Genomic DNA, 56,279 nt, shown 5'->3' with positions numbered 1-56,279 from the left:
CGAACGTCGGCTTGTGCTTGCCGCGCAGCAGGTTGGCCGCTGCGACGGCAAGGCGGCCAAGCACCACGTCCGTGGCGTCGATGACGTACCACGACCTCGTGGTGTCACCCGCCTTGGGCGCGTATGTAGGCACAGCGCTTACCTTCTTTTCTCTCGGGCGGATCCCGGTGCGACCCGGGCGCCGGTCAGGTTGGACCTGGTGGGTCCAAGGGGGCTTGTTCTCGGCGACCGACATTGACCCGAGGCCCCGGCGTACCGCACGCCAACGAAGCAGCTTACCGACGGTCATCCCCGCAGGTCAAAATCGCCGCAGGTGATGATTCCCGCATGTCATGATCGCCGCAGTTGGCTCTGTCAAGGATAAAAAGATTCATACGATTCATGCCGAGCAGGAACGCCACAGTCCGCCGAGCAATCCGAATGGGTTGTGATGGCTTCCACAGACGGCTCAAGAACTAGGACAGATTGACTGTTGCGAGTTGGCTGTTGGGAGATGGGACATACGGTCGACGGGAGTGAAAGCCAACTCTCGTGAGAAACCGGGTTGAGATCAGAATCCGTGCGCGCGCCTCGTCGTGACGCATATTCCGTGTCCCGTTTCGTCGTTGATGAACCGCACCCCGTCCTCGACAGCAACTATGGTCCAGCCTAATGCCCGGTGCTCCCGGTCATCGAGCCGAGTTCTAGGCACATCGCCCATCTGGCCGTCCACCCACGCGACCGAGCCATCCGCGTAACCGACCACACTGTGGTACGGCGTCCCGTCGTCATGGAGAGGCCAGTTCGTTAGCGGCGTCTCGCATGCAACCCAATCGCGTTGGACAAGACAGCTTATCGACCCGGACTGGGTCTCTACAGCAACGACACCGTGGCTATCCGGTTGAAGGACTACGACACCGATCTGCCGGGCCGAGACCCCCGGCGAGGCGTCACGTCGCTCATATGGATGGTCCATCCAATACCTCAACACCCCGCCTAGTCGGCCTCGTAAGCAAGTCACGATGGTACTCCCAGTAAGAGCACTCCAACGCGTGGTAGTGGGATATGTCGTACTCTGTATACAGGCACGCACCAACTACGGCCCAACGACCAAGATGCTTCAGCAGGAGCAGTATGGCGTTTATTAGCCTTGGCAACTTTATTTCGTGGTCTTTCGATCCCCAACACCTTTCTTGGCCATTCATTATCATCCCTGCGACATTTATTGCCGCGGCCATAAAGGTCGACAACAGATTCTTTGGCCCGTATTTTGCTATAATAGATGTCGTATTCAATGATTTCGGATCTGGTTATCGATGGAACGACAAAGAAATACTCAATTCATTTGCCCGGAGAGCCGTCTACGTTGTGTCTTCAGGCGTGATATTGCACCTCTGTCGTTACCGATTATCCGATATCGCAGCCGTTTTTTTGATTTCGGGTTGCCTACTAATCTGGCCGGCCTTCGGCCACCCATTGCCTGTATACGCGCGGAAATCCGACTGCCAGGTGATCCTTGTATGGACTCTGTACATAGTCAGTATCGTTGCTTTCGGTATGTTTGGCGCGAACCTGTTGTCTCTAATCCAAGCAATTACTGGTCAACCCGCGGGCAAATTCCTACGAGAATCGCTATCGGGATCGGCCTTCTGGGTGGTCCTGGCCCTCGCTGCGACCGCCTTTCGCGTCCCACTGCAGCGCAACTTATGGCGGCGTCATCGACGCCGTCCCAGCGGTGGTCCGCCACACAAAACAACAAGATGATTGACGAGCCGCTACGGTGGCAACTTCAGCACCTATCCCACTCGCGGACATACCGTAAACGGTTAATACTGGTCGATCAGCGATGCGCTCCATCGTCAGAACGATCAGTAGTAGACGTTCCCGCATTACTTGCCGCTATATTGCTGATTGAGATGCATCAACGCCCAAGTGTAATACGTGCTATCGAGTGGATAGTTTCTACTCTCGTGCCTAGGTGTATTAGAAGACCGATAACCCGCGGACCGTTGCAAATCGCAGACGGCCCATGGAATCTGGAAGCTGCAATCGATTTTGCTTACCAAACCCTTGCTCGATCCGTTGTTGGCAGCTATAGCGTGGAATCAGCAATACATTCGGCTGCCGCTGCGTGGAATGGCAAAGCTGTGCGTCAACCATGCTCGAAGTATGGCTACGGTGAAGTGCTTTGCGATGCCTACTTGATCGCGAGCGATGCGCTACACCATTAACCCATGATATTTACTTGAGCGAAACCGGCTTGTTGGCGAATGCGCTGCTAAATCGGGTAAAGCTGTGTAGGTAGTGGACATCCAAATTTAATGCGCCGAAGGCATTTGCGGCGCACAAACTAGCGAGGCACCTACAATGACGCTGTTGCCGTGCGCTCCCTACATTACTGTGCGGTCCCGATGGCTCTCCTCCGCCGGGACCGCACAGAGCTTCAGGCGTCGCCTAGCGCCCCCAACTACCCCTAGCGCCCCCAACTACCGGCTGCCCGGCGGTCGGCGTGCGCCACCTCCTCGGCGCCGTCGCGGACGGCATTTCCCAAGCCGACCAGGATCTCGTTGAGTGCGCTGGCCGCCTGATGCCACCTGAGTTGCTCGAGTTGGTATGCCGCCGCCGCTTCCCGAGTCCAGAGTTGCTGCAGCGGCGCGATGTGGGATCTCAGTTCCTCGAGCGCGGCGTTGAAACGCGCCGAGGTGGTGTGGATCTCCTGACGAACGCTGTATTCGATGGCGTCGAAGTTGTACGACAAGGCGGGGTCGGTGGTCATATCGGATGCTGGTCCTCTCGATCACAGAGTTCCGCCGGCGGCGGCGATATGGTGGGCATGGTTTTGACCGGCCTCATGCAGCATGGCTTCGTTATTCCGGATGGTTTCGGCGATCGCATGCAGCACGTGGTACAGCCTCGTCGACTCGGCGTTCCAGCGATCCACCACGTCTTTGAATCGCGCGGCCGCCATCCCGCCCCACGTCGACGCCGGCACGCCGCTCATCCGGCCGATGAACGCCTGCAGCATCGCCCGGATTTCCTCGTTGCGCGCGTCCGTCGTGGCCGCGACCGACCGCATCAGGTCGAAATCGGCATTCAGTGCGTTCGGGCTCACCTGTTTCCTCTCCAGTTGTTCACACCAGATACGACTACGGGCGACGCGATTCGGTTCCGTTCAAATTGCCCCGGCTCAGCCGACCGCATGCGCCGACCGCACGGCACGTTCACAGACGTCGCGGACGGCGTCCTGCGCACCGGGTCTGCTCTGGCATCCGATGCTGATCCGGACCCCGCCGTCGAGCAACACCGTCCACCACACGTCATGTCCGGCGCGCAGCTCGCGGTAGGTCACCGCGGACCGGCCGGCGCTGGCGCCGGACGGGTTGAAGTCGACGAACACACCGGCTGGTTCGGCGTCGACGGCCCGTCGCAACCGTTCGACGGTCTGCGTCAGCGTTTCCCCGGGCACCTGCGACTGGGTGATGTGCAACGCCACCTCGGGATCTGTCGGCGACGTGAGCTGCACTCGAGCCGAACCCGGCCCGCCGATCACCCGCTGCGTGGGCCAGCCGACGGGGACAGTGAGCGCGACGCGGCCCTCCACCAGAAACGTCGTCGGCGCCACCGCCACCGCCGTCGCCCCGTGACGCGCCGTTGCGGCTACCACCAGCACCGTCAGGGCGACGCCGGCGGCCGCTAGCCCCGCGAACCAGCCGGCGCGGGCTCCACGCCCCACACCCGGGGACCCACCCGAGGACCCCGTCGGCTTCTCCGTCGTGTCCTTCGCCAGCTGCCACAGTCGAGCATCATCGACCTCGGCGACGGCTTGGCGGCCGCGCAGCGCACCCGCGATCGCCGTCGCGAGCGCAGCCGCTCCCGCGACGGTGCCCGGCACGTCGATGATCACCGCGGCCCCGGTGCCCCGGGTCATGCCGGCGACAACCCCGGCGACCTCGTCGGCCACCACCCGAGCCTTCGCCAAGCGCGGCACGGCGGTCATCACGTCGGAGCCGACGACAGCGACCAAGCGATCCGCGATCTCCACCACGACGGTATCCACGACGGTATCTGCGGCGGCGTCAGCGGCGGCGTCAGCGGCGGCGTCAGCGGCGGCGTCAGCGGCGGCGTCAGCGGCGGCGTCAGCGGCGGCTCGGGTGAGCAGCCACGACCGCGGCCGCACCACGATCTCACCGGCGGCCACCGCCCGGGCCGCCCTGGTGACCACACCTACCCGCGCCACCGGCCACCACGACGGATGCACGACGACCATGCCGTCGCCGTGGTCGCGCGCCAGTCTGCGCAACGTGGCCGACCACAGTGCCGCGACGGCGACCGGCCGCTCACCGACCAGCGCCACCGGGTCGTCGATCGCATCCAGGGCAGCCGCGGGCACCTCGGTGTCGGCGACAACGCCTGCGCCGCAACACAGTCGGCGGATGGCGCCGGGGCCGGCCTCGATCACCACGGGATGCGTGCTCATGGCGGCGGACTCCACGCCACCTGGACCCGTCGCTCGTCACCGGTGCGGGTGATCAGGACACCGCGGCCCGCGGGCAACGGGCCCGGGCGGCTCGTGCCGAACAACGCGCCCTCCTCCGGACGTCCGCTCATCATCAGCGCCGTGCAGCCGAAGTCACGCAGACCCGCCAGCAGTGGCTCGAACATGGCTCGTGCGGCTCCGCCGCTGCGCCGCGCAATCACCAGGTGCAGTCCGAGATCCGTTGCATACGGAAGGTATTCGAGCGCGGCCAGCAGTGGGTTACCCGCGGTTGTGGCGACCAGGTCGTAGTCGTCGACCACCAGATAGATGTCCGGTCCGGCCCACCAGGACCTGGTACGCAACTGCGCCTGGCTCACCTCGGTGGGCGGCATTCGTTGCCGCAGCAGCGATACCACGCCCGGCAGCATTGCATCCAATGCCGGCGCCGACATGGCATAGCCGCCGAGGTGTTCCGACTCGACAACACCGAGCAGGGTGCGCCGGTAGTCGACGATGAAGAGTCGGGCCTGGGCAGGGGTTCTGGCCCGGACGATCTCCCGGCACAGCAGGCGGAGCGTGGCCGACTTCCCGCACTCGTTGTCGCCGAAAATCACCAGATGGGATTGATGGTCGAAATCGATTGCAGCGGGCTGCAGTTCGCGCTCTTCGAGACCGAGCAGGATATGCTGGTCGGCTGCGAGGCGCAGGACGCTGCCGTAGTCCACCCGCGCGGGCAACAACGGTATCGGCGGCGCTACCGCGTCACCGCGGTGGCGACACAGATCGACTCCGTTCGGCCCGGGCAGGGCGACCATCATCTGCGAACCGTCGGGCGCAAGTCCGCGTCCCGGCCGGTCACGGGGCACCTGCTGCGCCTGCCTGCGATCCACTTCGGATTCGGCGGGCTCTCCGAGTCGCAGCTCGATCCGGGTGCCGATGTGGTCCTTGAGCGACGGCCTGATCTCCGCCCATCGCGACGCCGACACCATCACGTGAATCCCGAACGAAAGGCCCTGTGCCGCAAGCGCGGTGATCGGCTCCTCCAGTTCGCCGAATTCGTGGCGCACCGTTGCCCAGCCGTCGACCACCAGAAACACGTCGGCGGGCCGGCCGCAGCTCCCGCCTTGCTCGCATGCCGATGACTCCCGCGACCGCAGCACCGACTCCAGCTCGGCGACCGTGCGCCAGACCAACTCCGGCTCCGACCGTCCGGCAACCGCCCCCACATGCGGCAGGCCGCGGATCGAGGCCAGGACGCCACCGCCGAAGTCCAGGCAGTAGAACTGGACCCGGCCCGCATCGTGGGTGGCCGCCAGTGCGGTGATCAACGTGCACAAGGCGGTCGACTTGCCCGACCGGGTCGCCCCCACGACCGCGACATGGCCTGCGGCCCCTGACAAATCGACAGTCAGCGGCGAGCGGGACTGGTGAAACGGCCGGTCCACGACCGCGATCGGCACCATCAGCTCGCGCCGCGCATCGTCGGCCAATAGGGCATCCAGCGCCGGCGCCTCCTGCAGCGGCGGCAACCAGACTCGGTGTGCGGGTGGACCGTGACCGGCCAATCGGTCTAACACCGCATGAAACACGCTGCGCGCCGGCTCGGCACACACCTCGGCAGCACCCGTGACCGCCCCGGCATGCTCCGATGTGAACAGCCGCACCTCCGGCGGCAGGGCCGATCGAGCCGCAGCCGCGGGCGGCGGCAGCGGTCCCGAAACGAACGCGGCCTGGAACCGGGTCAGCTCCCCGGTGGCCGTGCGCAGCCACCCGGCGCCCGGAGTATTGGGCAACTCGTAGGCGTCGAGTGTTCCCAAGACGGCCCGTGAGTCGCCGGGGGACAACGTCTTCAGGCATACCCGGTAGGACAGGTGGGCTTCCAGCCCACGCAGCCTGCCCTCGTCGAGCCGCTGACTGCCGAGCAACAGATGCATCCCCAGCGAGCGTCCGAGCCGGCCGATCGCGACGAATACCTCGGCGAAATCGGGGTGCTGGCTCAGCAGCTCGGAGAACTCGTCGACGATGATGAAGAGCGTCGGCAGGCCGGCCAGTCGAGCGCCGCCGCGGCGCGCATTCTCGTAGGCGGCCACGCTGACAAAGTTGCCGGCCGTCCGCAGCAGCTGTTGCCGACGGTTCATCTCGCCGGCCAGGGCCTCTTTCATCCGGGCGACCAGCGGCGCCTCGTCGGCCAGATTGGTGATGACCGCGGCCACGTGCGGTGACTGTCCCAGGTCGAGAAACGTCGCACCGCCTTTGAAATCGATCAGCAGCAGATTGAGCACCTCGGGGCAATTGCGCGCCATCATGCCCAGCGCGACGGTGCGCAACAGTTCCGACTTTCCCGACCCGGTGGCGCCGACACAGAGGCCGTGCGGCCCCATACCGTTTTCGGCGGGTTCCTTGATGTCCAGTTCGACGGGCGTGCCGTCGGTCCCGGTTCCGATCGGCGCGCGGAGCCGGTCTCCGACGTTCTGGTTGCGCCACCAGGCGGCCGGGTCGAAGGCATCGACCTCACCAATGCCGTTCAGGTTGGCCCACTCTGAGCCGACGGCCTTGCCGTCGGCTCGATCGCTGGCCCGGTACGCCGCCAGCAGGCGAGCGCATACCAGCGCGTCGACGGGCCCCATCCAGTCCGCGCGCGCCGGCGTCTCGGCCTCGCCGCCATGCCGGATCACCACGGAAGAACCGTCACCGCAGCCGCCGACCGCGAGGATAATCGCACCGGCGAGGTGAGCGCCGACGGGTTCGTCGGTGTCGACGATCACCACGGTCGGCAGCGCCGCACCGCTGAGCGAGGCGTGTGCAGCCGCCCAAGTGGCATACACCATCCGAGCCGAGCCCACCGCGTCGACACAACGTTGATGTTGGTTGTGCGGCAACCACTTCAGCCAGTCCCAGTGTCCCCGATTCCGATCGCTGGCCACCGCTGCGATCATTACCTGATCCGGCGGGTGCAGCACCGCGAGTTGACAGACCATCGCGCGGATCAGCCCACGCACCCGGGCCGCGTCGCCCTCGATGCTGACGGCCTCGAGCAACGACAGCGCGACGGGTGCATCGGTAATCGTCGAATGCGCGCGCAGAAAACGACGCAGCGCCGTCACGGTGACCGGATCGGCTCGCTGCCCGGCCGGCAGCTGCGGAGCCACCAAGCGGGTCGCCAGCGGCCGGGTTCCACGGCCGACACGCACGCGGCAGAAGTCGGCATCGGCCGGGCGGCGCTCCCACATCCGCGGTCCACCGACCAGGGTGAACAGCATGTCGGGCTCGGGATGCGTCCAATTCAGTGAGCCATGCTGTGCCACGGCGATTTCGGTGACCATAGCGCGCAGGCCGGTCAGGTATCGGAGGTAGTCCAGGCGCTCGCCGTCCAGGCCGCTATCGCGGCCGCGGCCGAGGCCGGTTACCGCGGTGACGGCCAGCGACGCCACCGTCATCGCGGGGAACGCCAGAAACACGGGGCTGCGGGTTGCCGACGATCCCGAAAGGAAGGCCGCTGCCGTAATGCCGAGCATCACCACCGATATGGCAAGCGGCGCAACGCTTACCAGCAGACCCGGTGATGCGGATCGCGGCACCTCCGGTGGTGCGGCGACCGCCACTTGGGCTGTCATAGTGCGACGACGCTAGGTAGCGCCGCGACTGGCCGCAAGTCACCTGTGCACAACCGGAAACGACTCCGGCGGAATCCGGTTAAGGTCCCGCTGGACCGAACCTGAGGGGAGCTCCGTTGTCTGTAGCCGATCCGGGACTGCGCCGCGTCGCGGTTCACGCCGGCGCCACGGTCGTCGACCTGTCACTGCCCGCAGCGCTTCCGGTCGCGGCGTTGATCCCGCCGATCATCGACGTCCTGGGCGATCGCATCCCGCGGGACACCGCGACGGGCTACCACCTGTGCACGCCGGGCGGGGACATACTCGCATCGGCGACGACACTGGCGGAAAGCGATATCCGGGATGGTGCCGTGCTGGTGCTGAGCCGGTCCCTTCCCGAGCCGCCCGCCCAACGCCACGACGACCTGGCCGCGGCGGTGTCGGCAATGCTGGGCTCCGCGGCTCACCGTCCTTGCCGGCGCACAGCTCGGCTTACCGGTGCGCTGGCCGCCGGCGTGGTGACCGGTGCCGGGTCCGGAGTGCTGATCCGGGATGCGTTGCGCGCCAGTGCTCAACATGGCGCGACGGCGGGTGGCGCGGCGGCGGCCGGCGTGATCGCTCTGCTGCTTGCGGGCATTGCACAGCGGATCCGCCGCGACCCGATCGCCGCACTCACGTTGAGCGTGATCGCCACGGTCTTCGTCGCGGTTGCCGGTCTGCTCGCGGTGCCCGGTGCCCCGGGTATTCCGCACGCCATGCTCGCCGCCACGGCGGCGGCCGTCGTGGCGGTGCTGGCGATTCGCGTAACCGGGTGCGGCGTAGGGCTTTTGACCGCCTTAGGGGGCTGCGCGACCGTCATCGCGGTCGCCGCGCTGGCAGGGGTGATGACCGCGGCGCCGGTGTATGTCATCGGTTCGTGGGCCGCGCTGGCATCGTTGGGTCTGCTGGAAGTGTGCGGGCGGATGTCCATTGCGTTGGCGGGCTTGTCGCCGCGGCTGCCACCGGCGATCGACCACGACGACTCCGACGAACTGCCGCCAGCCGATGTGCTGGCCACCGAGTCGATGCGGGCCGATTACTGGCTGACCAGCCTGCTGGCCACCTTCTCCGGCTGTGCCGCCATCGGGGCAATCGTCGCCGCGCTGATCACCCAGCGCGCCGTCCCCCTGGCCGCCACCACCGCCGCGCTGTTGCTGCTGCGCGCCCGTGCACACCGCCACCGGACACGATGGCTGGTGCTCGTCATCAGCGGAATCGTCACTGGCACAATAGCGTTCCTCATCGCTGCGGCGAACTGGATGCGGCACGGAGTCTGGGTCGCCGCGCTGACCGCGATACTGGCTGCCGCGGCGATGTTTCTGGGCTTCGTTGCTCCCGGGATGTCGCTCTCGCCCGTCGCCCGGCGAGGGGTCGAGGCGCTGGAGTTGGCGACCTGGGTCGCCGTGGCGCCGTTGGTCTGCTGGACATGCGGGGTCTTCGGCGCCGTTCGGGCCCTCGACCTGATATGAACACCGTGACGGTGCGGGTCGCCCATCTGCTGGTGGCAGCGCTGACCACGGCGCCGTTGTGCGTAACGCCGTCGGCGCATGCGGTGTCGCCGCCGCGGGTGGACGAAAGGTGGCTGCCCGCGGCGGCATCACCGGCCCCGCCACAACCCACCGTGCAACGCGAGGTCTGCACCGCGGCCACGGCAGTGCCCGGTCGGGACGGCGCCGCCGCACAACTCGCGGATCTCGAGCTGCCGCAGCTCTGGCAGTTCACCAGGGGGGCCGGCCAGCGGGTCGCCGTCATCGACACCGGCGTAGCCCGGCACCGACGACTGCCGCACCTCGTCGCCGGAATCATAGCCGCCACAACGGATTCCAGCGCAGACGGGTTCAGCGGGGTAGCACCCGAGGTCACCGTGATCAGCATCCGGCAGTCCAGCGCCAAATTCGCTCCGGTCGCCGGCCGCTCCGGCACCGGCGTCGGTGACGTCGACACGATGGCGCAAGCCGTCCGCACCGCAGCCGATCTCGGCGCGTCGGTGATCAACATCTCGTCGGTGGCCTGCGTCCCGGCCGCACCCTTACTCGACGACCGCGCTCTGGGCGCCGCACTGGCGTATGCGGTCGACGTCAAGAATGCCGTCGTGGTGGCCCCGGCCGGCAACGCCGACGGCGGCGCGCGCTGTCCGGCCCAGCGGCCCGACGTATCCCGGGACACCGTTACGATCGCGGTCAGTCCGGCCTGGTATGACGACTACGTACTGACCGTCGGGTCGGTGAACCCGGCCGGTGCACCGTCGTCGTTCACCCTTGCCGGGCCATGGGTCGACGTCGCCGCCACCGGCGAGGACGTGACCTCGCTGAGCCCCGTTGGTGGCGGGGTGGTGAATGCCCTTGACGGACAACATGGCTCGGTGCCGCTGGCCGGCACGAGTTTTGCCGCACCCGTCGTCAGCGGGCTGGCCGCCTTGATTCGCGCCCGATTTCCGGCGTTGACCGCCCGACAGGTGATGCAGCGGATCACCTCGACCGCCCATCACCCACCGGCCGGATGGAATCCCCAGGTCGGCAACGGCACCATCGACGCCCTGGCCGCGCTGAGCACGGATTCCCCGCCGCCGGTGCCCGCGGCCAAGCCCAACGCTGCAGCCGCGCCGATCACGACGATGCCGGTGCCTGCCGATCACCGCAGCCGTGACGCGGCTCTGGGCGGGACCGCCATCGGCCTGGTGGTGCTCGTGGCGGTTCTGGCCTCGTTCGGAGCCACCAGGCTTCGGCTAGGACGGTCCGGCCGAGACGGTGTCATGGGCGACTGACGCCTGCTGCCTGCCGAGTTCGGGTCCCTGCGGCAGAGCCGCCAATACCGGCCACGGCGCCGGGACCGGCGCCGACAGCCCGAGGTGACGCGCAGCCTCGTCGTCACGGATCGCGAACCGCACACCCGTGTCGGTGACCAGGTAGCGCCAAACCGTCCGGATGTCCGCGCCGGACAAGCTCCGCGCAGCCGCGTAGGCGCTGCGACCCGGCGGCAGGTAGACCGCGTCCAGTGCGGGCCCGCGGCCATCGGCTTGCGCCAGCGTTACCGGGGCTGCCGCAGCCGGCAACGGCAGGCCGCTGCCGGTCAGGAACGCGAGGTCGGGTCGACCTGACTGCGCGGGCAGCCACGTCACGCACACCGTGGTGTCGCTGTCGTCACCAGACGTTGCCACCTCATCGGGGAACGTGGACAGCTTCAGGACGTTTGCGATCGGAGCGGAGCGGATCGCATCGGGTGCCACGGCGACGACGTGAACGTTGCCTTGCGAGTCGCTGAACCGCAGCAGGTCCGCGGCGACCCGGCCGATCCGTTGGACACCGGTTTTCAGCACCACGTAGAACTCCTCGTTCTCGTCGCGTGTGAGGCTCAGCACAGCGCCGACGGGAAATCCCGGCACTCCGGCCGTACTCGGCTCGCCCGCGTGGCTGATCGGCGGAGCCGTGATCGGTGGGACCTCCGGCACGGCGCTGAGCAAAGACTGCGAGACGACCTGCGGAGCCCGGCCCTCCAGCCGCAGCGCCCGCAGCACCGCGGAATCGGCAAGATCCACCACGGCCCGCCGTCCGTGGTACAGCAGATATGCCGGTGCACCGGACCCGACGGTGACCAACAGCGTCTGCTCAGCGGCCAGCCGGCGAACCGACGTCTCGGCAACAGGACCGACCAGCACCGTGGTCGCCGCTCCCCGATCGGTGTCGCAGACGGTCCACCTCGACTCGGCGGCGGCCAGCGACGGGCCGATCAGCTGTGGTGCGCCCGGAATGCCCAGCAGCGGGCCGCGTTTGGTGTGACGCAAGTCGGCCTCAGGCACCCGCCGGGGGTTGACGTCCGACGCCGCGATCAACCGTGCCGAGGCCAAGTTCAGCACCGGATGCCAGGTATCGCCCACTCGCACGTACAGCGCCCCGGTGTCGCGGCCCATCACGATGTGCGCGTCACCGAGGCCCGGCTGCGGCTGCACCACGGCGCCCATCGCGCAGGCCGCCGCCGCGGCGGTCGCCAGCACGCAGCCGACCGCCAACGCCAGCGCGGGTGCCCGCAGTGCCCGATCACCATCCCGATGCAGCAACACACACTCGAGGCGTCGGAGCAGAAAGCGGTAGGCATTGACGTGCCGCCCTGCGCTCGATTGGCCGGGCATTTACTCCCCACCGTCCATGCCCAGACAGTAGGCCCTGAGCAGGAGCTTCTTCAGTCACTCATCCACAGCCCGGAGTTTGTCGCAGGTTTTGTAGCGGTCGGCAGCGGGTAAAATTTCGGCGTGAACACGCACCCCATGGGCCTGCTGGCCGGCGCTTTCGCCGCGGCCGCCGGCATGGTCCTCGCCCCGTCCGCCGTTCCGACCGCGATCCCGTCGGCCGCCGCCACCGACTGCCCGGACGCGGAGGTCATCTTCGCCCGCGGTACCAGCGAACCGCCCGGCATCGGCCGGGTCGGCGAAGCATTCGTCGACTCGCTGCGCCAGCAAACCGGCAAGAACATCGGCGTGTACGCGGTGAACTATGCCGCCAGCCGCCTTCAACTGCATACCGGTGACGGCGCCAACGACGCCATCGCACACATCAAGTCCATGGCCGCGTCATGCCCGAACACCAAGCTGGTTCTCGGCGGTTACTCCCAGGGCGCCGACGTGATCGACATCGTGGCGGGAGTTCCGTTGGCGGGCATCAGTTTCGGCAGCCCGCTGCCCGCCGAATACGCCGACAACATCGCGGCCGTCGCCGTCTTCGGCAACGTGGCCAACCGCTCCGGCGGGTCGTTGGCGACCCAGAGTGCGTTGTTGGGTTCCAAGGCGATCGACCTGTGCAATCCCGGCGACCCGATCTGTCATGCGGGTCCGGGCAACGAGTGGGGCGACCACACCGACGGCTACGTCCCCACCTATACCACCCAGGCGGCGAGCTTTGTGGCGACCAAGCTCGCGGCCGCCTCCACGCCACCTGTATTGCAGTTGCCCGGCCCGGTCCCGCAGGCGCCCGGCCCGGCTCCGCAGGCGCCCGGACCTCCGGCCGGGTCGCCGGGATCGGTGGTGGGAGCGCCCGGGTCGGTGGTGCAGGTTCACTGACACCATCAACGCATGTGCAATAAGCCCGTAAGATCGCGTCATGCGGCTTATCCCCACGGGCAGAGCAAGACTCATCACCCGCCTGGCGGCCGCCGCACTCGCGGCGGCCGCGTTGTCACTTGCATGGCCACTGCCACCCAGGGCTTCCGCGTCCTGCCCGGACGTCGAGGTGGTGTTCGCCCGGGGAACCGGCGAGCCGCCCGGCCTGGGCCGGGTGGGCAACGCCATGGTCGCCTCACTGCGCCAGCAGACCGGCAGGAACATCGGGGCATACGGGGTGAATTACCCCGCCAATAAGGACTTCCTGGCGGCCGCGGACGGTGCCAACGACGCCAGCGACCATGTGCAGCAGATGGCGAACGCGTGCCCGAACACCAAACTGGTGCTCGGCGGGTACTCCCAGGGCGCGGCGGTCATCGACATCGTCACCGCCGCTCCACTGGCCGCCTTGGGCTTTACTCAGCCACTACCGACCGAAGCGGCAGATCACGTCGCCGCGGTCACCCTCTTCGGAAACCCGTCCGGCCGCGCGGGCGGGCTCATGAGCGCCCTGAGCCCGCATTTCGAGGGCAAAATCCTCAACCTGTGCAACGAGGGCGACCCCGTCTGCTCCGATGGCAACCAGTGGAAGGCCCACACCGGCTACGTGCCGGGACTGACCAACCAAGCAGCCAATTTCGTCGTGGGCAAGATCTGACTCGGCGGCCGGGTCACCGACCGCAACCGCCAGGCCGGTACGGGTGCACCTTGTGAGACAACTGAGCAACCGCTTGGGTATCGCTGTGCCGGAGCGCTTTCAGCTGGCACGCTGTCGAAACCCGGGGTTACGATCACGCCGGACCGCAACGACGTTCACCGAACGCGTAGACGCACGAGTTCACTTGCACACTTTCCACGAAGGCAAGTGCGTGGGCACACCATGGAATCTGATTGCCATTGACCGGCGAATGCGCTGAGGAGAGTTGATGTCGGGCACCGATATGGACGTCAAGCCAACGGCGCCAAGCGACTTCGATCACGTCACGGCCACCGGGGAGACGCTCGAAGATTACACACTGCGCTTCGCCCCGCGCGGCTACCGACGGTGGTCGCCGGCGGTGGTGGGAATCTCGGCCCTCGGCGGAATCGCCTACCTGGCCGACTTCGCGATCGGCGCGAATGTCGGCATCACCTGGGGTACCGCGAACGCGCTGTGGGGCATAGGGATTTTCGCCGTCGTGGTCTTCACCACCGGGCTGCCGCTGGCCTACTACGCGGCGCGCTACAACATCGATTTGGATCTGATCACCCGCGGTAGCGGTTTCGGCTACTACGGGTCGGTGGTCACCAACGTGATCTTTGCCACCTTCACGTTCATCTTCTTTGCGCTCGAGGGCTCGATCATGGCGCAAGGCCTCAATCTGGGCCTGCATGTACCACTGTGGCTGGGTTACGCCTGCTCGACGCTGCTGATCTTCCCGCTGGTGATGTACGGCATGAAAGTCCTTTCACAGCTACAACTTTGGACCACCCCGCTGTGGCTGCTGCTGATGGTGGCCCCGTTCGGCTACCTGGTCGTCAGCCACCCGGAATCCATCGGAGAGTTCTTCTCCTACACCGGCAAGGACGGTGGCGGCGGCGTCACCATCGGCTCCGCCCTCTTGGCAGCAGGCGTATGCCTGTCGCTGATCGCCCAGATCGCCGAACAGATCGACTACCTGCGCTTCATGCCGCCACGGACGCCGGAAAACTCCCGCAGCTGGTGGACCTGGACGCTGCTGGCCGGGCCCGGCTGGGTCGTCTTCGGTGCGCTCAAGCAAATCATCGGGTTGTTCCTGGCGGTGTATCTGATCTCCCACATCGCCGGCGCCGCGGCGATCGCCAATCTTCCTGTGCACCAATTCATGCAGATTTACCGCAATGCCATGCCGGGCTGGCTGGCGCTGACGCTCGCCGTGATCTTGGTGGTCCTCAGTCAGGTCAAGATCAACGTAACCAACGCCTATTCGGGCTCGCTGGCATGGACCAATTCGTTTACCCGCGTGACCAAGCATTACCCCGGCCGCATCGCGTTCCTGGCCGTCAATCTCGCAATCGCGTTAATCCTGATGGAAGCCAACATGTTCGACTTCCTCAACGCGATCCTCGGGTGCTACGCCAACTGCGGCATGGCATGGGTGGTGACCGTGGCTTCCGACATCGTCGTCAACAAATACCTGCTGCGGCTGTCGCCGAAGACCCCGGAATTCCGCCGCGGCATGTTGTATGCCATCAACCCGGTCGGCTTCGGCTCATTGCTGTTGGCTGCAGGGCTCTCGATCGTCGCGTTCTTCGGCGGCCTCGGCGAGACGCTGCGGCCGTATTCACCGCTGGTCGCAATCGTTATCGCGGTGGTGATGCCACCGGTCCTGGCGATCGCCACTCGCGGCAAGTACTACCTTCGGCGCGGGCACGACGGCATCGACCTGCCCATGTACGACGAACACGGCAACCCCTCGGCCGAGCAACTGAACTGTCATGTCTGCCGTCATGATTTCGAGCGGCCCGACATGCTGGCCTGTCATGCACACACCGCACACGTCTGCTCGTTGTGCGTCTCCACCGACAAGCGAGCCGAGCATGTGCTGGGAGCGGCGGTGCAGTAGTTAACCGTTACACTTATTTCTATAGTGTATATTTGCAGTAGGATATGTTTGCTATTGCGTGGTGACCGGGTATTCCCGCTGATCCTGACGACGGCGATGTCGCAGCAAGCTGACTTTACCGCTGTCCAGGAGGGTCGATGGGTCTTGAGATCCACCCGTCAGGGGGCGATACCATCGGCGTTGCGCCCGTCCCACCAGTGCCAATGCTCATCGACTTCGGCGCATTGCCGCCGGAAATCAACTCCGGCCGCATGTATATCGGTCCGGGCTCGGGCCCGCTGATCGCCGCTGCGGGAGCCTGGGACGCGCTGGCAGCAGATATCGGCGCGGCGGCCAGTGGCTACCGCACCGTCATCGCGGAATTGACGAGCTTGCAGTGGTTGGGTCCGGCATCGGCCGCCATGCTGGCCGCGGTCACCCCGTACCTGACCTGGTTATGCGCGACGGCGGCACGTGCCGAGCAGGCGGGCATCCAAGCCCGGGCGGCCGCCGCCGCCTACGAAACCGCTTTCGCCATGACGGTGCCCCCACCGTTGATCGCCGCCAACCGAGTTCGGTTGATGGTGCTGGTCGCCACCAACTTCTTCGGCCAGAACACGCCCTTGATCGCGGCCACCGAGGCGGAATACGCCGAGTTCTGGGCCCAAGACGCCACCGCGATGTACGCCTACGCCAGCTCCTCGGCAACCGCTTCGGTGTTAACGCCCTTTACTGCCCCGCCAAACACCAGCAGCCCGGGCGGGCTGGCCGAGCAGGCCCTGTCGGTCGGCAAAGCCGCAGCCCAGCAAGGCCTTTCAGCGCTGAAGCGACCCTGGTTCCCCATCATCCCGACACAGGACTGGAACGCGTTGATCAACACCTGGGGGTTGACCTATTTCGGGGCCGGGATCGTTCAGCTGGTCACTTTGTTCGCCCAGCAGCTCATTCCCGAATCCGCCTCCGCCACAATGCCGATCGCCGGCGGAGCCGCGCCGGCGTCGGCTTTGACGCCCTCGCAGCTGGCCGCCGCCCGACCGGTGTCCGCCGTGCTCGGCCAGGCGGACAGGTTGGGCTCGCTGTCGGTGCCGCCCAGTTGGGCAACGTCGCCGAATCCGGCAAAGGCCGGGGCCGCCGAGATTTCGCACACGGTCAGCACCGTCGGCCGTTCGAATGCGCCCCGGGGCCTATTCCCGAATACGCCGACGGAAAACGACCGACGGGGCGCGACCTTCGCCCGGCGCCGATACGGGATACGCCTGACGGTGATGTCCCGCCCACCGGCCGCCGGATAGCGGAAACCCCTGAGCCACTGCCCTATTGAGGAGGAACAGAGATGTCAGTTGCAGCTACCCAGGTAAGGTGTTGATAACGATGGATTTCGGGGCGTTACCGCCGGAGATCAACTCCATTCGTCTGTATTCCGGGCCCGGGTCGGCACCAATGGTGGCCGCCGCATCGGCGTGGAGCGGATTGGCCGCCGAGTTGACCTCGGCCGCCAATGAATACCAGACGGTGATCACCGCACTGCACAGCGAAGGATGGGTGGGCCCTTCGGCTGTGAAAATGGCCGCTGCTGTCGCGCCATACGTGGCATGGATGCGTGCCACCGCCGCGGCGGCTGAACAAGCCGCCGGCAAAGCACGTTTGGCGGCCGCAGCCTATGAGACCGCGTTCGCCGCCGTCGTGCCGCCGCCGCAGATCGCGGCCAACCGCGCTCAATTGTCGACGCTGATCTCGACCAACGTCGTCGGCCAGAACACCGCAGCGATCGCTGCCACCGAGACGCAATACGGCCAGATGTGGGCGCAAGACGCCGCCGCCATGTACGCCTACGCCGCTGCCTCGGCCACCGCGTCGGCGGTAACGCCGTTCGTTTCGCCGCCGCAGACCACCAGTCCCGCCGCGTCGGCCACTCAGGCCGCAGCGGTCACCAGTGCTGTCGCCACCGCGGCCGGTGCCACGCAGAGCACCCTGTCGAGCTTGCTTTCTGAGCTGCCCGGCGTGCTGGAAGGCCTCGCCTCACCGTTGGCCTCTGCCGTCTCAGCGACAGCGGGTCCGATCGAGCGGTTCTTGGAGTGGTGGGCGCCGTTTGCGAACTTCCTCTATGACACCGCCGGGTTGCCGTTCTTCGGGGCCGGGATCGCCAGCTTCTTTGCGTCGACGGCAAAGACGATGGGTTTGATCGGCCCGGCGGCTGCCGCGCCGGAGGCTGCCGCGGCCGCGGCCGGTGCGGCCGGACTGGTGGGAGGCGGGCCGGTGTCGGCGAGTCTGGCCCAGGCCAGCACCATCGGCAAACTGTCGGTACCACCCACCTGGGCCGGAGCCAGCCCGGTGGCGACCCCGACCAGCACGTCGATGTTCGTCAACGATGTGATCGAACCGGCGGACGTCGGGTCATCCGGAAACGTGGTCGGCGGCATGCCCATCGCCGGTTCGAGCCGGGGGTCGGCGGGTGCCGGTCCCCGATACGGATTCCGCCCCACCGTGGTGACCCGCCCGCCGTCGGCGGGCTAGCGCGAGCGCAGGTCTCGGGTGGTCAAGGCCCGCGCCGCCAGCTGGTCGTCGGGCGGATAGTCCACCTGTACCAGCGTCAAACCGTGCGCCGGCGCGGCCGCGAAGTCACTGGAACGGCCAGTCGCAGTGAGCAATTCGCGACACCAGGCGGCGCTGCGCCGATGCTCGCCGACGGCCAGCACGGCCCCGACGAGGGACCGCACCATGGACCAGCAGAATGCGTCGGCGGTGACATGCGCGGTGACCAGGTCGCCGTCGCGCGCCCAGTCCAGCCGCTGCAAGTCGCGGATGGTGGTGGCACCGTCTCGATGACGGCAAAAGGCGGCGAAATCGTGTAACCCCAACAGCTCTCGCGACGCGACCGCCATCGCCTCCACATCCAGATCCCGCGGCCAGGCGGTGACGTAGCGCGCCAGCTGCGGCACCACCCCATAGGGCGCCGTCGACAGGCGGTAGACATAATGCCGACGCAGTGCGGAAAATCTGGCATCGAAATCCGCTGGGGCGCGGGCGATATCGAGAACTCGGACATCTGAGGGCAGGAAGCGGCCCAGCCGCCCCAGCAGGGGCCGGAATTCGGGTTGGCCGGGGCGGACCGAACGCGAATACGCGTTCGGCAATGCGTCGACAGGCACATCGGCATGGGCCACTTGTCCGCTGGCATGGACTCCGGCATCGGTCCGTCCGGCGGTGCACAGCCGTATCGGCGTACGAAACATCGTCGTCAGTGCCGCATCGAGCACGCCGGCGACCGTACGCTGCCCCGGCTGCGTCGCCCAGCCCGCGAAGTCGGTTCCGTCGTAGGCGATGTCGAGCCGCAGCCGGACGTCGGCACTAATCCTCGGTGGCCCCTTCGGCGTCCTCGGTGGCCTCGGTGTCCTCACCGGCCTCGTCGGCCTCGCCGGCCTCGCCGGCAGGCTCGGCCGCTCCGGCCTCGTCACCGGCCTCTTCAGCGGCCTCTTCGATGGTCGTACCAACGGCGGCCTCAGGCTCGACCGCCGCCTGCGGCGCCGCCGCCGCTGCCACTGGTGCTGCTATATCCTGAGAAGCCTTCTTGGACGCCTTCACTCGCCGTGCCCGATCCGCCTCGGACGTCACCGTCTTCTCCCGCACCAGCTCGATCACGGCCATCGGAGCGTTGTCGCCTTTACGCGGCTCGACCTTGATGATGCGGGTGTAGCCGCCATCGCGGTCGGAGAAGAACGGCCCGATCTCGGCGAACAAGGTGTGCACCACATCCTTGTCGCGGATTTTCTTGAGCACCTCGCGCCGATTGTGCAGCGTGCCCTTCTTGGCGTGGGTGATCAGCTTCTCCGCGTACGGGCGCAACGCCCGGGCCTTGGGCTCGGTGGTTTTGATCCGGCCGTGCTCGAACAGGGACGTGGCCAGGTTGGCCAGGATCGCCTTCTGGTGCGACGATGACCCGCCGAGGCGTGGGCCCTTGGTGGGCTTGGGCATTGCTGACGCTCCTGTCTAGATCGGACGCAAATTAGAGCTGTTCGGTTTCGGCGTAGTCCTGGTCGTCGTAGGCACCCTCCGTGGACCAGGTGCCGGTGGCCACGTCGTAGCCCGCGACCTCCGACGGGTCGAAGGTGGGCGGACTGTCCTTGAGCGACAGACCCAGCTGATGCAGCTTGACCTTCACTTCGTCGATGGACTTCTGACCGAAGTTGCGGATGTCGAGCAGGTCGGACTCGGTGCGCGAGACCAATTCACCGACGGTGTGTACGCCCTCGCGCTTGAGGCAGTTGTAGGAGCGGACAGTCAGGTCGAGGTCATCTATGGGCAGCGCGAACGAGGCGATGTGGTCGGCCTCGGCCGGCGACGGCCCGATCTCGATGCCTTCGGCCTCGACATTGAGCTCGCGTGCCAGACCGAACAACTCGACCAGCGTCTTGCCGGCGGACGCTAGCGCGTCGCGGGGAGTGATCGAACTCTTGGTCTCCACGTCGAGGATCAGCTTGTCGAAATCGGTACGCTGCTCGACCCGGGTGGCTTCCACCTTGTAGGTGACCTTGAGCACCGGAGAGTAGATGGAATCGACTGGGATACGGCCGATTTCGGCACCAGAGGCCCGGTTCTGGACCGCCGGGACGTAGCCGCGGCCACGCTCGACGACGAGTTCCACTTCCAGCTTGCCCTTGTCGTTCAACGTGGCGATGCGCATGCCGGGGTTGTGCACCGTGACACCGGCCGGAGGCACGATGTCGCCGGCGGTGACCTCACCGGGACCCTGCTTGCGCAGGTACATGGTGACCGGCTCGTCCTCCTCGGAGGACACGACCAGGCTCTTGAGGTTCAGGATGATGTCGGTGACGTCTTCTTTGACCCCGGGCACCGTGGTGAACTCGTGCAGCACGCCGTCGATGCGAATGCTGGTGACGGCCGCACCCGGGATCGATGACAACAGGGTGCGTCGCAGCGAATTGCCAAGGGTATAGCCGAATCCGGGCTCCAGCGGTTCGATGGTGAACTGGGACCGGTTGTCGGTGAGGACTTCCTCCGACAGGGTGGGGCGCTGAGAGATCAGCATGGTGTTTCTTCTTCTCCTTCTCGGCACCCGCTATTTGATGCCGTCGGGGGTACTTGGGGGCCGGTTCTCTGTCGACCCCCCCGAGGGTGCGGTTACTTCGAGTAGAACTCGACGATCAGCTGCTCGGTCAGGGGGACATCGATCTGGGCGCGTTCGGGCAGTTGGTGGATCAGGATGCGTTGCCGTTCCCCCACCACCTGCAGCCAGCTCGGGATCGGCCGGTCACCCGCGGTCTCCCGGGCGATCTGGAACGGCACCGTGTTCAGCGACGAGTCCCGCACGTCGATGATGTCGTACTGCGACACCCGGTAGCTGGGCACGTTGACGTGCACGCCGTTGACGCTGAAGTGCCCGTGGCTGACCAGCTGGCGGGCCATCCGGCGGGTGCGCGCCAGGCCGGCGCGGTACACGACGTTGTCCAGCCGGCTCTCCAAGATCCTCAGCAGCTCCTCGCCGGTCTTGCCGGGTTGGCGCACGGCCTCCGCGTAGTAGCGGCGGAACTGTTTTTCCATCACACCGTAGGTAAAGCGGGCTTTCTGCTTTTCCTGCAGCTGCAGCAGGTATTCGCTTTCCTTGATCCGGGCGCGGCCGTGCTGGCCGGGCGGGTAGGGACGCTTCTCGAAGGCCTGGTCGCCGCCGACGAGGTCGGTGCGCAGCCGGCGTGATTTGCGGGTGATGGGTCCGGTGTAACGAGCCATGGTTGTCTGCTAGACCCTTCTGCGCTTGGGTGGGCGGACGCCGTTGTGCGGCTGGGGGGTGACATCGGAGATCGCGCCGACCTCCAGGCCGGCGGCCTGCAGCGATCGGATCGCGGTCTCACGGCCCGAGCCCGGCCCCTTGACGAACACGTCGACCTTGCGCACGCCGTGCTCCTGCGCCTTGCGCGCGGCGTTCTCCGCGGCCAGCTGCGCGGCGAACGGAGTCGACTTCCGGGAACCCTTGAACCCGACGTGACCCGACGACGCCCAGGCGATGACATTGCCCTGGGGGTCGGTGATCGTCACGATCGTGTTGTTGAAGGTGCTCTTGATATGGGCGGCGCCGTGCGGGACGTTCTTCTTTTCCCGCCTCCGGGTCTTCTGTCCCTTTTGACCCTTCTTGGCGGCGCCGCTTGCTGTTTTCTTGGCTGGTGGCATCGGTTACCTGGCCTTCTTCTTGCCTGCGATGGTGCGCTTGGGACCTTTACGGGTCCGCGCGTTCGTCTTGGTCCGCTGGCCACGCACCGGCAGTCCACGGCGGTGCCGCAGACCCTGGTAGCAGCCGATTTCGATCTTGCGGCGAATGTCGGCCTGCACCTCGCGGCGCAGGTCACCCTCGACCTTCAGGTTCGCTTCGATGTAGTCACGCAGATGGGTGAGCTGGTCGTCGGTGAGATCCCTGGTACGCAGGTCCCGGTCGATGCCGGTGGCGGCCAGAATTTCGTTGGAGCGGGTACGGCCGATGCCGTAGATGTAGGTCAGGGCGACCTCCATCCGCTTGTCGCGCGGCAGGTCGACGCCGACTAATCGAGCCATAGGTGGCGTTTCCTCTTTCTCGTCGGAGGTGTGGTCCCAGTCCGTTCCCGCCAAACTTGCGGGGCCCGGCCTCCGTCCGGGCGTGGATGAGCTGGCCCATCTCTATAGATGCCAGCCGCTCATTGGTGCTGGGAGATCTGCATTCAGTTGTCTGATGTGCTCGGCCGGGTCCGGCGGAAGCCTTGACTAACCCTGCCGCTGCTTGTGGCGCGGATCGGAGCAGATCACCATGACCCGCCCGTGTCGACGGATCACCCTGCACTTGTCACAGATCGGCTTGACGCTCGGGTTCACCTTCACGGCAGTCTCGGTCCTGTTCTCTGGGTCTTTGGTCTCAATGCCGGCGCGGGCTACTTGTACCGGTACACGATGCGGCCCCGGGACAGGTCGTAGGGAGACAACTCCACCACCACGCGGTCCTCGGGCAGGATGCGGATGTAGTGCTGCCGCATCTTGCCGCTGATGTGGGCGAGCACCTTGTGGCCGTTTTCCAGCTCAATGCGAAACATGGCATTGGGCAGGGGCTCGACCACGCGACCCTCGACCTCGATGGCGCCGTCCTTCTTGGCCATTGCGTTCTGGCGATCCTCACTTTTTGTCAGTGCACCGGGTTCGGCGCAGCACCTGCCCGGACTACAAACGTGAGCCGGTGGTGGAAATTCCGCGAAGCGTTCCGAGAAATTTCGGGACTGGGCACACCAGAAGCCGGCACGGACGCCGCACCGTTGGTCCACAATACCCGCATCGCCGCGTCCGACGCAAAACCCGGCAGGAATCGCAGGAATAGGCTGCCAGGACCGGCGGGTTGGACCCACCGTGACCGATTCTGATGCCAGTGCCCCCAATGCTCCCGACGATCAAACCAGTTCTGCCGCCAACAAGCCGGACCTCGGCCGGTTCGGATCCTTCGGATGGGGCGTAACCCCCCGGCAAGCCAAAGAAATCGAAGCCCTGGGCTACGGGGCCGTCTGGGTGGGCGGCTCGCCGCCCGCGGAGCTGACCTGGGTGGAACCGATTCTCCAGGCGACGACCACCCTGCACGTGGCCACCGGCATAGTCAACATCTGGTCAGCGCCCGCGAAGCCGGTCGCCGAGTCGTTCCACCGGATCGACCAGGCCTACCCGGGCCGTTTCCTGCTGGGTATCGGTGTCGGCCACTCCGAGGCGACCGCCGAGTACCGAAAGCCTTACGAGGCCCTGGTGAAGTACCTGGACCAGTTGGACGAGTACGGCGTGCCCGCCGACCGACGTGTGGTAGCGGCCCTGGGTCCCCGGGTGCTCAAGCTGTCGGCCGAACGCAGCGCCGGGGCCCACCCCTACCTGACCACGCCCGAGCACACCGCACAGGCCCGCGAACTGATCGGTCCGTCTGCGTTTCTGGCGCCCGAACACAAGGTGGCGCTGACCACAGACCCCGAGCAGGCCCGTTCGGTGGGCCGCAAGGCCCTCGACGTCTATTTCAACCTCGCCAATTACCGCAACAACTGGAAGCGGCTGGGCTTCAGCGACGACGACGTCGCCCGGCCCGGCAGCGACCGCCTGGTCGACGCGGTGGTCGCCCACGGCACCCCGGAGGCGATCGCGGCACGGCTCAAGCAGCACCTCGACGCCGGCGCCGACCATGTCCCCGTTCAGGTCCTGACCAAAGCGGAGAACCTGGTCCCGGCGCTCGCCGAATTGGCCGGTCCACTCGGGCTCACCCCGTCCTGAAACGGGTCGAGGCAGTTTCCGTCAGCCCGGCCCCGGCCGGTTCGGTGTCCGGCCATGCCACGGGCCGAGTCTCCACCAACACTGCGCCTGGCAGACCGACGAGACGTTATTGCCGGCACCGACCGAACTGGCCGGGCCGCCGGGACTACCCGTTAGGGTTTGGCCATGCGGCTGCTAGTCACCGGTGGAGCGGGCTTCATCGGCGCCAACTTCGTGCACAGCACCGTGCGCGAACGTCCCGAGGTTGAGGTCACGGTCCTCGATGCGTTTACTTACGCGGGCCGGCGTGATTCGCTGGCCGACGTCGCGGACGCGATCACACTGGTCGAAGGCGATATCACCGACACCGAGCTGGTTTCCCGGCTGGTGGACCAGTCGGATGCGGTCGTGCATTTTGCCGCCGAAACCCACGTCGACAACGCGTTGGACGACCCCGAACCGTTCCTGCACACCAACGTGATCGGGACGTACACGATCTTGGAAGCGGTCCGGCGCCACGGCGTGCGCCTGCACCACATCTCCACCGACGAGGTCTACGGCGACTTGGCGCTCGACGACCCGCAGCGGTTCACCGAGTCGACACCGTACAACCCGTCGAGTCCGTATTCGGCGTCCAAGGCGGCCGGTGACATGCTGGTCCGGGCCTGGGTGCGGTCCTACGGCGTACGCGCCACCATCTCCAACTGCTCCAACAACTACGGGCCGTATCAGCACGTCGAGAAGTTCATTCCGCGCCAGATCACCAATGTGCTCACTGGGCGGCGACCCAAGCTCTACGGCAGCGGCGCCAACGTCCGCGACTGGATTCACGTCGACGACCACAACAGCGCGGTATGGCGAATTCTCGAAAAGGGCCAGATCGGCCGGACCTACCTGATCAGCGCCGAGGGCGAGCGCGACAATCTGACCGTGTTGCGCACCTTGCTGCGGATGCTGGGCCGCGACCCCGACGATTTCGACCACGTCACCGACCGAGTCGGTCACGACCTGCGTTACGCCATCGACCCGTCCCCGCTCTACGACGAATTGGCCTGGGCGCCAACGCACACCGATTTCGAAGAGGGATTGCGCACCACCATCGACTGGTATCGCGACAACGAAGCGTGGTGGCGACCGCTGAAAGACGCCGCGGAGGCACGCTACGAGCAGCGCGGTCAGTGACATGAAGGTACGCGAACTCGACATCACCGGCGCCTGGGAGATCACTCCTACCATTCACGGCGATTCGCGCGGACTGTTCTTCGAATGGCTTACCGAGCGCGACTTCAGCGCTTTCGCGGGTCATCGTTTGGACGTCCGGCAAGCCAATTGCTCGGCATCGGCGGCCGGTGTCCTGCGCGGTCTGCATTTCGCCGAGTTGCCGCCGGGCCAGGCCAAGTATGTGACCTGCGTATCCGGCTCGGTGTTCGATGTCGTCGTCGATATCCGTTTGGGTTCACCGACATTCGGGCGATGGGACGCGGTGGTGCTCGACGACGTGGACCGCCGGTCGGTTTACATCTCCGAAGGCTTGGCGCATGGTTTCCTTGCGCTGCGAGATAATTCGACCGTGATGTATCTGTGCTCGGCAGAGTACAACCCGCAGCGCGAGCACACGATCTGCGCGACAGATCCATCGCTGGCGATCGATTGGCCGTTGGTCGACGGTGTGGCGGCGAGCCTGTCCGACCGCGACGCAGCTGCCCCTAGTCTCGACGAGGTACGCGCCACGGGCGTGCTGCCGACCTGGGCAGCGACCCGGAAATTCATCGGCGCGCTGCGCGGCGAGTAAGACGCATCTGTACGCCGGCTACGCCGCCATACATACTGCTTCAGAAGACCTGCCGGTATGGCGGTACAGACCTATCCGAAGGAGAACTTGGTGAAGCGTGAGTTGTTGATCGCCGTCGGGGCGGCGACCATCGTCGCGGGTGTGGCGGGATGCTCCAACGACAACAAGTCCGGACCATCATCCAGCTCCGCTACGTCGTCGAGCGCCGCCTCGAGTTCGACGGCGGCGCCCACGTCGAGCAGCACCCCGGCCGCGTCGGGAGAAACCAAGGTCATCATCGGCGGCCAGCCGCAAAACGTCAGCGGCCCGGTGGTGTGCTCGACGAATGCCGGCAGGTTCTCCATCGCCGTCGGCGACATGGCGACGGGAATCATCGTCGGCTTGGAGCCGGACGGCTCGGTGGTGCACAGCGCCGGCCTGGGCACCGTCGACGGCGTGGTCATGAGCTTCACCGAGGGCGTGCCCGACGAGAACGCCAGCGCCACCAAGGCCGGCAACAGCTACCACATCACCGGTGTGGCCAGCGGTGTCGACAATGCCGGTCAGCAGGTGCACAAGCCGTTCGAGGTCGACGTCACCTGCCCCTAGCAGGCGCATCGGCTACCTCGATGCCGTCACCGGTCCGAAGCCGGGTGAAGGATGGCGAATAACAGCACATCCGCCTGGCTAACGGGCCGCGAAGCCGCGCATCCGGCCAGCAGCACGCTCAAAGCCACTGCGGCGACCTGATGTCTGAGAAATACCGGCGACATGGCACCTCCGTGATCGATTGGTCGGGCAGACCCCGTCAATGGACGCCAATAGATACCGCAGGTGGTTACACTGTCAGCTGGATCCGTCGTGGCGTTCCGGTGCTTGGGGTTTGCCGTCGACTCGGCGGACGAACCCACTGATTGAGCCGAGATCGAACGGGTGCATGCGGCCGTCAGGAACCTCGGCGCTGGCCGTGACTCGCTGCCAGCTTCCATCGTTGGGCGTTAGCTGCCCGGCGACGGTCGGAGGTTCGCCCGCCTGGTCGCCGATTACGGCTCGATCGATGGCTACCGCGGCAACCGCGGAGGCGGCGGCCGCCGATGTGCCGACGATGACGTGACGGCGGGTGGCGCTGCGCTTCGGCGCTGAATCCGTTGCAGCGCCAGACATCTGCTCGGCAAGACACCGGTGCAGATCGGCAAGGAAGTACTCGCGCGGAGCGTCAGCAACATCAGCGCCGTGCGGCGACGCGCGCAACTCGATTGCCGTTCGGATCTGCGCCACCTCGAACTCGTCGGGCCGGAATGGCTTAGGCCGGCGCCCCTGTAAGAGCTCGTCGATGTAGCTAGATGCGCTCGTTCATCGCCGCGGTGGCCGTGGCTCTCGGGATTTCGCTAATAACGCGCAACGAGAACGACTTTCGGGGCATTCACAGCGCCCTGTCCATTATCACGGTGTAGGACCAACGTCGGGTGGACGCGCTCCAACCGTGCTCCGGGCTGGTTGACTTCACGGATAATGCCGATCATCCAAGTCCTGGCAAAGTCGCACCGCTTGCGACACGCGGCCAGAATTACTAGGATGTACAAGTATTACTCTGCCTCCCGTCCTCAAGGGAAACCATGACCACACATATTCCGCATTTCATCGACGGCCAGCGCAGCACCGGCCAGTCCACCCGCACCGCCGACATCTTCGACCCCAACACCGGCCAGGTCCAGGCGAAAGTGCCGATGGCCGGCCAAGCCGACGTCGACGCCGCGGTGGCATCGGCTGTCGAGGCCCAAAAAGGTTGGGCCGCATGGAATCCGCAACGCCGCGCCCGGGTGCTGATGCGGTTCATCGAGTTGGTCAACGACAACAACGACGAACTGGCCGAACTACTGTCACTCGAGCATGGCAAGACGCTGGCCGACGCCGCGGGCGACATTCAGCGCGGCATCGAGGTGATCGAGTTCTGCCTCGGGATCCCGCACCTGCTCAAGGGTGAGTACACCGAGGGCGCCGGTCCGGGCATCGACGTCTACTCGCTACGGCAGCCTCTCGGCGTGGTCGCCGGGATCACCCCGTTCAACTTCCCGGCGATGATCCCGCTCTGGAAGGCCGGCCCGGCCTTGGCATGCGGAAATGCGTTCCTGCTCAAGCCGAGTGAGCGTGACCCGTCGGTTCCGGTACGGCTGGCCGAACTGTTCGCCGAAGCCGGCCTGCCCCCCGGCGTGTTCCAGGTCGTGCACGGCGACAAGGAAGCCGTCGACGCCATCCTGAATCACCCCGACATCAAGGCGGTCGGGTTCGTCGGCAGCTCCGACATCGCCCAGTACATCTACGCCGGGGCCGCCGCGACCGGCAAGCGCTCGCAATGCTTCGGCGGCGCCAAGAACCACATGATCGTGATGCCCGACGCGGATCTCGACCAGGCGGTCGACGCGCTGATCGGTGCGGGCTACGGCAGCGCCGGCGAGCGCTGCATGGCGATCAGCGTCGCGGTCCCGGTCGGTGAGCAGACCGCGGAGCGGTTGCGCGCCAGGCTGATCGAGCGGATCAACAACCTGCGGGTCGGCCACAGCCTGGACCCCAAGGCCGACTACGGCCCGCTGGTCACCGAGGCCGCCCTGACCAGGGTGCGCGACTACATCAACCAAGGCGTCCAGGCCGGTGCCGAGATCGTCATCGACGGCCGCGAAAGGGCCAGCGACGACCTGACTTTCGGTGATGCCAACTTGGAAGGCGGCTTCTTCATCGGACCGACGCTGTTCGACCACGTCACCCCGGACATGTCGATCTACACCGACGAGATCTTCGGGCCGGTGCTGTGCATGGTGCGCGCCCACAACTACGAGGAAGCCCTGCGCCTGCCGTCGGAGCACGAGTACGGCAACGGGGTGGCAATCTTCACCCGCGACGGTGATACCGCTCGCGACTTCGTCTCGCGGGTTCAGGTGGGCATGGTCGGTGTCAATGTTCCGATCCCGGTCCCGGTGGCCTATCACACTTTTGGCGGCTGGAAACGCTCCGGGTTCGGCGACCTCAACCAGCACGGCCCGACGTCGATCCAGTTCTACACCAAGGTCAAGACCGTCACCTCGCGCTGGCCGTCCGGCATCAAGGACGGTGCCGAGTTCGTCATCCCGACAATGCAGTAAGCAGCCATGTATACCCTCAACGACGACGAGCGGGTGATCACCGAGACGGCGGCTGCATTCGCCGAAAAGCGGTTAGCCCCATACGCTCTGGAATGGGACGCGAGCAACCACTTCCCGGTCGACGTGTTGCGCGAGGCCGCCGAACTCGGGATGGCCGCCATCTACTGCCGTGACGACGTGGGCGGTAGCGGGCTGCGCCGGCTCGACGGGGTACGCATCTTCGAACAGTTGGCCATCGCCGACCCGGTCACCGCCGCCTTCCTGTCCATCCACAACATGTGCGCCTGGATGATCGACAGCTTCGGCACCGACGAACAACGCAAGGACTGGATACCGCGGCTGGCCACAATGGACGTCATCGCCAGCTACTGCCTGACCGAGCCGGGCGCCGGCTCCGATGCCAGCGCTTTGAGCACCCGCGCCGTCAGACAAGGTCTCGGAAAAAACGCAGACTATGTGCTCGACGGTGTGAAGCAATTCATTTCCGGCGCCGGAGCCTCGGATTTGTACGTGGTGATGGCCCGCACCGGCGCGGACGGCCCACGCGGCATATCGGCCTTCGTGATCGAAAAGGGCGCTGCTGGAATGAGTTTCGGTGCGCTCGAAGAGAAGATGGGCTGGCATGCGCAACCGACAGCCCAGGTGATCCTCGACGGGGTCCGGGTGCCCGCCGATGCCATGCTGGGTGGCGTCGACGGGGAAGGCGCGGGCTTCGGCATCGCGATGAACGGTCTCAACGGCGGCCGGCTCAACATCGCGGCGTGTTCGCTCGGCGGCGCGCAGGCCGCTTTCGACAAGGCCGGCGCCTATGTTCGCGACCGACACGCTTTCGGCGCCAGCCTGCTGGACGAACCCACCGTTCGGTTCACCCTGGCCGACATGGCTACCGGGCTGGAAACGTCGCGAATGTTGTTGTGGCGAGCCGCGAGTGCACTCGACGGCGACGCCGCCGACAAGGTCGAGCTGTGCGCGATGGCCAAGCGCTATGTCACCGACACCTGCTTCGAGGTGGCCGACAAGGCGCTGCAACTCCACGGCGGGTACGGCTACCTGCGCGAGTATGGTCTGGAGAAGATCGTCCGCGACCTGCGGGTGCATCGAATTCTGGAAGGGACCAACGAAATCATGCGGGTGGTCATCGGCCGGGCCGAGGCCGCGCGGTTTCGCGCCACCGTTTAGGAGGGCTGCACCACGTGACAGAGACGATCGCGTTCCTCGGACTGGGGAACATGGGCGCGCCCATGTCGGCGAATCTGGTTGCCGCCGGGCACATCGTGCGCGCCTACGACCCCGTGCCCGCGGCAGCTGTGGCCGCCGCCGCAGGCGGCTGCGCGGTGTTCGACAGCGCAGCCGCCGCGGTTTCCGAGGCTGGCGTGGTCATCACCATGCTGCCCAACGGTGACGTGGTCAAGCGCTGCTATGCCGAGGTACTGCCCGCCGCGCAACCGGGTGCCCTGTTCATCGACAGCTCAACAATCTCGGTCGGCGACGCCCGCGAGGTGCATGCGCTGGCCGCATCGCACGGCCTGGCCCAACTCGACGCGCCGGTTTCCGGCGGTGTCAAGGGTGCCGCGGCCGGGACGCTGGCGTTCATGGTCGGCGGCGACCCGGGCGTCTTGAAGCGGGCCCGTCCGGTGCTGGAACCCATGGCGGGCAAGATCATTCACTGCGGCGCGGCCGGGGCGGGCCAGGCCGCCAAGCTGTGCAACAACATGGTGCTGGCGGTGGAGCAGATCGCGATTGGCGAGGCGTTCATGCTGGCCGAGAAGCTCGGGCTGTCGGCCCAGTCACTGTTCGACGTCATCACCGGCGCGACCGGCAACTGCTGGGCGGTGCACACCAACTGCCCGGTGCCGGGCCCGGTTCCGACGTCGCCGGCCAACAATGACTTCAAGCCGGGCTTCGCGACCGCGTTGATGAACAAGGATTTGGGCTTGGCGATGGACGCGGTGACCGCCACCGGATCCGCCGCGCCGCTGGGCCGCCACGCCGCCGAGATCTATGCTGAGTTCATCGCGACCGACGTCTCCCACGGCGCCTTGGACTTCAGTGCGGTGATCGAGATGCTGCGGAACGGCTAGCTCACCGGACGTTTCGGCCCAGGAATGCGGCAAGCTGGTCTGCGGGCGCACTTTCCGGTGAACACGGCTGCTCATCGGCGAAGGGCTTGCCCGGCCCCCGGAACTGCGGCCCCACGAACGCCCGGACGGCGGCGAGCTGTTCGGTCGCCAATTCGGGGTCAAGATCGGTGGGTTGGCCGGTGGCGGCCGCCAGATCCCACGCGTGGGTCAGCACATCGCTGGTGCGGATCCCGACGAAGACCTGGCCGGGCAGCTCACCGAACGGCAGCTTGAAGGTAGGGGACATCCCGTCCGGCCCGGCGAAGACCTCGTGGGCGGCAGCCGCGGCAGTCCGATGGGCCGCCAGGATGTCGTCGGGCCGTGCGGGCGGCTCAACCGGGTGTTGCGCCCATTGCCCGACGTGCTCGTTGCCGCTGATGACATGCTCGATCAGATCCCGCACCGTCCACTCCGAGCAGGGCGTCGGAGCGCCGAGTTGGTCGGGGCTGACGTTGGCGAGGACGCCGGCGAACGCGTCCTGGGCGCGCTGGTGAGCAACAAGTGGGTCCACTGTTCTGCCTTTCGGTCGGTGTCAGACGGTGAAGTCTCCGGCGTTGCGCCGCAACGTTTCGATGGCGGACACCAGCGCCTCCGACTCGCCGGCATCGATTCCGATGTCGGCGAATACCTGCTCGTTGAGGGTCAAGGTGGCGTCCTCGACGGTGGCCCGCCCCAAGTCGGTGATCTGCACCAGCGTGGTCCGCCCGTCGGTAGGGTGCGGCACCCGGTGCACCAGCCCGTCGGCTTCCAGCCGACGGATCGCGTGCGTGACGCTGGTGACATGAACCTGAAGGCGGTCGGAGGCCTTGGTGATCGGCAACGCTCCGGTACGGCTGAACGCCAATAACCGCAGCAGCTCGAAACGCGAGAAACTCAGATCGTAGGGGCGCAGCGCGGTCTCGACGCGGGCCAGCAGGATCTGGTGCGCACGCATCACCGAGGTCACCGCGACCATGCCCTGCGCCACGTCGTTCCACCCGGCTTTCTCCCAGTTGGCCCGGGCCACGGCGATCGGGTCAGGTCTGTCCGGTCGTGATGCTGCCACGCCCTTTCTTACCGCACCGGCGGGGCCATCGGGTCAACACGCGGGATTCACGCCGCAAATTTTCCCACCGCGGACAACACCGCCAGAGTTGACGCACGGCTGCCCACGGTTATCCGGGCACCGCCGTCCGGGTACAGCCGCACCTGCAGGCCCGCCCGGACGAAAACGTCATGCCACAACCGACCCCTCGACGGCAGGTACATGAAGTTCGCGTGCGCATCGGTGGTGGCTATCCCCATGGCGCTCAATAGCCGCCGCAGGTAACGCCGTTCGGCCGTAATCAGCCGAACCCGGTGCAGCAACTGGCCTTCGGCTTCGTAGGAGGCCGCCACCGCCCGTAGGGCCTGCATCACCACGCCGGTCGCGCCCGCTCCCAGCACCACCCGGTCGGGGGGCATGCCGATATGGCCGGCGATCAAGTCGCGCAACCGTTCCGGCAGAAACTCCGGATACCGGTTCACCGCGTCGATCGAGCGATTCAGCGCCGAGCGCACCGCGGGCTGCGGAGGGAACGGGTTCTCGTTGAGCGCCAACGCACCAGGGTCGATGGCGTTCGGGCTGATGACGGTGAGCATCAGGGCCGCCCGCCCCAGCGCACCGCCGCGGCCCCGGCGAAATCGCCGGCGTGCGCAAACCCTGCCATCATGACTGTGTCGCCGGTCACCACCCGCCCGGTCAAGATGGCCCGATCCAGGTTGACCGGAATCCCCGCGCCGAACAGGTTTCCGCATGCGTCAAAGGTGTCCAGGTGGCGTTCGGCGGGCAGTTCGAGTGCTTCTCGCCAGTTGCGCATAAACACCCGGTTGAGCTGGTTGGTGACCAGCAGGTCAATGTCTTTGGACGGCAGGCCAATCCAATCACAGACCGCCAGCGCCACTTCCGGGACCTGCCGGTTGCCGCGGGCCAGCACCTTGGTGATCTTGCTTTCGGTGAAAGCGATGCAGAGCTCCCCGGTTCCCGGCTGCCACCACTTCCGCGGCGGGTCCGGGGCAAGCGTCATTTCGCCGGCGTATTCGCCGTAGGTGCGGCATTCGATGCCGAGAACGGGCGACCGGTCGGACAGCGTGACCAGGCCCACCGCGGCCCCGTCGCCGGGCACCGCCGCTTGCGCCTTGCGACGGACTCCGGGTTGATCGAACACCTGGCCAGCCGAATTCTGCGCGATGGCGATCACCGCCGTGCGCCCCGCGCCCGAGGCCAGCAGTTGGCGAACCACGTTGAGCGCCAACACGAATACCGCGCACCCACCGTTGTGCAAGTCCAGCACCCACGAGGGCCGCATGCCCAGGCGGTGAGCGATCCCGCCACCGGTGCCGTAGAACGGCACATCCGGCGCCTGAGTATGGGTGATCAGCACGTCGACGGCCTCGATAGCCTCCTCGCCGTGGCGCTCGATCAACCCTCGTGTGGCGCTCCACCATGTCGACGGCGGTCTCGTCCGGGTCGACGTGATGGCGAAACGCCGGCGCACGGAACATCAGACTGTCACGCAGGTCGTCGGATTCGGCGAATTGTGCGTAGTAATCCGCGCCGATCGACTCGCCGGGCAGATAGCTGGAAACGTCAATGAGACTGACGGATTGGCTCACCACGCATGTCACCTCATCCAGACGGGTACGACGGGTAAGCCGTTGCGGTGCCGGTATTCCGCGATGGCCTTGAGGTTCTTCAGTTCCAGCAGGTGGCCGGCACCGAACATGTCCCAGAAATCCCCCACCCAGACCGATCGGTCGGCCGGCGCGGTCTCCGGGTAGGGGTTGTGGTCGTAGAACGGGTGGTGGCAATTCGTCTACAGCACAACCGAACCCGGGCGGTCCAGCACCACCTGCGCGTCAACGACCCGCATCAGGTAGACCATCCACAGGTGCTTGCCCTGATCCCAGGCGCAGTGGTATTCCACCGTCCGGGCCTGCTCATTGGCTATGGTGCAGGTGTAAATCCTGGTCTGCGAACCGAGCCGATCGTAGGCCAGCCACAACCCGGGCCCGCAACACCGCTCGCAGCTGTTCGAGCTCCATTCGGGCGTTGTCGCGCGCGACCTGCTCGCCGACGATGATCGTGACCGGGCCGTTCGCGCGGCGCAGTAGCTGAGCTATGGGATACGGGTTGCCTGATGGCCCGCACGTCCCCCGGCGGCCGGCTGTGCTCTTCGACCGCCACGTATCCCTGCTGAATGTCCTTGGGCAGCAACAACACAGCCGGACCGCCGGTGCGCGCCGCGGCGATGGCACGCGGCAGGGCCGAGGCAATCTCGGCCGGCACGAGCACCCGCTGACACGATAGCGACACCGCGGAGAACACCGCTTCTGCATCCAGCGATCCGTTGCGCCCGCTGGTGTCCTGAAAGGCGCCCCGGCCGTCGAGGGCGGTGGCGGATTGGCCGACCAGGGCAAGCACCGGAACCCGGCTTGCCAGCGCCTCCCCCAATCCCGCGACGAGATTGAGGGCGCCGCCGCCGGAAGTCGTTGCCACCACTCCTAACCCAGATCCCAGCCCGGCTCCGCTGCGTTGTAGCCGTCGGCCATTGCGGCGGCGGAGAATTCGCGCTTGGCCAGGACGGCGCACAGCGACGGGTGGAAATGCGCGGCGTCGTAGAGATCTTCGATGTTGGCTCCGTCCACACCGAAGACGTGGTCTACTCCGATCGCCGCGAGGTGGTCCACAATGTGGTCGACCACCCGGTGCTTCCTGGGCATGTCGGTAACACGACCCGCGGCGAACTTCAGTTCACCGCGGGCCCGGCGAATTCAGAGCGAACGCTGCAGCAGCACCTGGCCGGTATCGGCGGAAACCACTTGTACGGCGGCGATTCGATCGACCGGTATCGAGATGCTGCCGGCTGGTGTCGCGGTGTGGCCGGGTTCGGCCACCCACGTCGCCAGCCGGGTTTGGCTGCCGTCGCGACCCACCACGACCATCGCCAGCGTGTCGTGGGGCGCATCCGGCGGAGCCAGGCAAACACACCGCAGGTTGATGAACGTCCCCCAGCGCTCGGGGTGCACCGACACCGTCGAAACCAGCAGTTTGGTCCCGACCTGTGCCATCGGCTGCGCCGACACGGCCGGCGACTGCGGTGATCCGGTATGACCCTGGACGCCAACCAGCACAGCGATTCCCAACAGCACGGCGGCGGCGGCCGAAGCCACCCACGTCGCCAGCCGGGCGCGGCGACGGCGCCAGCGCACCGTTGCCAGCAACGACGGCAACAACTGCGGCGAGAGCTGCGGCGCAGCCGGCGGACCACCCGCGGCGGGACCGGACTCGTTCGTCGCCGCCACCTCGTCGCGGTCGAGCTGCGAAAGCAATGCGGGCACACCGGAGAGTTCGGCGACCGCCTGGCGGCAGGCGGGACACCCACTCATGTGCTCTTCGTATTCGCGGCGATCGGTCGCCGACAGCGACCCCAATACGTAAGCGGCGTCCCACATCCCATAGGCGTGGTTGCGACCGGTCGTCAGGTCATAGCCCTCTTTGTCACCGGGCGGGCCAAGTCCCCTAAGCGACGTGACCATGTCATCCATCTCCTGTCACCCCCAAGTATTCGGAACGGACGGCCGCCCGGATGGGTCCGTGAACAGTCCCTCGAATCAGTCCTGCCGTCATCGCGTCACCCCAAGTTCCTGCAAGCCGAGCCGCAGCGCCCGCACCGCGTAGTGAAGTCGCGACTTGACGGTGCCTTCGGCGATTCCGAGGTCGCCGGCAATCTGCGCGGTGGTCCAACCACGATAGTAGGACCGCTCGATCACGGCCCGGTGCTCGTCGGACAGGTGAGCCATCGCCTCGGCGATCAGCAACCGGTCCAGCGCCGCGTTCACCTCGTCGGGCACAGACCGCTCGGGCGCGCCCGATTCGTCGGTGGAGCCGACGACATTGCGGGACCGTGCGCTGCGCCGGTCGTCGATGATCATGTTGCGCGCGACGGTGAACAACCACGCGCGCGCCGACCGCTCGGTATCACCTATCACTTCCGGGTGCTGCCATGCCCGCAACAACGTCTCCTGGACGACGTCCTCGGCCTGGCTCGCGTCGCCGGTCAACCGCAACGCATAACGCCACAACACCGCGGCATGCTCGTCGTAGAGCGCCTTCATCAGCGCGGCCTCGGTAGCCCCGGACGCCGCCCGAGTGCCGGCCACGCGACCCACTCGATCACCTCCGCTTCTGACACGAGTCGAGTAGGTGTTTGGTTCAGCCGTCTAACCAAAGGTCAGGATTCGGGGCCCGTCCTCGGTTACCGCAACTGTGTGCTCCCAGTGTGCCGCACGCGACCCGTCGGCAGTAGTGACTGTCCAGTTATCGTCGAGCACCACAGTCCTGCCGGTGCCCAGGGTCAGCATCGGTTCGATGGCCAGCACCGAGCCCGCGACCAGCACCGGCCCGCGCCCGGGAGCGCCCTCGTTGGGCAAGAACGGATCCAGGTGCATCTCCCGGCCGATACCGTGACCGCCATACCCGTCGACGATTCCGAACGAGCGGCCGTAGCGGGTCTCGGCGGTGCGGGTGCCCCGCTCGATGGCATGCGAGACGTCGGTCAGCCGATTACCGACCACCATCGCCTTGATTCCGGCCTCCAGTGATTCCCGGGTCGCTTCCGACAGGGCTTCGTCGGTCGGACTGAGCGGTCCGACCCCAAAGGTTATTGCCGCGTCGCCGTGCCAGCCTTCCAGGACCGCGCCGCAGTCGACCGAAACCAGGTCGCCGGCGGCCAGGATTTCGGCGGCGGACGGAATGCCGTGGACCACGCGGTCATTGACCGAGACGCAGATCGACGCCGGGTAGCCATGATAGCCCAGGAACGACGGGATAGCGCCGGCTTCGCGGATCACCGTCTCGGCGATGTCGTCGAGGCTCAGGCTCGACACCCCGGCGACCGCCGCCGCGCGGACGGCTCGCAGGGCCGCAGCCACGACGGAGCCCGCCGCGGCCATCGCGTCGAGCTCGCCGGCTGTGCGTTGTGGCACGACTCTGCGGCCCCGCAACCGTGCCAGGGCACGCATGGCTACTTCCCCAGGGCCCGCAACGCGCGAGCGAACACTTCGTCCATGGTGCCAACCGCGTCGACGGTCTTCAGTTGGCCGCTGTAGTACTCCAGCAGCGGCGCGGTCTCGTCGCGGTAAACCTTCATCCGGTTGAGGATCACCTCGTCGGTGTCGTCGGCGCGGCCACGGCCTTTGAGCCGCTCCAGCAACACCTCCTCCGACACCCGGAACTCCAGCACGGCATCGATGTCGGTCCCCCGGCGTTCGAGCATCGCGTGCAGCGCCTTGGCCTGTTCCACCGATCGTGGGTATCCGTCCAGGATGAAACCGTTGGCCGCGTCGGGGTTGTTCAACCGATCGTCGACGAGTTCGTTGGTCAGATCGGACGGCACCAGGTCACCGGCGCTCAGGTACCGCTTGGCCTCGATGCCCAGCTTGGTGCCGTCTTCGATGTTTCGCCGGAACAGCTCGCCGGTGGAGATCTGCGGGATCCCCAGCTTCTCGGCCAGCTTTTGGGCTTGCGTCCCCTTGCCCGCCCCGGGCGGTCCCAGCAAAACGACTCTCACTTGAGGAACCCTTCGTAGTTGCGCTGCATGAGCTGACTCTCGATCTGTTTGACCGTATCCAAACCGACACCGATCATGATCAGGACCGCGGTACCCCCGAAGGGTAGGTTCTGAACTCCGCCGCTGGCGCCGATCTGGAGGAACAGATTGGGCAACACCGCGATCACGCCGAGGTAGATCGAACCCGGCAGGGTAATCCGGCTCAGCACATAACGCAGGTAATCAGCGGTCGGGCGGCCCGGACGGATGCCTGGAATGAAGCCGCCGAACTTTTTCATTTCATCGGCACGCTCGTCGGGATTGAACGTGATCGACACATAGAAATAGGTGAAGAAGATGATCAGGCCGAAGTAGATGGTGATATAGCCCAGGTTGCTGGGGTCGGACAGGTAGGTGGCGACGAACTTGTCCCACCAGCCGCGGCCGAGACCCCCGGTGCCACTGCGGACCAGCTGAGTGATCAAGTGCGGAATGTAGATCAGCGACGAGGCGAAGATCACCGGGATGACGCCGGCCTGGTTGACCTTGAGCGGCAGATACGTCGACGTTCCGCCGTACATCCGCCGGCCCACCATCCGTTTGGCGTACTGCACCGGGATGCGGCGCTGGCCCTGCTCGACGAAAACCACGCCGACGATGATGATCAGCGTGGCCACGCAGACCGCGGCGAAGACCGCGCCGCCGCGGCTTTCCAGGATGTCATGCCCTTCCGGATAAATGCGGGCGGCGATGCCGACGAAGATCAACAGCGACATGCCGTTGCCGATGCCGCGTTCGGTGATCAACTCGCCCATCCACATCACGAGCGCCGCGCCACTGGTCATCACCAGCACGATGACGACCAGGGTGAAAATGCTGTCGTCGGCGATGATTTTCTCGCGGCAGCCTTGCAGCAGCTGGTCGTTGGCCGCCAGCGCCACGATGCTGGTGGCCTGCAGAATCGCCAGCGCGATCGCCAGATAACGGGTGTACTGCGTCATCTTGGCCTGACCGGACTGGCCTTCCTTACGCAGTTCCTCAAATCTGGGAATGACGACGGTCAGCAGCTGCACGATGATGCTGGCCGTGATGTAAGGCATCACCCCGACCGCGAACACCGTGAGCTTGAGCAGCGCACCACCGGAGAACAGGTTGATCAGCGAGTAGATCTGGCCGGCTTCGCCGCTGCTGGCCTGTTTGATGCACTGCTGGACGTGCGGGAAGTCGACGCCCGGAGACGGCAGCGAGGCGCCGACCCGGTACAGCACCACGATGCCCAGCGTGAAGAGGATCTTCCGTCTCAGGTCGACTGTACGCAGCGATGAGATGAAAGCCGAAAGCACTACTTCCTCCTGCGCAGCGGGGGTCATCCTGCATTACGCGCCCAACACTCGCAGGCCAGGACGTACGGCCGCATTATCTACAGCGCGTCAAACCGTTACGAGATTAACAGCTGATGTGGGCGGTACTTGCCAGGGTGGCCGTGGCGGCGCCGGGTGAGGGGTACAGTGTCAATAGTTCGTTACCCGTGCTAAGTATCCATGAGTGGCCGGCGGAGGGCAAACAAATGACGCAATTGGGTAGCGCGCGCTTCGAGGGCGACACCTGGGATCTGGCTTCCAGCGTGGGTTTGACGGCCACCATGGTGGCGGCCGCACGCGCGGGGGGCGGCCTGCCGGGACGCCGACGGCGCCGGAGCCATTGCCAGCGACCACTTCGCCGAGCCGCTGGTCAAAGCGGTGGGCGTGGATTTCTTCAGCCGACGGCCGATCGGCGCCCGGTCGCGGTCGACTTGCGTGACGACTGGCCGGCGGCATTGCGCGAAGCCGGCTTCGACTCGGCCCAGCCAACCGCCTGGTCCGCTGAAGGGCTGCTCGGTTACCTGCCGGCGCAGGCCCAGGACCGGCTGCCGGATCAGGTCACCGCCCACAGCGCACCGGGCAGCCGGTTCGCCACCGAGGGTCTGCTCGACGGCAACGATCTCAACCGAGAAGAGCTGCGACGGCGCATGCGGCGCCAGAACGAGCGGTGGAGTCGCCACGGCTTCGATCTCGACATGGCGGCTCTGCTGTATTTCGACGACCGCACCGACGCGGACACGTATCTGGCCGCCCATGGTTGGCGGATCGCCGGGGTGAGCAACACCGAGCTGTTCGCCCGACACGGACTGCCGCCCGTCGACGGCGACGACGCGCCCTTCGGCGAGGTGGTCTACATCTCGGCCGAATTCGGGGGCTGAGGCAAAGCCGGCGCGAACTCGAGGTGCAAGCCGGTCAGCGCACGCAGGGTGTACGCCGGCTCATAGCTGAATCGCCGGTCATCAGTCGCCCCATGCTCGGCGCTGTTGAGCCTGATTTCGGTTAGCCGCTCCAGGATGCATTCGATCGAAATGCGGGCCTCGACGCGGGCCAGCGACGCGCCAGGACACGAATGTGCGCCGCGACCGAATGCCATATGGTCGCGGGTGTTGCTTCGGTTCAGGCGAAACTCGTTGGGCGCGGCGAATTCTCGGGGATCACGGTTGATTGCGCCGGGACAGAGCATCACGGTGGTGCCGGCCGGGATCACGACATCGCCCACCCGGGTGGTCTTGCGGGCCAGCCGGAAGTCGCTTTTTACCGGGCTTTCCATGCGCAGGACCTCCTCGACGAACCGCGGAATCGCGCTGCGGTCGGCGCGCAGTTGCTCCGCCAGGTCGGGACGCTCGGCCAGCAGCCGAACCGACCAGCTCAGCATGAACGCGGTGGCCCCCCGTCCGGCGGTGAAGAGCAGGGTGGCGCTCCTGGCGATGTCGGCGACCTCGGGCGTCGTCCCGTCGGGATAGCGCGCGGTGGCCAGCTGCGTCAGCACATCCGCGCGGGGTTCGCGTCGCCGCTCCACCAGATAGCCGACGAATATGTCGTCCAGCCAGCGCAGCGGATCCTCGGGTAGCGGCGCATGGTCCAGCGCACCGACCGGTACCGGCGGCCGCGGCACGTCGAATAGCCGGCGGTCTTGGAGCCCGGTCCACCGTAATCGACGGCATGGACACGCTCTGCACCAGCTATCTTGGACGGTCAGAGCCAGGGGCACACTGTAGGGGAAGTCCTTCACATCGACGCGGTCTGAATCCCAAAACACATGGCAATCGACTCATCCCGATCCCCCGGCGACAGCTGGGATTTGGCATCCAGCGTCGGCGCCACGGCGACGATGGTCGCGGCCGCCCGCGCGCTGGCGTCCACGGCAACCGACCCGATCGTCGACGACCCGTTCGCCGCACCGCTGGTGCGCGCGGTCGGCCTCGACTTCTTCGCTCGCCTGGTCGACGGCGACATACCCCATGACGAGGAAGCCGACCGCGAATTACAGGTCATCACGGAGTCGATCGCGGTGCGCACCCGGTTCTTCGACGAATACTTCTGCGATGCCGCCCGCGACGGGCTTCGCCAATACGTCATCTTGGCTGCCGGCCTCGACGCCCGGGCCTATCGGTTGCCCTGGCCGGGTGACAGCGTGGTCTACGAAGTCGATCAGCCCGAGGTTGTCGAGTTCAAGACCAGCACCATGTCGGCAATGGGCGCCGTCCCCGCGGTACGGCGCCGAACGGTCAGCATCGACCTACGCGATGACTGGACGAATGCGTTGCGTCACAAGGGATTCGACGGCACGAAACCAACGGCCTGGAGCGCGGAGGGCTTGCTGATGTACCTGCCGCCCGATGCCCAGGACCGCCTGTTCGACAACATCAGCGAGCTGAGCGCGCCCGGAAGCAGGCTGGCCACCGAGTACCATCCCGACACCGGATCGACGATGGCGCAGCGTGCCCAGGAGTTCAACCAGCGGTGGGCCACATTGGGTTGCGATATCGACCTGTCGGGACTGTTCTACGACGGCGAGCGCAGCAACGTCGTGGAGTACCTGACCGGCCGGGGCTGGCAGGTGGGCACCCGGCGACGCCGGGAGTTGTTCACCGATTACGGTCGCGTCCTACCCGATAACGACATGTCGCAGCTCGGCGACATCGTTGCCGTCACCGCAACGCTTTAACTTTAACCACTAGGCCGGATGGGCTGCCGGCGCGCGGACGACCATGGGAACGGCCGGGAAAGCCCACGCCATCTCCGAGCGCGACTTACGCAGTGCCGCCGTGCCGTAACCCTTCTTACGGTGCTCGGGGCGTATCCAGATCCGGACGTTCACCTCGCCGTGGAGAAGCTCGCCGAACACCATGCCGACCTTCTCCCCGGAATCGACGGCGACAAACCAGGCCGCCTCCTCGTCGTCGACTCGGCTGATCGCCGCCCTGATCTCGTCATCGAGGTTGCCGGCGGGCCCGCCGGAACCGTCGCCGGCCGCACCCATTTCCGCGGTGCGTGCGGCGAAGATGTCACGGTCTTCGTCGGCGGAGAAGGGCCGCAGCTCCAGGCTCTCGCCGAAGCTGGCCGGACGGTCTTTCGCGGCGAAAGTCAGCTGTTGGTTCAGGTCTTCGAGTTCGGCCAGGATCTGCTTGCGCGCATCCTGGGTGAGCTGGTCGAAGGACATGCTCATCACCGCTTCGGCGGCCACATGCGAGGTGCCCAGCAGCGTCACGATCGCCTCGACCGCGGCCGCTTTGTTCTCGGCCTCGACAATGGCGTCGGCGACCTCGTGCCGACGTTCAAGTGCGGCGTACAAGGCATCTGCGATCTCGCGGCGGACGGCAGTCTGGTCGTGGTCTGTCATTGCATAAGCGTAGAACGACATACCCGGTGTCGCGCCACCCGCTAGGCCACTTTGATCCACTGAGCTCCAGGAACCGCCGATAGCGCTGTTTGGTCGGACCGATCCAGTCCAGACGGGGTTCCACGACCCGCTCGATCGAGGCCCAGCGGGCGGCGTCGGTGATCGACGACTCCAGACCGGCCGCCATGCGCCCGAGGAAAGCCGCGCCCAGGGCAGCTCCCTCGGCCACGCGGGACACCTGCACCGGCCGGCCGGTCGCCTCGGCGATGGCCTGCAGCCAGGGTTGGACGCGGGTGCCGCCACCGGATGCGACGAGCCGCAAGGCCGGCGCCCCGCTCAACTCGATCAGCTGGCGAACCACGAAGCCCGATGCTTCGAAGGCCGCCCGCCGAACCGATGCGGGGTCCTGGGTGAGTCCAGGCCGTCGAGCAGCGCCCGGCGGTCGGGATCATGGAACGGCGTGCGTTCGCCACGAATGTAAGGCAGCCAGATCGGTACCCGGCGTGGATCGGCAGCAGCCGGATCACCCGATGCCACAACGCGATCCACCCAGCCGAGAAACAAGCCCCCGGCATTGCTGGCCCCGCCGATCTGGCTCTTGCCCCGGGTATCCGGCCCCTGCTGTCGCCGTACAGCAGTCCGGGGTGACGGGCCGGCCGTCGGAGTCGACGGCGGTCAGCGAGGGCACCATCGCCGAAACGGCCACCGCTTTGGCAGCGGCAGGGGCCAGCTGGTCCAGGGCCGCCAACGGCCCCCGCCGCCAGGCCTCGTCGGCATCGTGCTCCAGCCGGTCGGGCGACGCCACCCGCAGCTGATGCGGGATCCGCACCCGCGCTTTGACGTTGCCGTTCTCGTCGGCGACCACCGCTTTGACCGCTGTGCTGCCGATGTCGATGCCCATTGTGACGGCTTCACGTGACACGGGCGCCACGGTACGCCAGCATTGGCATACGTGACGTCTCGACCGCGCGCCCTGGTGACGGCCCCGCTGCGGGGACCGGGGCTGGCCAAACTACAGCACCTGGCCGATGTCGTGTACGACCCCTGGATAGACCAGACCCCACTGCGCATCTACAGCGCCGAGCAGCTGGCTCAACGGATCGTCGCCGAAGCCGCCGATATCGTTGTGGTGGAATCGGATTCGGTCAACGGTCCGGTTTTCGAGCAGAGGTCGCGGGCCCTGATTGCCGTAGCGGCCACCCGTGGGGATCCCAACAATGTCGACATCGCTGACGCCACCGCGGCCGGCGTCCCGGTGCTGAAGACCCCGGCCCGCAACGCCGACGCGGTCGCCGAGATGACGGTAGCGCTACTGCTGGCCGCCACCCGTCACGTGCTCACCGCAGACGCAGATGTGCGCTCCGGCAACATGTTTCGCGACGGTTTGATTCCCTATCGGCGGTTCCGCGGCTGGGAGATCGCCGGGCTCACCGCGGGTCTGGTGGGTCTGGGTGCGGTGGGCAGAGCTGTGCGGTGGCGGCTTTCCGGGCTGGGTTTGCGGGTCATCGCCCACGACCCGTACAACGACGAAGCCCGCCACGGCCTCGACGAGTTGCTCGCCGAATCCGACGTCATCTCCCTACATGCACCGGTCACCGACGACACCGTGGGCATGATCGGCGCTGAGCAGTTCGCGGCCATGCGCGACGGCGTCGTCTTCCTCAACACCGCCCGGGCGCAGCTGCACGACATCGACGCGTTGGTGGAGGCGTTGCGCGGCGGCAAGGTGGCCGCCGCCGGGTTGGACCACTTCGCCGGGGAATGGCTGCCGGCCGAGCATCCGCTGACGGGCCTGCCCAACGTCGTGCTCACCCCACACATCGGCGGGGCAACGTGGAACACTGAGGCCCGGCAGGCGCAGCTGGTGGCCGACGACCTGGAGGCGCTGCTGTCCGGCAACCGGCCCACCCATATCGTCAACCCGGAGGTGCTCGGCTCATGACATCGGTGAAATCCGCGAAATCCGTCGTGAACCCGGAGGCTGCGGTGCTGGCGGCCGCTCAAGACATGCTGCGGCGCGGCCTGGTCGAAGGAACGGCGGGCAATATCTCCGCCCGGCGCTGCGACGGCAACATCGTGATCACGCCGTCCTCGGTCGACTACAGCGACATGGTCCTCGATGACCTGGTACTCGTCGACCCGGAAGGCGCTGTACTGCAAGCCAAGCCGGGCCGCTCGCCGTCGACGGAGATGAAGCTGCATCTGGCGTGTTACCAGGCGTTCGACGACATCGGCAGCGTCATCCACAGCCATCCGGTTTGGGCGACCATGTTCGCCATCGCCCATCAGCCGATTCCGGCCTGCATCGACGAGTTCGCCGTCTACTGCGGCGGGGACGTGCGCTGCACCGAATACGCCGCGTCCGGCACTCCCGAGGTGGGGCGCAACGCGGTGCGGGCTTTGCAGGACCGCGCCGCAGCCCTGATCGCCAACCACGGCCTGGTGGCCGTCGGGCCCCGGCCGGACAAGGTCTTGCACGTCACCGCCCTGGTCGAACGGACCGCCCAAATCGTCTGGGGCGCACGCGCTCTCGGCGGGCCGGTGCCCATTCCCGAGGACGTGAACCGCAATTTCGCCGGCGTCTACGGTTATCTCCGCGCCAATACTTAGCTGCGCGCCGACTGTGAACCGTACGACGCGACACGCCGCGAAGCCGTCGTGAGATTCACTCTCGGCCCAGCTCCCGCCACTGCCGCGGTGAGGCGCAATGGGTGCGGCTGAACAGTCTGCTGAAGTAGCCGGGATCGCCGACGCCCACCCGCCGGGCCACCTCGCTGACCGGAAGATCGGTGTCGGCCAGCAAGCCGCGAGCCTGCGCCATGCGGCGCTCGACGATCCACTCGCCGACCGTGCGTCCGGTGCGGCGGCGCACGACAGTGGTCAGGTGTCCCGGGCTCATGCCGAGCTCGCGCGCCACATCACGCAGCGACAACGGCTCGGCGTGACGCCGGTCGATCACCTCGAACACCTCAGCCAGCAGCGGTTCACCGCTGCGCCGTAGGTCGACGACCACATCGTCGGCCAGGCGGGCGAGGTCGATCAGCAGCAGCGTGAGATGGGCTAGGCCCGTTTTCCGGTAGCCCTCCAGCCGCCCGGTCAGTTCGGCTTCGATCGACCGGATCGCCTGGTCCCCGACGACCGTCGGGCCATCGGCACCTGCAGCCGTAGCAGCCCACCGGGCCGACCGTGCAGGAACGGGAAGAGCAGCGGGTGCGCCCGCCACGCCGGCCACGGCGTTCGGCCGTCCTCACCGAGCGCGGCGGGATCGAAGAACACCGCGACCCCGTCGTCGGCATCACCCACCTGAGCGGGGTCGATCACCTCACCGGCGGCCGCCACGTACACCACCCCCGCCGCGGGGACGTATCAGCGCCGGGAAATCGTGGATGTGACGACCCGGCTCACCAAGGTTGCCGCGGTCACCGCCAGTGCACACAATCCGAGCGAGCCGGCGCCGTGCACCAGCACCCGGCCGCAGCGCGGCGGCGGATGGCGGGTGATCGCATGCAGCGACACCGAGAACGGGTCGGCGAACACGGCCGCCTCGTCGGGAACGGAGTCGGGAACGGCGAACAGCATGCTGTGGTGGGCGGGCATCAGCTCGGCGTACCCGCCGGTCACGTGGCGGACAGCCCGGTGTGGATTCCGGGTTTGATGTCACCGTCGGCGAAGCTCCAGCACAGGCTGTAGTCGCCGGCTTCGCAGGCCGGACACGGCGGTTCGATGCCACGTGGCCCGCAGGACAGCCACGGATTGAGCACGACCCGCTGGCCCACCTCGACGCCGCGGGCCTCCGGTCCCAGCTCGACGACGTCGGCGACCACCTCGTGGCCCATGACCTGCGGGAAGGAACAGAATGCGGCCATGGCGTTGTCGGCGTCGTGCTCGTCGAAGTCCATCAGGATCTGCTTGGAATCAGACCCGCAGATGCCCGTCAGCCGCGGTCGGGTGATCACCCAGTCCGGGCGCAGTAACCGCGGGTCGGGCAGTTGCCGCAGCCCCGTCGGGCTGTGGGCCAGGTTCTGGGTAAGGGCGTTGGCATCATCGGGGACCTCGAACGGCCCGGGTGGCACGCCGTAAACCAGTGCCCTCATTGCCAGGTCATGGCCGCCGCGCCGGCTATGAACGCGTCCAGGTCGGCGTTCTTGGCGTCGACGACGTCTTTGAGGGCCATCAACTCAGGCAGATAGTGCTCGAACCGGTCGCTGCCGATGGCCGCGACGATGCCCTCGGCCACCAGGTCGGCGCCGACCTTGGGCCCCCGGTAAAGAGGTTCGTCGTTGTCCGGCCGGTCCCAGATCTCGGTGTCCACCGGACCCGGCTGGATCAGCTTCACCGATACTCCGGTGCCCGCCAGATCGACCGCCAGCGCCTCGCTCCAGCCGCACAGCGCGAATTTGCTTGCGCAATAGGCAGCTTCGTGGATGATGCCGAGTCGTCCGCCGACGCTCGACACATTGACGATAACGCCGGACCGGCGAGCCAGCATCCGCGGCAGCAGCGCCAGCGTCATCCGCATCGGGGCGAAGAAGTTGACCCGCATCACCTCCTCCACGTCAGCCGGCTTCAGCGCGGTCACGGCCCGGCGTCTGGGTATTGCCGCGTTGTTCACCAGTACGTCGATGCCACCCAGGGCATGCCAGGCTTGTAATGCCAGCCGTGCGGCCGCGGGGGTGTCGCCCAGGTCGGCGGCCCACATCGCCGACTCCGGCGAGGTCCTGCGGCAGTCGGCCAACACCTCAGCCAGCCGGTCCCGCCGCCGGGCGATCAGCCCGACCACCGCCTCCCGAGCGGCCAACTGCCTGGCCAGGGCCGCTCCCACCCCCGAGGATGCACCCGTGATCAACACCCGCTTGCCGGCCATTGCGTACGACATAGTTCAAGGTTGCCGTGCGGGGCTGCCCAAAGCCAGCGCTTTATCCTGGCTTACGTGGCCCACCATCATCTGCATCGCCTCGTCAGCACCCTCGGAAAACGGCATGACTACTTCCCGGCTGCGGGCCATGATGCGCTGCTGCCGCTCTACGATCTGTTGGCACGGCTCTTGGGATTCACCCGGGTCTACGAGACGCTCATCGCGCAGGCCGATATCGACGACGACCAGCGTGTCCTGGAAATCGGTTGTGGCACCGGGAATCTGGCAATCCGGGTCAAACATGCCCACCCTGCGGCGCAGCTGGTCGGCTGTGATCCCGACCCGCTGGCATTACGCCGGGCGCAGCGAAAGTCAGTGCAGCTGACCGGAATTCGTTTCGAACGTTGTTATGCCCAGCAGCTGCCCTACCCCGACGGCGAATTCGACCGGGTGCTGTCGTCGATGATGCTGCACCACCTGGACGATGCGGCCAAAACCGCCGCGGCGGCAGAGGCATTCCGGGTCCTGCGGCCCGGCGGCCGGCTGCACCTGGTCGACATGGGGGGTGACCTGACCGATCGCGACGGCTTGGCCGCGCGGCTCATCGTGCGCGGCCACCACGGTGCCGGCAACCTCGGCGATGCGATTCCGCGACTGCTGACGGCGGCGGGGTTCGATTGCGCCGAGGTCGATTCTCAACGGCATCGTGTCTTCGGGCGGCTCACCTACTATCGCGCCACCCGTACCCGGACCACCGGGCAGCAAACCGAATGATATGCATCGAGTCACGACGCACCGGACCGACGGTGGCAGCCGGCGAGCGACATAAGCTACGTCATCGGAACCCAACTAGACCCGGACAGGACGGACATGGCACGCACTCACGATGACAGCTGGGATCTGGCCTCCAGCGTCGGTGTCACCGCGACCATGGTCGCCGCGGGGCGCGCGATGGCGACCAAAGATCCCCGCGGGTTGATCAACGATCCCTTCGCCGAACCGCTGGTGCGCGCCGTCGGCGTCGACTTCTTCATCAAAATGATGGACGGCGACCTCGATATGACGGCCTTCCCAGATGTGTCGCCGGCCCGGGCACAGGCAATGGTCGACGGAATGGCGGTGCGCACCAAGTACTTCGACGACTACTTCAGCAACGCCGCCGGCGGCGGAATCCGGCAGGCGGTGATCCTGGCGTCCGGCCTGGACGCGCGAGCCTACCGGCTGCCGTGGCCGGCCGGGACCGTGGTCTACGAACTCGACCAGCCCCGGGTGGCCGAGTTCAAGACAACCACGTTGGCCCGGCTGGGTGCCGAGCCGACCGCGTCTCGGCGGGTGATCCCGATCGATCTGCGCGGCGATTGGCCGACGGCACTGCGGGCGGCGGGCCTGGATCCGGCCGCACCGACGGCGTGGTTGGCCGAAGGACTGCTGATCTACCTACCGCCGCAAGCCCAGGACCGGCTGTTCGACGACATCGCCGCGCTCAGCGTCCCGGGCAGCACCATCGCCACCGAATTCGTGCCGGGCATAGTGGATTTCGATGCCGACCGGATCCGGGAGAGGTCGGCGGCCTTCCGGGAACACGGCATCGACATCGACATGGCGTCGCTGGTGTACCCCGGCGACCGCAACCACGTCGTCGACTACCTGAGTGCCAAGGGCTGGGACGTCGAGGGTGTGACCCGAGCCGAACTGTTCCGGCGCGCCGGCATTCCCGTGCCCGATCCCGACGACGACGATCCGCTCGGCGAGATCATCTTCATCAGCGCCGTCTTGTCCGCCTAGAGGCGCGACTGCCCCAGCCATATCGCGCTGGCGCCGCTGAACGTCTGCTCGATACCCTCGACGACACCGGCGATCGAGCGAATCAGCAGCGTCCCGACGGCATCGGGTACCGAGGCCGCCGCCGGTCGCGACGACATGCGCGGCAGTAGTAGGTCCAACAGCGACGAGCCCGGATAGCTGACCAGGCGAACCTCGGTGTCCTCGTCCAGTCCCGCCAGGATTTTCGCGCGGCGCACCGCCGTGCGGAAGCCGCCGAGTTCGTCGACCAGGCCACGCTCGAGCGCATCGGCACCGGTCCAGACCCGGCCTCGGGCCACCATATCGACGGCCTCGGTGCTGAGGTTGCGGCCCTCGGCGACGCGCGCCACGAAGTCACCGTAGAACAGATCAGCCTCCGCCTCCCGCCGGGCCCGCTGTTCCGGCGTGAACGGCTCGTCTATCGACCAGGCGTCGGCGTTGGCGTTGGTGCGCAGCGTTTCCGACCCGACCCCCAGCCGGTCCTTCAGATCGCGAACCACCAGTTTCCCGGTGATCACCCCGATGGAACCGGTGATGGTGCCGGGATTGGCGACGATCGCATCTGCCGCCATCGAAACGTAGTAGCCGCCGGAGGCGGCGACCGCACCCATCGATGCGACGACGGGCTTGCCGCGGCGACGGGCCCGCTTCACCTCACGCCAGATGGTCTCCGACGCGGTGACCGATCCCCCGGGACTGTCCACCCGCAGCACGATCGCCGAAATCGAGTCGTCGGCGGCCACCTCCCGCAGCGCCGCCGCGATGGTGTCGCCACCGGCGCTGGACGGGCCGAACGGAAGGCCCTGTGGCCCACCGCGTCCGTTGACGATCGGTCCTTCCACGGTGACCACCGCTATCGTCGGCTTGGATCGGCGGCCGGGTATCGACGGTACCGGTGGCGCCAGTCGCGACCGCGCGGTCCCCGCGTAGCGCGCCAGGTACATTCGCGGCGGCTTCTCGTCGGTGTCGACAGACTCCGACGAAACACCTTCTATCCCAACCAGTTCCGTCATCCGAGCGTAGACCTCGTCGCGGAATCCGATCCGGTCGATCAGCCCGGAGGCCACCGCCTCGTCGCGCAGCAGCGGAGCCCGGTCGGCCAGCTCGTTGAGCACGTCGACGTCTATGCCGCGAGATTCGGCGACCGCGTGCCACACCTGGCTCTGCATGCTTTCCAACATCCGGGTGACAGCCTCGCGATGGGCGTCGGTGTAACCGTCTTCGGTGAAAAGGTTTGCCGCCGACTTATATTCGCCTCGCGTGACGATCTCGGCTTCGATACCGGCCTTGTCCAGCGCGTCGCGCAAGAACATCGCGTTGCTGGCAAAGCCGATCAGCCCGACGCTTCCCGAGGGCTGCAGCCAGATCTCGCGGAATGCCGAAGCCAGGTAGTAGGACAGCGTGCCCGGATAGGTTTCCGCCCAGGCCACCGACGGCTTGACGGCACTGAAGGCCGCGATGGCCTCCCGAAGTTCCTGAACGGCGCCGGCGGGCGACGGCGGAAGCTGGACGCGCGCAATCATTCCGGCGACCCGTGGATCCTCGGCGGCCCGATGGATCGCGGCGACGGCGTCGCGCAGGGCCATTGGCCGGCCGCCTCCGGACAGGATTGTCAGCGGGTCGAAACCCGTCGTCTCCACCGGCATGTTGCGCAGATTGAATTCGAGCACGCAGCCGTTGGGCACGCCGTGGTGGCACGCGGTGTCGACCCGGTCAGCCAGGGCGCGCACGTCGTCGACGCCGGGCAGAAAAGACAGTAAGGCGAACATGTTTACCCAGCCTACCGATAGCCGGCGGGCAGCCACCGTACGGTGAAGGTGTGCGGTTTTGCATCGCGATCCCCCAACTGGACTACGACGACTTCGACACCGCCGGGCTGCGCTCGTATCTGGGTCGCGCCGAGGAGCTGGGGTTCGACGGCGGATGGGTGCTCGAGCAGATTGTCGGCGAATCACCGCTGCTGGCGCCGTTGGAGCTGTTGGCATATTCGGCTGCCTGTACCGAGCGGCTACGGCTCGGGGTCGGCGTTCTGGTGACCTCGCTGCATGATCCGTTGCAGCTGGCCTCGGCGGTGACCGCCGTCGACCGGCTCAGCCACGGCCGCCTCGATCTCGGTATTGCGGCCGGTGGCGGTTCCCGCAGATTCGCGGCTTTCGGCGTCGACAAGGCCACCTACGTCCGATATTTCACCGAGGGCCTGGCCTTGATGAAAGCGGCGTGGTCCGACGAGCCGCGGGTGACATTCCACGGCCGGTTCCGCGACGTCGACAACCTGCCCATCGCGCCCAAACCGGTGCAGCGACCACACCCGCCGATCTGGTTCGGCGGCCGGGCGCCCACGGCGCTGGCCAGAGCGGTGCGCCACGGTGACGCGTTCCTGGGCGCGGGTTCGTCGACAACGGCCGACTTTGCCCAAGCCGTCACCGTCGTGCGCCGTGAGCTCGGCGAACAACACCAGGATCCGGCAACCTTCACCATCGGCAAACGGGTTTATCTGATGGTGGACGACGACGGCGACCGGGCCCGCGAGCGGGTGCTCGACGGGTTAGGCGCCATCTACGGCGGCAGGATGTCCGGCATCGATTCGGCGGCGGTGGCGGGCACGCCCGACGATGTTGTCCGCGGACTGGTCGAAGTGATCGACGCCGGGGCCCGGATGCTGCTGCTCAACCCGGTGGGCGCCGACGTCGCGCAGAACCGCGATCAGATGGAACGCCTTGCCGCCGAGGTGATTCCGCGGCTGGGCTAGTTGCGCGAGCAGACGCAAAAGCCCCCGCACGCTCGGCGTGTCGGGGGCTTTTGCGTCTGCTCGCGGTACTAAAGCTCGGTGGCGGACCCGCCCGCGGCGGTGATCTTGTCGCGGGCGCTCCCGCTGAACCTGTGCGCGGTGAGGTCGACCTTGACGGTCAGCTTGCCGTCACCGAGCACCTTGACCAGAGCGTTCTTGCGAACCGCTCCCTTGGCGACCAGGTCGTCGACGCCGATGGCGCCGCCCTGCGGGAACAGCCGGTTGATGTCGCCGACGTTGACGATCTCGTACTCGGTGCGGAATCGGTTACGGAATCCCTTGAGCTTGGGCAGTCGCATGTGGATGGGCATCTGCCCACCCTCAAAGGTCACCGGTACCTGATTGCGGGCCTTGGTGCCCTTGGTGCCACGCCCCGCTGACTTGCCCTTGGAGCCCTCACCGCGCCCGACGCGGGTGCGTGCGGTCTTCGATCCGGGCGCCGGCCGCAGATCGTGCAGCTTGATGGTCACGTCGTCGTACCTCCGGTCGCCTCTACGTTTGTGGACTCCACCTCGACGAGGTGCCGCACCACCGCGATCAGCCCGCGGGTCTGTGGGTTGTCCTCGCGAATCACCGAATGGCGAATCCGCCGCAAACCCAGGGTGCGCAGGCTTTCGCGCTGCTTCCAACGGGCCCCGATGGTGCTACGCACCTGGGTGATCTTGAGTTGGCTCATGGCTGCGCCGCCTCGCGCGCCGCGGCGGCGGCAAGCGCGTCACTTTCGCGCCGCGCCTTCAGCATGCCGGCCGGAGCGACGTCCTCGATGGGCAGACCGCGCCGAGCGGCCACCTCCTCGGGACGCTGCAGCATCTTCAGCGCGGCGACGGTGGCGTGCACCACGTTGATCGCGTTGTCGCTGCCCAGCGATTTCGCCAGGATGTCGTGCACGCCAGCACATTCCAGCACCGCACGGGCGGCGCCACCGGCGATCACACCGGTACCGGGGCTGGCCGGGCGCAACAGCACCACGCCGGCGGCCGCCTCACCCTGCACCGGGTGGGTAATCGTGCCGCGGATCAACGGAACCCGGAAAAAGCCCTTGCGAGCCTCCTCGACCCCTTTGGCGATGGCGGCCGGAACCTCCTTGGCCTTGCCGTAGCCGACACCGACCATCCCGTTGCCGTCGCCAACGATGACCAGCGCGGTGAAGCTGAACCGCCGACCACCCTTGACCACCTTGGAAACCCGGTTGATGGCCACGACACGCTCCAAGTAATTGCTCTTGTCGCCGTCGCGGCCGCCGCGGCCGCTGTCGCGCCGGCCCCGGCCGTCACGCGAGTCGCGGCTGTCTGGGGCGCCTTGCCCGCCAGCCGACTGTTCCGCCATTATGCGGTCCTCCCGTTCATCAGAAGTTCAATCCGTTCTCGCGTGCGGCATCGGCCAGCGCCGCGATCCGCCCGCCGTAGCTGTAGCCGCCGCGGTCGAACACCACGGTGTCAATGCCGGCCGCCTTGGCACGTTCGGCGATCAACTGGCCGACCCGCACGCTACGCGCTTTCTTGTCCCCGTCCAGACCACGCACATCGGCTTCGATCGAGGACGCGGCGGCCAGGGTGGTGCCGTTGAGATCGTTCACCAGTTGCACGTGAATGTGCCGCGCGGACCGGTGTACCACCAGCCGGGGACGCTGCGGGGTGCCGGCGATCTTCTTGCGCAGCCGTGCGTGCCTGCGCAGCCGGGAGACGCGCCGGGTCGCGGATACGCTCTGCCCCACCGACTTTCGCGCAGCGGTTTCAGCCTGTGATTGCGCCATGACTACTTACCTGTCTTCCCGACCTTGCGGCGGATCTGTTCGCCTTCATAGCGCACGCCCTTGCCCTTGTAAGGGTCGGGACGACGCAGCCGGCGGATATTCGCCGAAACCTGGCCGACCTTCTGCTTGTCGATCCCGGACACCGTGAACTTCGTCGGCGCCTGGACCGCGAACGTGATGCCTTCGGGCGCTTCGATCACCACCGGGTGGCTGTATCCGAGCGCGAACTCGAGATTGGTGCCCTTCAGCTGGACGCGGTAACCGACACCGTAGATCTCCATTTTGGTGGTGTATCCCTGGGTCACGCCGGTGACCAGATTGGACACCAGGGTGCGCGACAGCCCGTGCAGGGAGCGGTTGCGCCGCTCATCATTGGGACGCGTGACGACGATGGCGCCGTCGTCGTTGCGGGACACCGTGATTGGTTCGGCGACCGTCATGTCCAGGGCGCCTTTCGGCCCCTTGACGGCGATGTTCTGGCCGTCGATCGTGACGTCGACTCCGGAGGGTACCGGAATGGGTTGCTTACCAATGCGCGACATGGTTGCTTCCTCTCACCACACTCTCACCAGACATATGCGAGGACTTCGCCGCCCACGCCCTGTCTGGCTGCCTGACGATCGGTGAGCAGGCCGGAGGAGGTCGAAATGATCGCCACACCCAGGCCGCCGAGTACCCGCGGCAGATTGGTGGATTTCGCGTAGACCCGCAACCCCGGCTTGGACACCCGGCGCAAACCGGCGATGCTGCGCTCCCGGCTGGGCCCGTACTTGAGCTGCACGATCAGCGATTTGCCGACCCGAGCATCCTCGGTGCGGAAGTCGCTGATGTAGCCCTCGTTCTTGAGGATCTGGGCGATGTTGGCCTTGATCTTGGAGTGCGGCAAAGCCACTTCATCGTGGTACGCCGAATTGGCGTTGCGCAGACGGGTCAAGAAGTCTGCGATCGGGTCCGTCATCGTCATGACAGCGTCTGTGCCCTTCCTCGCCGTTACCAGCTGCTCTTTTGCACACCGGGCAGCTCACCCGCATGCGCCATCTCGCGCAGGCAGATCCGGCACAACCCGAACTTGCGGAACACCGCGCGGGGGCGGCCGCACTTGCTGCATCGGGTGTAGCCGCGCACCGCGAACTTGGGTTTGCGTGCGGCCTTGTTGACCAGTGCCTTCTTCGCCATCTGCTCAGTTCTCCTTGAAGGGAAAGCCGAGGGCCCGCAACAGCACTCGTCCTTCCTCGTCGGTTGTCGCCGAGGTGACGACGTTGATGTCCATGCCGCGGACCCGGTCGATCTTGTCCACGTCGATCTCGTGGAACACCGACTGCTCGGCCAGTCCGAAGGTGTAGTTGCCCACCCCGTCGAATTGCTTGGGCGACAACCCGCGGAAGTCGCGGATACGCGGCAACGCGATCGAGGTGAGCCGGTCGAGGAACTCCCACATCCGGTCGCCGCGCAGCGTGACGCGCACGCCGACCGGCATGCCCTCACGCAATTTGAACTGCGCGATGGACTTACGTGCCCGGCGAATTTCCGGCCGCTGCCCGGTGATCAGTGCCAGGTCGTTGACCGCGCCGTTGATCAACTTTGCGTCCCGAGCGGCCTCACCGACGCCCATGTTGACCACGACCTTGGTCACGGTCGGGATCTGCATGACGTTGCGGTAGCCGAACTCCTTTTGCAGCGTGCCCCGGATCTCGTTGCGGTAGCGCTCTTTTAGGCGCGGCAGGGTCTTCTCTGCAGTGGTCATCAGATGTCCTTGCCGTTGCGCTTCGAGATACGGACCCGTTTGCCGGTTTCCTCGTCGACCCGGTAGCCGATTCGGGTGGGATTGCCGTCGGAGTCGACCACCATCACGTTGGAGACGTGGATCGGGGCCTCCTGGGTGACGATCCCGCCCGACCTGGCACCACGTTGGTTGGTGGAAACCGCGGTGTGCTTCTTGATCCGGTTGACGCCCTCGACCAGTACCCGGTTGCGGTCCGGGTAGGCCTGCAAGACTTTGCCCTTGGCCCCTTTGTCTTTACCGGCAATCACCAGCACGGTGTCGCCCTTATGGACCTTCATCTACAACACCTCCGGGGCCAGCGAGATGATCTTCATGAATCGCTTCTCCCGCAGTTCGCGCCCGACCGGCCCGAAGATGCGGGTTCCGCGCGGGTCGTTGTCGGGCTTGATGATCACCGCGGCGTTCTCGTCGAACTTGATGTAGCTGCCGTCCGGACGCCGGCGTTCCTTGGCGGTGCGCACCACGACGGCCTTGACGACGTCTCCGCGCTTGACGTTGCCGCCGGGAATCGCGTCCTTGACCGTGGCGACGATGACGTCACCGATGCCGGCATAGCGTCGCGACGATCCGCCGAGCACGCGGATGCACAAGATCTCCTTGGCGCCGGTGTTGTCGGCGACCTTGAGCCGCGATTCCTGCTGAATCACTAGATCTCCTGACCTGGTTGACGTGTGCACGGCAAGGTTCACCAAACACCAGACGTGCGCGGTCTTTGCTGCCCAAGGGCACGCGGGGCCGATAACGCCTACGCGCACCAGCCGAGGTCTGCCCAAGGCAACCCCTAGAGTCTAGGGGACGGCCAGTTCAGAGCCAAATTCGAGGGCCACCTAGAAGGGTGGGGGCTCGTCGTCGGGTGGGGCGGGTCCCGCATCCCCGGCGGACTCGGCCCGTCGGTTCAGGCGGGCGCTGCGGTTGTGGCGGCGTTCGGTGGCCACCCGGTATGCGCGGTCTTGGGCGCGGGTGCGGCGGCGTTTGGGCATCATGGCGCTGCGCTGGGCGCAGTAG

General features: G+C 66.6%; 56 protein-coding genes and 8 pseudogenes (1 of these 64 running past the window's edge). 21 read left to right on the top strand and 43 right to left on the bottom strand.

The window, feature by feature from the left end:
- The 5 genes from rplM to eccCa form a co-directional block, all read right to left on the bottom strand.
- Positions 1-133, bottom strand: the 5' end (the start) of a protein-coding gene (gene rplM, locus EET03_RS04460; protein WP_036398329.1) for a 50S ribosomal protein L13. The gene continues 311 nt to the left of window position 1, outside the view; 133 of the gene's 444 nt are visible here — the first part of the coding sequence; it begins with the start codon at positions 131-133; its stop codon lies beyond the left edge, outside the window.
- 2,319 nt (positions 134-2,452) lie between these two features.
- Positions 2,453-2,755 (bottom strand): WXG100 family type VII secretion target, encoded by a 303-nt coding sequence (locus EET03_RS04450; RefSeq protein WP_063469995.1) that lies wholly within the window; start codon positions 2,753-2,755, stop codon positions 2,453-2,455.
- A 21-nt stretch (positions 2,756-2,776) separates the two neighbouring features.
- A complete protein-coding gene (locus tag EET03_RS04445) occupies positions 2,777-3,091 on the bottom strand; it encodes a WXG100 family type VII secretion target (protein WP_279637610.1) in 315 nt (104 codons plus the stop codon).
- A gap of 75 nt (positions 3,092-3,166) precedes the next feature.
- Entirely contained in the window at positions 3,167-4,456 is a 1,290-nt protein-coding gene (locus tag EET03_RS04440; protein WP_122508731.1) for a type VII secretion-associated protein, read from the bottom strand.
- Entirely contained in the window at positions 4,453-8,070 is a 3,618-nt protein-coding gene (gene eccCa, locus EET03_RS04435; protein WP_075542274.1) for a type VII secretion protein EccCa, read from the bottom strand. Before eccCa ends, EET03_RS04440 begins: the two co-directional genes overlap by 4 nt.
- Before the next feature lie 116 nt (positions 8,071-8,186).
- Between eccCa and eccD the strand changes: the two genes are divergently transcribed.
- The gene (gene eccD / locus EET03_RS04430) at positions 8,187-9,557 is read left to right on the top strand and encodes a type VII secretion integral membrane protein EccD (RefSeq protein ID WP_075542273.1); all 1,371 of its coding nucleotides are present in this window, start codon (positions 8,187-8,189) and stop codon (positions 9,555-9,557) included.
- Positions 9,554-10,852: a type VII secretion-associated serine protease mycosin gene (mycP, locus tag EET03_RS04425; protein WP_099193974.1), complete on the top strand. Its 1,299-nt coding sequence runs from the start codon at positions 9,554-9,556 to the stop codon at positions 10,850-10,852. Before eccD ends, mycP begins: the two co-directional genes overlap by 4 nt.
- Here the strand turns inward: mycP and eccB are convergent.
- Positions 10,814-12,214: a type VII secretion protein EccB gene (gene eccB, locus EET03_RS04420; RefSeq protein ID WP_075542271.1), complete on the bottom strand. Its 1,401-nt coding sequence runs from the start codon at positions 12,212-12,214 to the stop codon at positions 10,814-10,816. The two genes, mycP and eccB, sit on opposite strands and share 39 nt — an antisense overlap.
- Positions 12,215-12,349: 135 nt before the next feature.
- On the opposite strand from eccB, the gene EET03_RS04415 reads away from it, so the two are divergent.
- From EET03_RS04415 to EET03_RS04395, 5 genes are all read left to right on the top strand, one after another.
- A complete protein-coding gene (locus EET03_RS04415) occupies positions 12,350-13,138 on the top strand; it encodes a cutinase family protein (RefSeq protein WP_208648991.1) in 789 nt (262 codons plus the stop codon).
- 40 nt (positions 13,139-13,178) lie between these two features.
- The gene (locus tag EET03_RS04410) at positions 13,179-13,835 is read left to right on the top strand and encodes a cutinase family protein (RefSeq protein WP_075542269.1); all 657 of its coding nucleotides are present in this window, start codon (positions 13,179-13,181) and stop codon (positions 13,833-13,835) included.
- Positions 13,836-14,103: 268 nt separating this feature from the next.
- Entirely contained in the window at positions 14,104-15,762 is a 1,659-nt protein-coding gene (locus EET03_RS04405) for a purine-cytosine permease family protein (protein ID WP_075542268.1), read from the top strand.
- Between the two features lie 209 nt (positions 15,763-15,971).
- Positions 15,972-17,033, top strand: a complete 1,062-nt coding sequence (locus EET03_RS04400) for a PPE family protein (RefSeq protein ID WP_167470581.1) — start codon at positions 15,972-15,974, stop codon at positions 17,031-17,033.
- A 79-nt stretch (positions 17,034-17,112) separates the two neighbouring features.
- Positions 17,113-18,255, top strand: a complete 1,143-nt coding sequence (locus EET03_RS04395) for a PPE family protein (protein WP_075542266.1) — start codon at positions 17,113-17,115, stop codon at positions 18,253-18,255.
- On the opposite strand, the gene truA is transcribed toward EET03_RS04395, so the two are convergent.
- The 8 genes from truA to infA form a co-directional block, all read right to left on the bottom strand.
- On the bottom strand, positions 18,252-19,139 hold the full coding sequence (gene truA / locus EET03_RS04390; RefSeq protein WP_081254831.1) for a tRNA pseudouridine(38-40) synthase TruA: 888 nt from the start codon (positions 19,137-19,139) through the stop codon (positions 18,252-18,254). The two genes, EET03_RS04395 and truA, sit on opposite strands and share 4 nt — an antisense overlap.
- A complete protein-coding gene (gene rplQ, locus EET03_RS04385) occupies positions 19,090-19,713 on the bottom strand; it encodes a 50S ribosomal protein L17 (protein ID WP_099193973.1) in 624 nt (207 codons plus the stop codon). The genes truA and rplQ overlap by 50 nt, the downstream gene beginning before the upstream one ends.
- A gap of 31 nt (positions 19,714-19,744) precedes the next feature.
- The gene (locus EET03_RS04380) at positions 19,745-20,788 is read right to left on the bottom strand and encodes a DNA-directed RNA polymerase subunit alpha (RefSeq protein WP_075542264.1); all 1,044 of its coding nucleotides are present in this window, start codon (positions 20,786-20,788) and stop codon (positions 19,745-19,747) included.
- Positions 20,789-20,880: 92 nt separating this feature from the next.
- The gene (gene rpsD, locus EET03_RS04375) at positions 20,881-21,486 is read right to left on the bottom strand and encodes a 30S ribosomal protein S4 (protein ID WP_063469983.1); all 606 of its coding nucleotides are present in this window, start codon (positions 21,484-21,486) and stop codon (positions 20,881-20,883) included.
- Between the two features lie 9 nt (positions 21,487-21,495).
- Positions 21,496-21,924, bottom strand: a complete 429-nt coding sequence (gene rpsK / locus EET03_RS04370) for a 30S ribosomal protein S11 (RefSeq protein WP_023371066.1) — start codon at positions 21,922-21,924, stop codon at positions 21,496-21,498.
- Between the two features lie 3 nt (positions 21,925-21,927).
- Positions 21,928-22,302 (bottom strand): 30S ribosomal protein S13, encoded by a 375-nt coding sequence (gene rpsM / locus EET03_RS04365; RefSeq protein ID WP_036390976.1) that lies wholly within the window; start codon positions 22,300-22,302, stop codon positions 21,928-21,930.
- Between the two features lie 186 nt (positions 22,303-22,488).
- Positions 22,489-22,602 (bottom strand): 50S ribosomal protein L36, encoded by a 114-nt coding sequence (gene rpmJ, locus EET03_RS04360; RefSeq protein WP_003879483.1) that lies wholly within the window; start codon positions 22,600-22,602, stop codon positions 22,489-22,491.
- A gap of 50 nt (positions 22,603-22,652) precedes the next feature.
- Entirely contained in the window at positions 22,653-22,874 is a 222-nt protein-coding gene (infA, locus tag EET03_RS04355; protein ID WP_003418601.1) for a translation initiation factor IF-1, read from the bottom strand.
- Between the two features lie 244 nt (positions 22,875-23,118).
- Between infA and EET03_RS04350 the strand changes: the two genes are divergently transcribed.
- The 4 genes from EET03_RS04350 (at position 23,119) to EET03_RS04335 (ending at position 26,371) form a co-directional block, all read left to right on the top strand.
- Positions 23,119-24,012 carry an LLM class F420-dependent oxidoreductase gene (locus EET03_RS04350; protein WP_075542263.1) on the top strand — a complete coding sequence of 298 codons (894 nt, stop codon included), beginning with the start codon at positions 23,119-23,121 and terminating at the stop codon, positions 24,010-24,012.
- Between the two features lie 165 nt (positions 24,013-24,177).
- A complete protein-coding gene (gene rfbB, locus EET03_RS04345) occupies positions 24,178-25,173 on the top strand; it encodes a dTDP-glucose 4,6-dehydratase (RefSeq protein WP_063469980.1) in 996 nt (331 codons plus the stop codon).
- A 1-nt stretch (position 25,174) separates the two neighbouring features.
- Positions 25,175-25,783, top strand: a complete 609-nt coding sequence (rfbC, locus tag EET03_RS04340; RefSeq protein WP_063469979.1) for a dTDP-4-dehydrorhamnose 3,5-epimerase — start codon at positions 25,175-25,177, stop codon at positions 25,781-25,783.
- Between the two features lie 90 nt (positions 25,784-25,873).
- Entirely contained in the window at positions 25,874-26,371 is a 498-nt protein-coding gene (locus tag EET03_RS04335; RefSeq protein WP_063470055.1) for a lipoprotein LpqH, read from the top strand.
- Positions 26,372-26,635: 264 nt separating this feature from the next.
- On the opposite strand, the pseudogene EET03_RS04330 reads toward EET03_RS04335, so the two are convergent.
- A pseudogene (locus tag EET03_RS04330) lies at positions 26,636-27,097 on the bottom strand (Rieske (2Fe-2S) protein); the annotation flags it as partial.
- A gap of 281 nt (positions 27,098-27,378) precedes the next feature.
- On the opposite strand from EET03_RS04330, the gene EET03_RS04325 reads away from it, so the two are divergent.
- From EET03_RS04325 to mmsB, 3 genes are read left to right on the top strand one after another with little or no spacing between them, the layout of a single operon-like run.
- The gene (locus tag EET03_RS04325; protein WP_075542261.1) at positions 27,379-28,899 is read left to right on the top strand and encodes a CoA-acylating methylmalonate-semialdehyde dehydrogenase; all 1,521 of its coding nucleotides are present in this window, start codon (positions 27,379-27,381) and stop codon (positions 28,897-28,899) included.
- A 6-nt stretch (positions 28,900-28,905) separates the two neighbouring features.
- Entirely contained in the window at positions 28,906-30,078 is a 1,173-nt protein-coding gene (locus EET03_RS04320) for an acyl-CoA dehydrogenase family protein (RefSeq protein WP_075542260.1), read from the top strand.
- 14 nt (positions 30,079-30,092) lie between these two features.
- The gene (mmsB, locus tag EET03_RS04315; protein ID WP_075542259.1) at positions 30,093-30,980 is read left to right on the top strand and encodes a 3-hydroxyisobutyrate dehydrogenase; all 888 of its coding nucleotides are present in this window, start codon (positions 30,093-30,095) and stop codon (positions 30,978-30,980) included.
- 1 nt (position 30,981) lies between these two features.
- On the opposite strand, the gene EET03_RS04310 is transcribed toward mmsB, so the two are convergent.
- The 11 genes and pseudogenes from EET03_RS04310 to secY form a co-directional block, all read right to left on the bottom strand.
- Positions 30,982-31,530 carry a TIGR03086 family metal-binding protein gene (locus EET03_RS04310; RefSeq protein ID WP_075542258.1) on the bottom strand — a complete coding sequence of 183 codons (549 nt, stop codon included), beginning with the start codon at positions 31,528-31,530 and terminating at the stop codon, positions 30,982-30,984.
- Positions 31,531-31,551: 21 nt separating this feature from the next.
- Positions 31,552-32,064: a MarR family winged helix-turn-helix transcriptional regulator gene (locus EET03_RS04305; RefSeq protein ID WP_075542257.1), complete on the bottom strand. Its 513-nt coding sequence runs from the start codon at positions 32,062-32,064 to the stop codon at positions 31,552-31,554.
- Positions 32,065-32,111: 47 nt separating this feature from the next.
- Positions 32,112-32,639: a hypothetical protein gene (locus EET03_RS04300; protein ID WP_075542256.1), complete on the bottom strand. Its 528-nt coding sequence runs from the start codon at positions 32,637-32,639 to the stop codon at positions 32,112-32,114.
- Positions 32,639-33,653: pseudogene (locus tag EET03_RS04295) on the bottom strand (3-oxoacyl-ACP synthase III family protein). Before EET03_RS04295 ends, EET03_RS04300 begins: the two are co-directional and overlap by 1 nt.
- A gap of 8 nt (positions 33,654-33,661) precedes the next feature.
- Positions 33,662-34,048, bottom strand: a pseudogene (locus EET03_RS04290) (SRPBCC family protein); the annotation flags it as partial.
- Positions 34,041-34,760, bottom strand: a pseudogene (locus EET03_RS04285) (thiamine pyrophosphate-binding protein); the annotation flags it as partial. The pseudogenes EET03_RS04285 and EET03_RS04290, both read right to left, overlap by 8 nt.
- 51 nt (positions 34,761-34,811) lie before the next feature.
- Positions 34,812-35,576 (bottom strand): anti-sigma factor family protein, encoded by a 765-nt coding sequence (locus EET03_RS04280; RefSeq protein ID WP_099194324.1) that lies wholly within the window; start codon positions 35,574-35,576, stop codon positions 34,812-34,814.
- A gap of 87 nt (positions 35,577-35,663) precedes the next feature.
- A complete protein-coding gene (locus tag EET03_RS04275; RefSeq protein WP_081254830.1) occupies positions 35,664-36,209 on the bottom strand; it encodes a sigma-70 family RNA polymerase sigma factor in 546 nt (181 codons plus the stop codon).
- A 51-nt stretch (positions 36,210-36,260) separates the two neighbouring features.
- Complete coding sequence (gene map / locus EET03_RS04270; RefSeq protein ID WP_075542254.1) at positions 36,261-37,061, bottom strand: type I methionyl aminopeptidase; 801 nt, start codon at positions 37,059-37,061, stop codon at positions 36,261-36,263.
- Between the two features lie 2 nt (positions 37,062-37,063).
- Positions 37,064-37,609, bottom strand: coding sequence for an adenylate kinase (locus EET03_RS04265; RefSeq protein WP_075542253.1), 546 nt, complete (start codon positions 37,607-37,609; stop codon positions 37,064-37,066).
- Positions 37,606-38,931 carry a preprotein translocase subunit SecY gene (secY, locus tag EET03_RS04260; protein WP_063470053.1) on the bottom strand — a complete coding sequence of 442 codons (1,326 nt, stop codon included), beginning with the start codon at positions 38,929-38,931 and terminating at the stop codon, positions 37,606-37,608. Before secY ends, EET03_RS04265 begins: the two co-directional genes overlap by 4 nt.
- A gap of 233 nt (positions 38,932-39,164) precedes the next feature.
- Between secY and EET03_RS04255 the strand changes: the two are divergent.
- Positions 39,165-39,827: pseudogene (locus tag EET03_RS04255) on the top strand (SAM-dependent methyltransferase).
- On the opposite strand, the gene EET03_RS04250 reads toward EET03_RS04255, so the two are convergent.
- Positions 39,800-40,564, bottom strand: coding sequence for a cytochrome P450 (locus tag EET03_RS04250; RefSeq protein ID WP_244232234.1), 765 nt, complete (start codon positions 40,562-40,564; stop codon positions 39,800-39,802). The pseudogene EET03_RS04255 and the gene EET03_RS04250 overlap by 28 nt on opposite strands.
- Positions 40,565-40,708: 144 nt before the next feature.
- On the opposite strand from EET03_RS04250, the gene EET03_RS04245 reads away from it, so the two are divergent.
- Positions 40,709-41,617, top strand: a complete 909-nt coding sequence (locus EET03_RS04245; protein ID WP_075542251.1) for an SAM-dependent methyltransferase — start codon at positions 40,709-40,711, stop codon at positions 41,615-41,617.
- Between the two features lie 9 nt (positions 41,618-41,626).
- Here the strand turns inward: EET03_RS04245 and EET03_RS04240 are convergent, their stop codons facing one another.
- Both EET03_RS04240 and EET03_RS04235 read right to left on the bottom strand, forming a co-directional pair.
- A complete protein-coding gene (locus EET03_RS04240) occupies positions 41,627-42,292 on the bottom strand; it encodes a GNAT family N-acetyltransferase (RefSeq protein ID WP_063470051.1) in 666 nt (221 codons plus the stop codon).
- A gap of 43 nt (positions 42,293-42,335) precedes the next feature.
- Positions 42,336-43,214 (bottom strand): annotated as a pseudogene (locus EET03_RS04235) (FGGY-family carbohydrate kinase); the annotation flags it as partial.
- 30 nt (positions 43,215-43,244) lie between these two features.
- Between EET03_RS04235 and EET03_RS04230 the strand changes: the two are divergent.
- Both EET03_RS04230 and EET03_RS04225 read left to right on the top strand, forming a co-directional pair.
- Positions 43,245-44,234, top strand: a complete 990-nt coding sequence (locus EET03_RS04230) for an NAD(P)-dependent oxidoreductase (protein WP_075542248.1) — start codon at positions 43,245-43,247, stop codon at positions 44,232-44,234.
- Positions 44,231-44,902 (top strand): L-fuculose-phosphate aldolase, encoded by a 672-nt coding sequence (locus EET03_RS04225; RefSeq protein ID WP_075542247.1) that lies wholly within the window; start codon positions 44,231-44,233, stop codon positions 44,900-44,902. The genes EET03_RS04230 and EET03_RS04225 overlap by 4 nt, the downstream gene beginning before the upstream one ends.
- A gap of 55 nt (positions 44,903-44,957) precedes the next feature.
- Here EET03_RS04225 and EET03_RS04220 read toward each other — a convergent pair.
- From EET03_RS04220 to EET03_RS04210, 3 genes and pseudogenes are all read right to left on the bottom strand, one after another.
- A pseudogene (locus EET03_RS04220) lies at positions 44,958-45,770 on the bottom strand (helix-turn-helix transcriptional regulator).
- Positions 45,665-46,386: pseudogene (locus EET03_RS04215) on the bottom strand (alcohol dehydrogenase catalytic domain-containing protein); the annotation flags it as partial. The pseudogenes EET03_RS04215 and EET03_RS04220, both read right to left, overlap by 106 nt.
- Positions 46,383-47,156, bottom strand: a complete 774-nt coding sequence (locus EET03_RS04210) for an SDR family NAD(P)-dependent oxidoreductase (protein ID WP_063469961.1) — start codon at positions 47,154-47,156, stop codon at positions 46,383-46,385. The pseudogene EET03_RS04215 and the gene EET03_RS04210, both read right to left, overlap by 4 nt.
- 66 nt (positions 47,157-47,222) lie before the next feature.
- On the opposite strand from EET03_RS04210, the gene EET03_RS04205 reads away from it, so the two are divergent.
- Positions 47,223-47,921 carry a class I SAM-dependent methyltransferase gene (locus EET03_RS04205; RefSeq protein WP_063469960.1) on the top strand — a complete coding sequence of 233 codons (699 nt, stop codon included), beginning with the start codon at positions 47,223-47,225 and terminating at the stop codon, positions 47,919-47,921.
- A gap of 96 nt (positions 47,922-48,017) precedes the next feature.
- On the top strand, positions 48,018-48,932 hold the full coding sequence (locus tag EET03_RS04200) for a class I SAM-dependent methyltransferase (RefSeq protein ID WP_075542246.1): 915 nt from the start codon (positions 48,018-48,020) through the stop codon (positions 48,930-48,932).
- Here the strand turns inward: EET03_RS04200 and sppA are convergent.
- Positions 48,929-50,719: a signal peptide peptidase SppA gene (sppA, locus tag EET03_RS04195; RefSeq protein ID WP_075542245.1), complete on the bottom strand. Its 1,791-nt coding sequence runs from the start codon at positions 50,717-50,719 to the stop codon at positions 48,929-48,931. The genes EET03_RS04200 and sppA overlap by 4 nt on opposite strands.
- A 50-nt stretch (positions 50,720-50,769) precedes the next feature.
- Between sppA and EET03_RS04190 the strand changes: the two genes are divergently transcribed.
- Positions 50,770-51,699, top strand: coding sequence for an LLM class flavin-dependent oxidoreductase (locus tag EET03_RS04190; RefSeq protein WP_075542244.1), 930 nt, complete (start codon positions 50,770-50,772; stop codon positions 51,697-51,699).
- A gap of 68 nt (positions 51,700-51,767) precedes the next feature.
- Here the strand turns inward: EET03_RS04190 and rplO are convergent, their stop codons facing one another.
- From rplO to rplN, 10 genes are read right to left on the bottom strand one after another with little or no spacing between them, the layout of a single operon-like run.
- Positions 51,768-52,208, bottom strand: a complete 441-nt coding sequence (gene rplO, locus EET03_RS04185; protein WP_075542243.1) for a 50S ribosomal protein L15 — start codon at positions 52,206-52,208, stop codon at positions 51,768-51,770.
- Positions 52,205-52,414 (bottom strand): 50S ribosomal protein L30, encoded by a 210-nt coding sequence (rpmD, locus tag EET03_RS04180; protein WP_075542242.1) that lies wholly within the window; start codon positions 52,412-52,414, stop codon positions 52,205-52,207. Before rpmD ends, rplO begins: the two co-directional genes overlap by 4 nt.
- Entirely contained in the window at positions 52,411-53,064 is a 654-nt protein-coding gene (gene rpsE, locus EET03_RS04175) for a 30S ribosomal protein S5 (protein ID WP_063469954.1), read from the bottom strand. The genes rpmD and rpsE overlap by 4 nt, the downstream gene beginning before the upstream one ends.
- Positions 53,065-53,083: 19 nt before the next feature.
- Positions 53,084-53,452, bottom strand: coding sequence for a 50S ribosomal protein L18 (gene rplR, locus EET03_RS04170; protein ID WP_036391499.1), 369 nt, complete (start codon positions 53,450-53,452; stop codon positions 53,084-53,086).
- A gap of 41 nt (positions 53,453-53,493) precedes the next feature.
- Positions 53,494-54,033, bottom strand: coding sequence for a 50S ribosomal protein L6 (gene rplF / locus EET03_RS04165; RefSeq protein WP_075542240.1), 540 nt, complete (start codon positions 54,031-54,033; stop codon positions 53,494-53,496).
- A gap of 23 nt (positions 54,034-54,056) precedes the next feature.
- Positions 54,057-54,455, bottom strand: coding sequence for a 30S ribosomal protein S8 (gene rpsH, locus EET03_RS04160; protein ID WP_036398368.1), 399 nt, complete (start codon positions 54,453-54,455; stop codon positions 54,057-54,059).
- A 26-nt stretch (positions 54,456-54,481) separates the two neighbouring features.
- A complete protein-coding gene (locus EET03_RS04155; protein WP_011739072.1) occupies positions 54,482-54,667 on the bottom strand; it encodes a type Z 30S ribosomal protein S14 in 186 nt (61 codons plus the stop codon).
- Positions 54,668-54,671: 4 nt separating this feature from the next.
- Complete coding sequence (gene rplE / locus EET03_RS04150; RefSeq protein WP_023370955.1) at positions 54,672-55,235, bottom strand: 50S ribosomal protein L5; 564 nt, start codon at positions 55,233-55,235, stop codon at positions 54,672-54,674.
- Entirely contained in the window at positions 55,235-55,552 is a 318-nt protein-coding gene (rplX, locus tag EET03_RS04145; RefSeq protein WP_036398370.1) for a 50S ribosomal protein L24, read from the bottom strand. The genes rplE and rplX overlap by 1 nt, the downstream gene beginning before the upstream one ends.
- Complete coding sequence (gene rplN, locus EET03_RS04140) at positions 55,553-55,921, bottom strand: 50S ribosomal protein L14 (protein ID WP_023370951.1); 369 nt, start codon at positions 55,919-55,921, stop codon at positions 55,553-55,555.
- Positions 55,922-56,279 lie beyond the last annotated feature (358 nt).

The organism is Mycobacterium innocens (assembly GCF_900566055.1).
Lineage (GTDB): Bacteria > Actinomycetota > Actinomycetes > Mycobacteriales > Mycobacteriaceae > Mycobacterium > Mycobacterium innocens.
This window is presented reverse-complemented; position numbering and strand designations above follow the sequence as displayed.

Excerpts from the sequence above, each read along its gene's own strand:
- EET03_RS04450 (WP_063469995.1), bottom strand. The coding sequence starts at position 2,755 with ATGACCACCGACCCCGCCTTGTCGTACAACTTCGACGCCATCGAATAC.
- EET03_RS04440 (WP_122508731.1), bottom strand. The coding sequence starts at position 4,456 with ATGAGCACGCATCCCGTGGTGATCGAGGCCGGCCCCGGCGCCATCCGC.
- eccCa (WP_075542274.1), bottom strand. The coding sequence starts at position 8,070 with ATGACAGCCCAAGTGGCGGTCGCCGCACCACCGGAGGTGCCGCGATCC.
- mycP (WP_099193974.1), top strand. The coding sequence starts at position 9,554 with ATGAACACCGTGACGGTGCGGGTCGCCCATCTGCTGGTGGCAGCGCTG.
- eccB (WP_075542271.1), bottom strand. The coding sequence starts at position 12,214 with ATGCCCGGCCAATCGAGCGCAGGGCGGCACGTCAATGCCTACCGCTTT.
- EET03_RS04415 (WP_208648991.1), top strand. The coding sequence starts at position 12,350 with ATGGGCCTGCTGGCCGGCGCTTTCGCCGCGGCCGCCGGCATGGTCCTC.
- EET03_RS04410 (WP_075542269.1), top strand. The coding sequence starts at position 13,179 with ATGCGGCTTATCCCCACGGGCAGAGCAAGACTCATCACCCGCCTGGCG.
- EET03_RS04405 (WP_075542268.1), top strand. The coding sequence starts at position 14,104 with ATGTCGGGCACCGATATGGACGTCAAGCCAACGGCGCCAAGCGACTTC.
- EET03_RS04395 (WP_075542266.1), top strand. The coding sequence starts at position 17,113 with ATGGATTTCGGGGCGTTACCGCCGGAGATCAACTCCATTCGTCTGTAT.
- rplQ (WP_099193973.1), bottom strand. The coding sequence starts at position 19,713 with ATGCCCAAGCCCACCAAGGGCCCACGCCTCGGCGGGTCATCGTCGCAC.
- EET03_RS04380 (WP_075542264.1), bottom strand. The coding sequence starts at position 20,788 with ATGCTGATCTCTCAGCGCCCCACCCTGTCGGAGGAAGTCCTCACCGAC.
- rpsD (WP_063469983.1), bottom strand. The coding sequence starts at position 21,486 with ATGGCTCGTTACACCGGACCCATCACCCGCAAATCACGCCGGCTGCGC.
- rpsK (WP_023371066.1), bottom strand. The coding sequence starts at position 21,924 with ATGCCACCAGCCAAGAAAACAGCAAGCGGCGCCGCCAAGAAGGGTCAA.
- rpsM (WP_036390976.1), bottom strand. The coding sequence starts at position 22,302 with ATGGCTCGATTAGTCGGCGTCGACCTGCCGCGCGACAAGCGGATGGAG.
- infA (WP_003418601.1), bottom strand. The coding sequence starts at position 22,874 with ATGGCCAAGAAGGACGGCGCCATCGAGGTCGAGGGTCGCGTGGTCGAG.
- rfbB (WP_063469980.1), top strand. The coding sequence starts at position 24,178 with ATGCGGCTGCTAGTCACCGGTGGAGCGGGCTTCATCGGCGCCAACTTC.
- rfbC (WP_063469979.1), top strand. The coding sequence starts at position 25,175 with ATGAAGGTACGCGAACTCGACATCACCGGCGCCTGGGAGATCACTCCT.
- EET03_RS04325 (WP_075542261.1), top strand. The coding sequence starts at position 27,379 with ATGACCACACATATTCCGCATTTCATCGACGGCCAGCGCAGCACCGGC.
- EET03_RS04320 (WP_075542260.1), top strand. The coding sequence starts at position 28,906 with ATGTATACCCTCAACGACGACGAGCGGGTGATCACCGAGACGGCGGCT.
- EET03_RS04300 (WP_075542256.1), bottom strand. The coding sequence starts at position 32,639 with ATGCTCACCGTCATCAGCCCGAACGCCATCGACCCTGGTGCGTTGGCG.
- EET03_RS04280 (WP_099194324.1), bottom strand. The coding sequence starts at position 35,576 with ATGGTCACGTCGCTTAGGGGACTTGGCCCGCCCGGTGACAAAGAGGGC.
- map (WP_075542254.1), bottom strand. The coding sequence starts at position 37,061 with ATGCGTGCCCTGGCACGGTTGCGGGGCCGCAGAGTCGTGCCACAACGC.
- EET03_RS04245 (WP_075542251.1), top strand. The coding sequence starts at position 40,709 with ATGGCAATCGACTCATCCCGATCCCCCGGCGACAGCTGGGATTTGGCA.
- EET03_RS04240 (WP_063470051.1), bottom strand. The coding sequence starts at position 42,292 with ATGACAGACCACGACCAGACTGCCGTCCGCCGCGAGATCGCAGATGCC.
- EET03_RS04225 (WP_075542247.1), top strand. The coding sequence starts at position 44,231 with ATGACATCGGTGAAATCCGCGAAATCCGTCGTGAACCCGGAGGCTGCG.
- EET03_RS04210 (WP_063469961.1), bottom strand. The coding sequence starts at position 47,156 with ATGGCCGGCAAGCGGGTGTTGATCACGGGTGCATCCTCGGGGGTGGGA.
- EET03_RS04200 (WP_075542246.1), top strand. The coding sequence starts at position 48,018 with ATGGCACGCACTCACGATGACAGCTGGGATCTGGCCTCCAGCGTCGGT.
- sppA (WP_075542245.1), bottom strand. The coding sequence starts at position 50,719 with ATGTTCGCCTTACTGTCTTTTCTGCCCGGCGTCGACGACGTGCGCGCC.
- rpmD (WP_075542242.1), bottom strand. The coding sequence starts at position 52,414 with ATGAGCCAACTCAAGATCACCCAGGTGCGTAGCACCATCGGGGCCCGT.
- rpsE (WP_063469954.1), bottom strand. The coding sequence starts at position 53,064 with ATGGCGGAACAGTCGGCTGGCGGGCAAGGCGCCCCAGACAGCCGCGAC.
- rplF (WP_075542240.1), bottom strand. The coding sequence starts at position 54,033 with ATGTCGCGCATTGGTAAGCAACCCATTCCGGTACCCTCCGGAGTCGAC.
- rpsH (WP_036398368.1), bottom strand. The coding sequence starts at position 54,455 with ATGACGATGACGGACCCGATCGCAGACTTCTTGACCCGTCTGCGCAAC.
- EET03_RS04155 (WP_011739072.1), bottom strand. The coding sequence starts at position 54,667 with ATGGCGAAGAAGGCACTGGTCAACAAGGCCGCACGCAAACCCAAGTTC.
- rplE (WP_023370955.1), bottom strand. The coding sequence starts at position 55,235 with ATGACCACTGCAGAGAAGACCCTGCCGCGCCTAAAAGAGCGCTACCGC.
- rplX (WP_036398370.1), bottom strand. The coding sequence starts at position 55,552 with ATGAAGGTCCATAAGGGCGACACCGTGCTGGTGATTGCCGGTAAAGAC.